The 48,397-nt window shown below is 70.8% G+C and carries 38 protein-coding genes and 10 pseudogenes; 22 read left to right on the forward strand and 26 right to left on the reverse strand.

Features of this window, described 5'->3' with window-relative positions; translation table 11 throughout:
• The 7 genes and pseudogenes from QSK45_RS37240 to sigJ form a co-directional block, all read right to left on the reverse strand.
• On the reverse strand, window positions 1–843 hold an 843-nt coding region (locus QSK45_RS37240; RefSeq protein WP_285563394.1), incomplete at its 3' end, for a hypothetical protein.
• 111 nt (window positions 844–954) lie between these two features.
• Window positions 955–1,533, reverse strand: coding sequence for a TetR/AcrR family transcriptional regulator (locus tag QSK45_RS37245; protein WP_285563395.1), 579 nt, complete (start codon window positions 1,531–1,533; stop codon window positions 955–957).
• Between the two features lie 89 nt (window positions 1,534–1,622).
• Window positions 1,623–1,883: pseudogene (locus QSK45_RS37250) on the reverse strand (Tn3 family transposase); the annotation flags it as partial.
• A gap of 132 nt (window positions 1,884–2,015) precedes the next feature.
• Complete coding sequence (locus QSK45_RS37255; RefSeq protein WP_285563396.1) at window positions 2,016–2,501, reverse strand: hypothetical protein; 486 nt, start codon at window positions 2,499–2,501, stop codon at window positions 2,016–2,018.
• Entirely contained in the window at window positions 2,498–3,307 is an 810-nt protein-coding gene (locus QSK45_RS37260; protein WP_285563397.1) for a hypothetical protein, read from the reverse strand. The genes QSK45_RS37255 and QSK45_RS37260 overlap by 4 nt, the downstream gene beginning before the upstream one ends.
• Before the next feature lie 319 nt (window positions 3,308–3,626).
• Window positions 3,627–5,708 (reverse strand): MMPL family transporter, encoded by a 2,082-nt coding sequence (locus QSK45_RS37265; protein WP_490993670.1) that lies wholly within the window; start codon window positions 5,706–5,708, stop codon window positions 3,627–3,629.
• A 442-nt stretch (window positions 5,709–6,150) separates the two neighbouring features.
• Window positions 6,151–7,086 carry an RNA polymerase sigma factor SigJ gene (gene sigJ, locus QSK45_RS37270; protein ID WP_285563399.1) on the reverse strand — a complete coding sequence of 312 codons (936 nt, stop codon included), beginning with the start codon at window positions 7,084–7,086 and terminating at the stop codon, window positions 6,151–6,153.
• A gap of 169 nt (window positions 7,087–7,255) precedes the next feature.
• On the opposite strand from sigJ, the gene QSK45_RS37275 reads away from it, so the two are divergent.
• The 3 genes from QSK45_RS37275 to QSK45_RS37285 all read left to right on the forward strand — a co-directional run bounded on the left by QSK45_RS37275 (window position 7,256) and on the right by QSK45_RS37285 (window position 9,495).
• Complete coding sequence (locus QSK45_RS37275) at window positions 7,256–8,245, forward strand: NAD(P)H-dependent oxidoreductase (RefSeq protein WP_285563400.1); 990 nt, start codon at window positions 7,256–7,258, stop codon at window positions 8,243–8,245.
• Between the two features lie 247 nt (window positions 8,246–8,492).
• The gene (locus tag QSK45_RS38700) at window positions 8,493–8,804 is read left to right on the forward strand and encodes a hypothetical protein (RefSeq protein WP_490993671.1); all 312 of its coding nucleotides are present in this window, start codon (window positions 8,493–8,495) and stop codon (window positions 8,802–8,804) included.
• A 214-nt stretch (window positions 8,805–9,018) separates the two neighbouring features.
• On the forward strand, window positions 9,019–9,495 hold the full coding sequence (locus tag QSK45_RS37285) for a macro domain-containing protein (protein ID WP_490993672.1): 477 nt from the start codon (window positions 9,019–9,021) through the stop codon (window positions 9,493–9,495).
• Between the two features lie 648 nt (window positions 9,496–10,143).
• Here the strand turns inward: QSK45_RS37285 and QSK45_RS37290 are convergent.
• Window positions 10,144–11,406 (reverse strand): beta-ketoacyl-[acyl-carrier-protein] synthase family protein, encoded by a 1,263-nt coding sequence (locus QSK45_RS37290; protein WP_285563401.1) that lies wholly within the window; start codon window positions 11,404–11,406, stop codon window positions 10,144–10,146.
• Window positions 11,407–11,470: 64 nt separating this feature from the next.
• Between QSK45_RS37290 and QSK45_RS37295 the strand changes: the two genes are divergently transcribed.
• Window positions 11,471–12,088 carry a TetR/AcrR family transcriptional regulator C-terminal domain-containing protein gene (locus QSK45_RS37295; protein WP_285563402.1) on the forward strand — a complete coding sequence of 206 codons (618 nt, stop codon included), beginning with the start codon at window positions 11,471–11,473 and terminating at the stop codon, window positions 12,086–12,088.
• Between the two features lie 451 nt (window positions 12,089–12,539).
• Window positions 12,540–12,944, forward strand: a pseudogene (locus QSK45_RS37300) (TnsA-like heteromeric transposase endonuclease subunit); the annotation flags it as partial.
• Window positions 12,945–13,203: 259 nt separating this feature from the next.
• Here the strand turns inward: QSK45_RS37300 and QSK45_RS37305 are convergent.
• The 3 genes and pseudogenes from QSK45_RS37305 to QSK45_RS37315 form a co-directional block, all read right to left on the reverse strand.
• Window positions 13,204–13,890: an HAD family hydrolase gene (locus tag QSK45_RS37305; protein ID WP_285563404.1), complete on the reverse strand. Its 687-nt coding sequence runs from the start codon at window positions 13,888–13,890 to the stop codon at window positions 13,204–13,206.
• A 257-nt stretch (window positions 13,891–14,147) separates the two neighbouring features.
• Window positions 14,148–15,137, reverse strand: a pseudogene (locus tag QSK45_RS37310) (IS3 family transposase); the annotation flags it as partial.
• Window positions 15,083–17,539: an ATP-binding protein gene (locus tag QSK45_RS37315; protein ID WP_490993673.1), complete on the reverse strand. Its 2,457-nt coding sequence runs from the start codon at window positions 17,537–17,539 to the stop codon at window positions 15,083–15,085. The gene QSK45_RS37315 and the pseudogene QSK45_RS37310, both read right to left, overlap by 55 nt.
• Before the next feature lie 563 nt (window positions 17,540–18,102).
• On the opposite strand from QSK45_RS37315, the pseudogene QSK45_RS37320 reads away from it, so the two are divergent.
• Window positions 18,103–18,639, forward strand: a pseudogene (locus QSK45_RS37320) (transposase); the annotation flags it as partial.
• A 15-nt stretch (window positions 18,640–18,654) separates the two neighbouring features.
• On the opposite strand, the gene QSK45_RS37325 reads toward QSK45_RS37320, so the two are convergent.
• The 6 genes from QSK45_RS37325 to QSK45_RS37350 form a co-directional block, all read right to left on the reverse strand.
• Entirely contained in the window at window positions 18,655–19,110 is a 456-nt protein-coding gene (locus QSK45_RS37325; RefSeq protein WP_285563406.1) for a DUF5709 domain-containing protein, read from the reverse strand.
• A 55-nt stretch (window positions 19,111–19,165) separates the two neighbouring features.
• Window positions 19,166–20,032, reverse strand: a complete 867-nt coding sequence (locus tag QSK45_RS37330; protein WP_285563407.1) for a DUF4232 domain-containing protein — start codon at window positions 20,030–20,032, stop codon at window positions 19,166–19,168.
• 68 nt (window positions 20,033–20,100) lie between these two features.
• The gene (locus QSK45_RS37335) at window positions 20,101–20,952 is read right to left on the reverse strand and encodes an alpha/beta fold hydrolase (protein ID WP_285563408.1); all 852 of its coding nucleotides are present in this window, start codon (window positions 20,950–20,952) and stop codon (window positions 20,101–20,103) included.
• A 71-nt stretch (window positions 20,953–21,023) separates the two neighbouring features.
• Complete coding sequence (locus QSK45_RS37340; protein WP_285563409.1) at window positions 21,024–21,749, reverse strand: alpha/beta fold hydrolase; 726 nt, start codon at window positions 21,747–21,749, stop codon at window positions 21,024–21,026.
• 196 nt (window positions 21,750–21,945) lie between these two features.
• On the reverse strand, window positions 21,946–23,688 hold the full coding sequence (locus tag QSK45_RS37345) for a pyruvate dehydrogenase (protein ID WP_285563410.1): 1,743 nt from the start codon (window positions 23,686–23,688) through the stop codon (window positions 21,946–21,948).
• 222 nt (window positions 23,689–23,910) lie between these two features.
• Window positions 23,911–24,348, reverse strand: coding sequence for a universal stress protein (locus tag QSK45_RS37350; protein ID WP_285563411.1), 438 nt, complete (start codon window positions 24,346–24,348; stop codon window positions 23,911–23,913).
• Between the two features lie 349 nt (window positions 24,349–24,697).
• On the opposite strand from QSK45_RS37350, the gene QSK45_RS37355 reads away from it, so the two are divergent.
• The 3 genes from QSK45_RS37355 to QSK45_RS37365 are packed head-to-tail and all read left to right on the forward strand — an operon-like array spanning window position 24,698 to window position 26,788.
• Window positions 24,698–25,837 carry an LLM class flavin-dependent oxidoreductase gene (locus QSK45_RS37355; protein ID WP_285563412.1) on the forward strand — a complete coding sequence of 380 codons (1,140 nt, stop codon included), beginning with the start codon at window positions 24,698–24,700 and terminating at the stop codon, window positions 25,835–25,837.
• Window positions 25,834–26,487: an FMN reductase gene (locus QSK45_RS37360; RefSeq protein WP_285563413.1), complete on the forward strand. Its 654-nt coding sequence runs from the start codon at window positions 25,834–25,836 to the stop codon at window positions 26,485–26,487. The genes QSK45_RS37355 and QSK45_RS37360 overlap by 4 nt, the downstream gene beginning before the upstream one ends.
• 28 nt (window positions 26,488–26,515) lie before the next feature.
• Complete coding sequence (locus QSK45_RS37365; RefSeq protein ID WP_285563414.1) at window positions 26,516–26,788, forward strand: WhiB family transcriptional regulator; 273 nt, start codon at window positions 26,516–26,518, stop codon at window positions 26,786–26,788.
• Between the two features lie 103 nt (window positions 26,789–26,891).
• Here the strand turns inward: QSK45_RS37365 and QSK45_RS37370 are convergent, their stop codons facing one another.
• The 5 genes from QSK45_RS37370 to QSK45_RS37390 form a co-directional block, all read right to left on the reverse strand.
• Entirely contained in the window at window positions 26,892–28,550 is a 1,659-nt protein-coding gene (locus tag QSK45_RS37370; RefSeq protein ID WP_285563415.1) for an MFS transporter, read from the reverse strand.
• Window positions 28,547–29,284, reverse strand: coding sequence for a YoaK family protein (locus QSK45_RS37375; RefSeq protein WP_285563416.1), 738 nt, complete (start codon window positions 29,282–29,284; stop codon window positions 28,547–28,549). The genes QSK45_RS37370 and QSK45_RS37375 overlap by 4 nt, the downstream gene beginning before the upstream one ends.
• A gap of 4 nt (window positions 29,285–29,288) precedes the next feature.
• Window positions 29,289–29,801 (reverse strand): DoxX family protein, encoded by a 513-nt coding sequence (locus QSK45_RS37380; RefSeq protein ID WP_285563417.1) that lies wholly within the window; start codon window positions 29,799–29,801, stop codon window positions 29,289–29,291.
• Between the two features lie 50 nt (window positions 29,802–29,851).
• Window positions 29,852–30,514, reverse strand: coding sequence for a hydrolase (locus tag QSK45_RS37385; protein ID WP_285563429.1), 663 nt, complete (start codon window positions 30,512–30,514; stop codon window positions 29,852–29,854).
• A 100-nt stretch (window positions 30,515–30,614) separates the two neighbouring features.
• Window positions 30,615–32,507 (reverse strand): amidohydrolase, encoded by a 1,893-nt coding sequence (locus tag QSK45_RS37390; RefSeq protein WP_395485448.1) that lies wholly within the window; start codon window positions 32,505–32,507, stop codon window positions 30,615–30,617.
• Window positions 32,508–32,858: 351 nt separating this feature from the next.
• Between QSK45_RS37390 and QSK45_RS37395 the strand changes: the two are divergent.
• Window positions 32,859–33,188: pseudogene (locus QSK45_RS37395) on the forward strand (esterase); the annotation flags it as partial.
• 140 nt (window positions 33,189–33,328) lie between these two features.
• On the opposite strand, the gene QSK45_RS37400 reads toward QSK45_RS37395, so the two are convergent.
• On the reverse strand, window positions 33,329–33,451 hold the full coding sequence (locus QSK45_RS37400; protein WP_285563431.1) for a hypothetical protein: 123 nt from the start codon (window positions 33,449–33,451) through the stop codon (window positions 33,329–33,331).
• On the opposite strand from QSK45_RS37400, the pseudogene QSK45_RS37405 reads away from it, so the two are divergent.
• A pseudogene (locus QSK45_RS37405) lies at window positions 33,417–33,769 on the forward strand (SAM-dependent methyltransferase); the annotation flags it as partial. The gene QSK45_RS37400 and the pseudogene QSK45_RS37405 sit on opposite strands and share 35 nt — an antisense overlap.
• A 295-nt stretch (window positions 33,770–34,064) precedes the next feature.
• Here the strand turns inward: QSK45_RS37405 and QSK45_RS37415 are convergent.
• Window positions 34,065–36,533 (reverse strand): helix-turn-helix transcriptional regulator, encoded by a 2,469-nt coding sequence (locus QSK45_RS37415; protein WP_285563418.1) that lies wholly within the window; start codon window positions 36,531–36,533, stop codon window positions 34,065–34,067.
• 186 nt (window positions 36,534–36,719) lie between these two features.
• Between QSK45_RS37415 and QSK45_RS37420 the strand changes: the two genes are divergently transcribed.
• The 11 genes and pseudogenes from QSK45_RS37420 (at window position 36,720) to QSK45_RS37455 (ending at window position 44,503) form a co-directional block, all read left to right on the forward strand.
• Window positions 36,720–37,403, forward strand: a complete 684-nt coding sequence (locus QSK45_RS37420) for a vWA domain-containing protein (protein ID WP_285563419.1) — start codon at window positions 36,720–36,722, stop codon at window positions 37,401–37,403.
• A gap of 155 nt (window positions 37,404–37,558) precedes the next feature.
• Window positions 37,559–37,837: pseudogene (locus QSK45_RS38705) on the forward strand (protein phosphatase 2C domain-containing protein); the annotation flags it as partial.
• 38 nt (window positions 37,838–37,875) lie between these two features.
• Window positions 37,876–38,415 carry a hypothetical protein gene (locus tag QSK45_RS37425; RefSeq protein ID WP_285563420.1) on the forward strand — a complete coding sequence of 180 codons (540 nt, stop codon included), beginning with the start codon at window positions 37,876–37,878 and terminating at the stop codon, window positions 38,413–38,415.
• A complete protein-coding gene (locus QSK45_RS37430; RefSeq protein ID WP_285563421.1) occupies window positions 38,412–38,813 on the forward strand; it encodes a hypothetical protein in 402 nt (133 codons plus the stop codon). Before QSK45_RS37425 ends, QSK45_RS37430 begins: the two co-directional genes overlap by 4 nt.
• 77 nt (window positions 38,814–38,890) lie before the next feature.
• On the forward strand, window positions 38,891–39,118 hold the full coding sequence (locus QSK45_RS37435; RefSeq protein WP_285563422.1) for a hypothetical protein: 228 nt from the start codon (window positions 38,891–38,893) through the stop codon (window positions 39,116–39,118).
• A gap of 513 nt (window positions 39,119–39,631) precedes the next feature.
• A complete protein-coding gene (locus tag QSK45_RS37440; RefSeq protein ID WP_285563423.1) occupies window positions 39,632–42,049 on the forward strand; it encodes a DNA/RNA non-specific endonuclease in 2,418 nt (805 codons plus the stop codon).
• Complete coding sequence (locus QSK45_RS37445) at window positions 42,046–42,573, forward strand: hypothetical protein (RefSeq protein WP_285563424.1); 528 nt, start codon at window positions 42,046–42,048, stop codon at window positions 42,571–42,573. Before QSK45_RS37440 ends, QSK45_RS37445 begins: the two co-directional genes overlap by 4 nt.
• A gap of 342 nt (window positions 42,574–42,915) precedes the next feature.
• Window positions 42,916–43,068, forward strand: a pseudogene (locus QSK45_RS38710) (RCC1 domain-containing protein); the annotation flags it as partial.
• Window positions 43,011–43,226 (forward strand): annotated as a pseudogene (locus tag QSK45_RS38715) (hypothetical protein); the annotation flags it as partial. The pseudogenes QSK45_RS38710 and QSK45_RS38715, both read left to right, overlap by 58 nt.
• Window positions 43,183–43,467: a hypothetical protein gene (locus QSK45_RS38720; protein ID WP_395485504.1), complete on the forward strand. Its 285-nt coding sequence runs from the start codon at window positions 43,183–43,185 to the stop codon at window positions 43,465–43,467. The pseudogene QSK45_RS38715 and the gene QSK45_RS38720, both read left to right, overlap by 44 nt.
• 496 nt (window positions 43,468–43,963) lie before the next feature.
• Window positions 43,964–44,503: a universal stress protein gene (locus QSK45_RS37455; protein ID WP_285563426.1), complete on the forward strand. Its 540-nt coding sequence runs from the start codon at window positions 43,964–43,966 to the stop codon at window positions 44,501–44,503.
• A gap of 346 nt (window positions 44,504–44,849) precedes the next feature.
• Here QSK45_RS37455 and QSK45_RS37460 read toward each other — a convergent pair.
• A pseudogene (locus QSK45_RS37460) lies at window positions 44,850–45,281 on the reverse strand (transposase); the annotation flags it as partial.
• Window positions 45,282–45,357: 76 nt separating this feature from the next.
• Window positions 45,358–46,815 (reverse strand): MocR-like transcription factor YczR, encoded by a 1,458-nt coding sequence (gene yczR, locus QSK45_RS37465; RefSeq protein WP_285563427.1) that lies wholly within the window; start codon window positions 46,813–46,815, stop codon window positions 45,358–45,360.
• Window positions 46,816–48,397: the final 1,582 nt, after the last annotated feature.

Genomic DNA, 48,397 nt, shown 5'->3' on the forward strand with positions numbered 1-48,397 from the left:
GGTGCGGGGTGCGGCGTAGTAGTCCTGTACTTCGGGGACATACGTGGCGGCTTCACCGACGGCCGGGTCGGGGCGCCAGGTCAGCAGGTGCCGGGGTGCGGTCAGGGGTGGCTGGCCGAGGACTGCGGGCAGGGCGGTGCCGCCGCCGGCCTCGAAGCCGTAGCCGGCCGGGCCGGAGGCGCCGGTGACGACGTTGCGGGCGAAGGCCACGATGCTGGTGTGCCGGATCTGGCGGACCAGGAGTTCGGTGAGGAACGCGTCGCGGGCCGGTTCGGTGTGCCGCAGTCCGGTCGGGGTGATCAGGAGCGGGACGTCCTGCCAGTTGGTGAAGGGCAGCAGGGCGTCGCGCAGCAGGACCATCTGGTGGAGCCACTCGTTGTAGAGCTGCATCGTGACCGGTCCCCCGCGACGTCCGCGGAGCAGATCGGCTGCGGGAGGGGTGAGCAGGTGGCCGTAGCAGTGGCTGCGGACGACCAGCGGGCCGGCGGGGAGCGGTACCGGATCGGTGAGCAGCCTCTCCAGCGCCTCGGTCGACCAGGAGGCAAGCTCCTGGCCGATCGTCTCGGCCTGCGCGCCCAGTTCGCGCGCTGCCGGGGCACTGTCCGGGCCGAGGGACAGCGGGAGGGAGGTCTCCCGGGTGCCGAGGGCGAGTGCCGCGCGGATCTGGCCCTCCAGCACCTCGCTGTCGGCGCTGGTGAGGGCGTTGTCGTCGATGATGCCCTGTAGCAGCGGCTCGGTGGCGGTGAAGAACTCGCGGGCGGTCAGGGTGGTGCCGGCCGCGGGGAAGGTGTTCCAGCGGCTTCCGCCGAGAGCGGGCGTGCTCGGGGTGGGTGCGGGGGGCATGGGTCCTCCGAGGTCTTCGGTTGAAGCGGGGCGGGGTCGCCGGATCCCGTGTCCGAGCGGGCACCGGCGCCTTTTCTGGATCGCCCGATACAGATTCCGGGCATGAAAAAATCAGTCGAGGGCGGCCAGCGCGACCTCCACAAGGGGTTCGAGGGCGCGGACGTCCGGTGTGATCTTCGCGGAGACCAGCAGTCCGTTGAGGAAGGCGACGAGGAAAGCGGCGAGGGTGTACGGGTCGTGCCGCTTCGCGATCTCGCCCCGCTCCGCCGCGACCCGCAGCACTTCGGCGAGCGCGTCCCGGCTGGCGTCCTGCATGTCGCGCACGGTGCGCCGGGTCGCTGCATCCTCCGGCAGGCGCTCGCAGGCGGCATTGACCACCAGGCAGCCCCGGCCGTTGTCCTCCACGGCGATCCGGACCCGCTCGACCAGCATCGTGCGGATCGCCGACCGGGCGTCCGCCCCCTCCTCCAGACTGCGCAGGGCGGCCGCCGCGAGGGTGGTGCGGTAGTGCTCCAGCGCCGCCCGGTACAGGCCGTCCTTGTCGCCGAACGCGGCATACAAGGACCCCTGCCCGATCCCCAGGTGCCCGGTCAGGTCGCGCACCGAGGTGGCCTCGTAGCCGCGCGTCCAGAACAGCTCCATCGCGCGGCTCGCCGCCGCCTCCGTGTCGAACTCCCGGGTCCTTGCCATGACCCCACCGTAACCTATCTGGATCGTACGCTCAAGAAAAGAGCCTGTGGCCGCCTGGCCATTCGCTGACCCGCAGGCCGGCCTCACGGCTACTCGTCGTCGGCGTCCTCGGCGGTGTCCGGGTCGCACAGCGGGCGCAGGCCTTGCCCGGGGCCGCTGGATTTGATGTCGAACAGGTAGCGGCCCAGGAAGTTGATATGCCGGTCCTTGAGCGGGGAGAGCCGGGCGACGTCCTCGTCCTTGATGTCGTGGCCCTCGACGCGGAGCTGGGTGACAGTCGCGTCCAGGTAGCGCGTGTTCCACAGCACCACGGCATCGAGCACCACGCCGAGGGCGGCGAGCTGGTCTTGTCCGAACTAGTCCAGCTCGGCGGCAGGTCCGCCTGCGGGCCGTCGTTCACCACGGAAAGTAGTCGTGAAGAAGTTGGGTGGACGGGTTCCGTCGGGAGTGTCGTGCACGTCGTCCGCGCGCGCTTCGCGGTCTTACAGGGAGAACGCGTAGGTCCGGACGGGGTCGAGGTGCAGTTCGAAGGGCCCGAAACAGTCGGCGGCGAGGGTCGCGACCGGAGCGCCGCAGGGGCAGGCCCGGTTGAGTCCCTCGTCGCCTGTCGGCCCGCAGCACCCGTTGCTGTTCTCCCAGTTGGGCAGTGGCTGAAGGCCGACGGCGTCATCAGGGTGCACCAGCACTGTGTATCGGCTGCCGGCCGAGATGACGAAGCCTTCTTCACGGCAGATCACGGGTCCACGCGACTGAGCCGGCTTCGGGTCCTCCTGATCATCCTGCACGACGTAGGGAGGTCCCCAGGGCTCGGGATCGATCGCGTAGCGGCCCCGCGGAACGGTGGCAGGCGCCCGGCGCGTCTCCTTGTCCCGGTCGTGCTCGTCGTCTGAGACGTCAGGGATGGCGGCAAGCTCGGCCAGCTCTGGCGTGATCGCGGTGCCGCATTTGGAGCACAGGAAGACGGTCATCCCCTCGTTGTAGTGCTCAGGACTGCCCCTTCGCATCCTCGTTTCGCTGCTCGGAGTCGATGCGCGCGGCGACGCTGCGGAAATCGGGCATGCCCCTCGACGACGTCGTTGGCAGCGAGGAGGACGATGCGGGTGACGGGTTGCGCGTAGAGGAGAACGAGTGTGGCGGCGATCCGGGCCCATAGGGGCAGGGAGTCGTCGTGGAGGACTCGCCGGCGAACGACGAGTCGGTGGTGCTGATGCAGGGGTGCTTCGTCCTGGCTGACGACTTGGGGTGGCAGGACGAGGCGGGGCATCCGGCCTGTCCTCATGCACCAGCGCAGGAACGTCTGGGCCGGGCGGCGGGTGGCCAGCTTCTCGGTGTGCCAGGCGTCGAGGGCCTGCTGGCAGTGTTCGATGGTGCGGCCTCGGTCGGCGAGCCGAGCGAGGAAGGCGCCGGCCTGGGTGATCTCCTGTTTCGTCTGGTTAGTCTGGGAGCGTCCCAGCGGTCCCTTCTCCGCCTTGCTCCGCAGGCGCCGCATCTGGTGCCAGGTGGCGAAGTGCTGAAGAAGTCGCCGGGGTTCGGGGTCCTCGACGGTGGCGAGCCGCTCGGCCAGCCAGCGCTGATAGAGCAGAAGCTGCCGGTCGACGCGTGGCAGGACACCGCTGTCCATCAGCAGGTCACGCAGGTGGACGACGGTTCGCCAGGGTGTTTCCTGGTGCAGCCCGTCGTGGGTGAGCGGGATGCTGCCGGCGGCCAGGCCGCGGAGGAGACGGACGACATTGGGGTTGCGGAGCCAGATCAGGCGGCTCTTGGGCCGGTCCATCTCCTTCAGGGAGGTGACCAGCGGTTGCAGCGAAGCGGCAACGTCGCCTGTGCCGTCGTCGAGGAGTCGGCCGAGGGTGCGTCCGCCATGAACTGCGGCGGATAGTTCTTCATGACCACGAGATGTCCGTCCTCGGATCCCCAGGATCCGGTGTCTCGTGTGTCCGGAACCAAGAGTCAAGGCCCCCCGTCGGCTCCCCCATCGTCCTGCACACCGGATGGCACGCGAGGGAGCGCGGTAGACCAGGACTCAGCTCCTGGTCTACCGCACGCCTCGACCTGACGTTGGTCGGCCGGTCGGCAGTCGGGCCGCGCCGGGGTCAGCGTGCGAGTACCTCGTCCCGATCCCGGCCCGAGCCCTCCGCGGGCCGAACGCCCGCATCGGGCTGTTGGGCCAGCCGGCTCGGCCACCAGATCTTCTGCCCGATGTCGTGTGTCAGCGCGGTCACCAGGACCGAGCGAACGATGAACGTGTCGAGCAGGACGCCCAGCGCGACCGCGAAACCCATCTCCACGAAGCTGACGAGCGGCATCGTGGTGAACACCGCGAACGTCGCCGCCAGGACGAGCCCGGCCGACGTGATGACGCCGCCGGTGGCCGCGAGACCGACGACCGCGCCTTGGCGCGTCCCGCGGTGCTGCGCCTCTTCGCGGACCCGGTGCATCAGGAAGATGTTGTAGTCGATCCCCAGGGCGACCAGGAACACGAAGATCAGGAGCGGCATGCCGGTGTCCATGCCCGCGAAGTCGAATACGCGGTTGAACACCAGCGAGCTGATACCCAACGCAGTCGCGAACGACAACACCACGGTCAGGATCAGGATCACCGGTGCCATGATCGCGCGGAGCAAGAGGCACAGAACAAACAGCACGGCGAGCAGGATCAGCGGGATGACGACCTTGTCGTCGTGCCGCGACGCTTTCGCGGCGTCCAGCGCCATCGCGGGACCGCCACCGACCTTGGCTTCGGCGTCAGGGATCGGGTGCACCGCGTCGCGGACCCGATCGACGGTGTCGCGCGCGGCGGACGTGTCGGGGCCGTCGCTGAGCGTCGCCCAGATCTCGGTGCGGCCGTTCTCGGTGCCGAGCTTCACCACCCCCCTCGGGGCGATGCCCTGTGTGCCTTGCACCTTGGCCGCCACGGTGTCGGCCGAGTCCGCTTTGGTGATCACGACCAGTGGATCGCCCTCGCCTCGCGGGAACGACCTGGCTGCGATCTCCATGCCCTTGACGGAGTCGGGTTTCTTGGTGAAGGAGTCCGCGAGCTCGACGCCGTCGGCCTTGAGGCCGGTGATGCCGAGCGCGAGCGCGCCGAGGACGACCGCGGTGACGATCCACACCGGGCGCGAGCGCTTGTCGATGACGCGGCCGACCCGCGTCCAGACGCCGTTTGCGTGCGCCTGCTCGGAGCCGACATGCGGTACCTTCGGCCAGAACACCCAGCGGCCGCAGATGACCAGCAGCGCGGGCAGCAGCGTGATCATGACGAGCAGGCCGACGGCGATGCCCAGGGCGCACACCGGGCCCATGCCTTGTGTCGAGTTCATCTCGGCGACGAGCAGCACGAGCATGCTCAGGGCGACGGTGGCGGCGCTGGCCACGATGGCCGGGCCGGCGCGGTGCAGTGCGTGCGCCATGGCCTCGTGCCGGTCCTCGTAGTGGCGCAGTTCCTCGCGGTAGCGCGCGATCAGCAGCAGCGCGTAGTCGGTGCCCGCACCGAAGATCATGATGTTCAGTACGGCGAAGCTCTGGCCGTTGACCGTGACACCCGCCTTCGTGGACAGGTACACGACCGCCCACGCGGCGAACAACGCGAAGATCGCCGAGAGCAGCGGCACAAACCACAGCGTCGGTGAACGGTACGTCAGAAGCAGGATGACGATGACGACGCCGATGGTGATGAACAGCAGTGAGCCATCAATGCTCTGGAACGCCTCGGATTGGTCCGCCGCTATACCGGCGGGTCCCGCGCTGTACGTGTGCAGGCCGCTGGGACGGTCCTTCTCGGCGATCTTCTTGATCTGCTTGACGGCGTCGGCGAGGTCCTTCCAGCCGCCGTCCTTGATGGCGATCGGGATCTCGACCTGCATCGTCGTCCCGTCGGCGCCCCACTGCGGCGCGCCGATATCGCCTGTCACGCCTTTGATGGCACCGGGTACGGCGAATGCCCGCAGGTCGTCCGCGATCGCTTGGCGGTCCTCCTCCGTCAGGCCGCTCGCGCGATAGTAGACCTCGTTGGCGTTCGAGATGGCGTCAGGGCGGAAGTGCTTTTGCAGTTCGACCACTTTTGTCGACTCGGCGCTTCCCGGCAGCCACGAGGACATCTCGTTGCTCTGCGCGCCGCTCAGCTTCTGCCCGAGCGGCATCAGGCCGGCGATGACAATGATCCAGCCGATCAGCACGACCCATTTGCTTCGCCGCCCGCATGGCAACGCGGACAACGTCTTCCATCTGTTCATTAAAACCCCAGAAGGTGATGGCGCGAGCCTTCTCGCGGAGGCAGTCGGCGCCATGTGGCCGACGATTCGGATAGGTCCAGGTCATGAGGAGAAACCGGCGAGACCTGACCAACAGGTCAAGCCGGTTGCCCTGACATCGACGTGCCGCGTACTCGCAAGTGGCTACACGCAGATGACGAACAAGAGGGGGGTCTGTCAGGTCGTCCGGCTTGTCCTGCCACGCGTCCACCGCCCGAGAGCCGGCTGCGGCCGCGTCAGCGGTACCGAAGTGGTGGCGGTCGGCCTCAACCGGGGCCGTGATGCGGCGGGACGGCTCTGTGCACATCGTCGACGCACTGTGAGCAGCGACTTCCGCACCAGCCGGAACTTTGCACAGGCCCTGCGGTCAACCCGCCGTCCAAGGGCGGAGTTTGTCCGGGTTGCGTACCGCCCAGATACGCGTGATTCGGTCGTCCGCGACGTCGAACGCGTACACCGCCACGGTGACGCCCTCGTGCTCGATCACCAGCCCGGGTCGGCCGTTGACCGTGCGCTCGAGGACCATCAGACCGCCGGACGCCCGAGCAGCGAGGTCGGTGAGGTACCGCGCGATTCCCTCGCCCTCGATGGGGTGAAGCGCCGCGGGAACCATGCCGCCGCCGTCGGCTGTGAAGGTGGCTCCGGGGGCGAGGAGGCCGACGAGGGCATCGATGTTCTGTGCCTCCCACGCCTTCTTGAACTCCCTGACGAGTCGCGCCTGGTGGGCCGCCGGGGCCTCAGGGGGCCGGGAGGTCCGTACGCGGCGCCGGGCGGAGGAGGCCAGTTCGCGGCAGGCCGCCGGGGTGCGGCCGGTGATCTCGGCGATCTCGGCGAACGAGTATGCGAAGACGTCGTGCAGGATGAGCGCGACGCGCTGGGCGGGGCTCATGGACTCGAGGATGACGAGAAAGGCCATGCTCACCGACTCGTCGAGCGTTATCCGGTCCACGGGGTCGGCCGCCGCGGTCCCTGGGCGCCCGCTGATCCAGCCGGTCCGCTCGGGCAGCGGCTCCGGGATCCATTCGCCCACGTAGCGCTCGCGCCGCACTCGCGCCGAGCCGAGGAGGTCCAGGCACACACGTGTGGCGACCGTCGTCAGCCACGCACCGGGGGAGTCGATGGCGTCCTGCTCATGTCGGGACATGGCATACCAGCGGGTGTAGGTCTCCTGGACCGCGTCCTCTGCCTCGGCCAGGGAACCGAGGAGCCGATAGGCGAGACCGATCAGCCGCCGCCGCTCACTGATGAGCGCGCCCAAGCCTGCGTCGGATTCGTCGCGCTCTGACTCTGCTTGACTGGTCATCGTTCCGGTGGCTCCTCGATCTCTGGTCGTCCCTCGTTGGTCCGACGAGACAGCACGTCCGATTGTCAGGTTCGCGAGTTTCCCTGACGTTTCGCGGGGCCGTGTCGTCGTACCGCGCACAGACACCATCGCCCCGCAGTACCCGGGCAGGACACCTCAGGAGACAGCGATGACCAGGATCGGCATACTCGTCGGCAGCACCCGCCCCGGCCGCAAGGCCGACCAGGTCGCCCGGTGGGTCCACGAACGGGCGACCCGGCGCAGCGACGCCGAATTCGAGGTGGTCGACCTGCTGGACCACCCGCTGCCGCACCTGGACGAGCCGCTGCCCGCGCTCGCCGGGAGGTACCAGCACGAGCACACCCGGGCATGGGCGGATACCATCGCCCGTTTCGGCGGATTCGTCATGATCACCCCGGAGTACAACGCCTCCATCCCCGGCGTCCTCAAGAACGCCATCGACTACCTGCACGCAGAATGGACCCACAAGGCCGTCGGATTCGTCTCCTACGGCACTCGGGGCGGCACCGGCGCGGCCCGGCAGCTGCGGACACTGTGTGAGCTCCTCCAGATGGCTGTCGTGACCCCGCAGGTCCAACTGTCCCTGCACAACGACTTCGAGGAGCACGCGACACTCAGGCCGGGCGCCCACCACATCGGTGCCCTGGACACACTGCTGGACCACGTCGTCGCCCAGAGCACGGGACGACGGACAGCCCTGCCCACACAGCGCGAGACGGACGAAGCCGCGATCCGCCGCCACGTCGAGGGCATCATCGACGCGATCCAGGCAAAGGACCTTGAGGGCCTGAGGCGGTTCTACGCCACGGATGTCGTCTCCTTCGACATCGATCCGCCACTCCAGCACATGGGGATCGACGCGAAACTCAAGAACTGGGCGAACGTGTTCACGTTCTTCCAAGAGGTGAGCTATGAAATGCGCGATCTGACGCCCACCGTGGGCGAAGACACGGCGTTCACGCACGCCTTCGGCCGCCTCAGCGGCACGCGGGCCGACGGAACGGCAGCGGGCGGCATGTGGGTCCGGGCTACCTTCTGCTTCCGGAAGATCGACGGCGATTGGCTGATCACGCATGACCAGGTCTCCGTGCCACTGGACATCCTGAGCGGCAAAGGGGTCGTCGATCTCGAACCGTGACATCAGCGGAGCCCGGGGACGGATGTGAAAGCGACGGCGGCCACCGACGATTCCGTTCACGCCACGCACACGGGCGTCTCGCCCTTGACCAGATCGGCCCACGCGGTGCGAGAGGTCAAGCTGACTCGGCTGGCCCGCGCGCAGGCTCTGACTCGACCTGGCCGACACCAAGTGGGACCTGGGCCGCTTTGGCAAGCTTCGTGTGCGTCACGGCAAGGGCGCCCGTGGCTCGGGCCCGCGTGAGCGGATGGTGCCGCTGATCAACGGTGCCGACCGGTCGCTGCGGTGGTTCATCGAGGACGTCTGGGGCCAGTTTGACGACGACCATGAGGCCATCGCCGCCGCCACTACGCCAGACGTCCGGCTCATAGCCGCCCTGGCCGCTGTCCACGCGGCACGGCCGAAGATGATCCGGACGACGCAGTTGGAAGATGTCGACCTGGGCAACCGGCGCATCACCGTCGGCGGCCGGCCGTGTCCGCCCGCCCGACGACCTCACCCACCGAGCGGTCCTGGACTGGCTCGACCACCGCCGCAGCCCTCGAACGGCTCCTGTTAACCGCCAGCTTGAAGAGGCCCTTACTCCACGGCGCCGACCCGCTCCACCTGGCGCTCGTCTTCGATAACGACGAGAAGACAACCATCCGTCACGCGCACTCGACCCAGTCGATCCTGGAGCGGCCCATCGGACACCAGGAACGCGGCGCACGACGAGGGCGGCACGAGAGGAAAAGCGTTGGCCTCCAGTCGTGGACCAGGCGACCATGACTTCCGTGAAACCGTTGAAGATCGTCGCGGGCGACGCGACCAACCCCCAGGCGAAGGGCCCGAAGATCATCGCCCATATCTGCAATGACCTCGGCGGATGGGGCAAGGGATTCGTTCTGGCGATCTCACGTCACTGGCCCGAACCGGAGCGCGAGTACCGTCGCTGGCACCGCGAGCGCGCAGGTAACGACTTCGCCCTCGGAGCAGTACAGATGGTCCGCGTCCGATCCGACATCTGGGTCGCAAACATGGTCGCGCAGCGCGGGATGAAGGTGGGAAGCAGCGGTCCACCCATCCGATACGACGCCGTTGAACGCTGCCTACAGGCCGTCGCTGAGCACGCCCTTGTCAACAAGGCCTCTGTTCACATGCCCCGCATCGGCTGCGGCCTCGCCGGCGGCAAGTGGGAACGCATCGAGCCGATCATCAGCAAAACCTTGGGTGCCCGCGACATCGCCGCCACCGTCTACGACTACGCATGAGACCGACTCTTTGCCTGGCCACAGGGCCGCAGGTTCGTGATCAACTCCCTGGTGCATTCTCGTGAATGGCTTCAGCAGACCCGTGAGTCCCCGCTGGACCGCCTTCAGTTTCCGCGAACCCGCGAAGATCTCGGCCCTGCCCTCCCGAAGCTACGGCGAAGTGGCAAGTAGCTCACTGTAATCAGAGTGACGATTGGTCAGAGAGGGCGAAGCGGGGTCGAGGCACATCGCCGACCTGAGTGCGGCGAAGTCGGCACGGGCCTGTTCGACGGCTTCGGGGTACGCCTTGCGCTTGGCGTGCTGGGCCAGCGCCCGGTAGATGCTGGGCCACCGAGGGTTCTGTCCCCTGCGCTTGCCCCGTGGGGGTGATCGGGTCGGGCTGGATCTGCTCGACGGACTGGCCGCCCACGCGGCGCCGCAGCACGGTGCGGAGCATGTCGTCGGTGATGACGGGGGGGGCCGACCGCCGTGCGGCGCGAGCTTCGATCGATCAGCCCAAGTTCCCCATGGCCGGTTCCGGTTCACCCACTTCGACGCCGCTGCTCGGGACATCCTCCATCTCTGCGGCGACACGCATAATCGGACGAGTCTTGCAACGCTCGGTCAATCAGCGGCGACTCTCCACGGACAACGGTTCGTTCGCGTGCGTCATGGTGTCGTCGAGGCCGTAGGGGACGCGTGGTGCCGTGCACGGGTGACGATGAGTGAGACATTCTGCCCACCGAAGCCGAAGGAGTTGCTGAGCACGGCCTCCTGGGGGACGTCTCGTCGCTCTGCGACCACATCGAGATCGATGTCGGGCCCGACGCCGGCCGCGGTGAGGTTGCGAGTCGGCGGGATGACGCCGTGCTCCACGCTGAGGACGGCGATGAGTGCTTCGATCGCGCCGGCGGCGCCGAAGAGATGACCGAGCGCCGCCTTGGGGGCTGTCACGGTGGCGCGGCCGAAGACCTCCCTGATCGCGTGCGCCTCGGCGATGTCGCCGACCGGAGTTCCGGTGGCGTGGGCGTTGATGTGGCTGATCTGCTCGGGAGCCAAGCCGGCTTGCGCGAGGGCCTTCCGCATGGCCGAGATCTGACCGGAGCCGTCGGCAGCGGGCGCCGTGATGTGGTGAGCGTCGGCGGCGATGCCGGCGCCAGCGAGTACCGCGTGGATGCGCGCGCCTCGGGCGCTGGCGTGCTCGGCGCTTTCGAGCACCACGACAGCGGCGCCTTCACTGAGGACGAATCCGCTGCGGTCCGCGGCGAATGGCCTGGACGCCGAGGCGGGTTCAGCGGTGTGCCGCGACAGCGCTTGTGCCTGGGCGAAGCCGGCGACAGTGATCGGGGTGATCGCGGCCTCGGTCCCGCCCGCGATGACCACGTCAGCCTCACCCGCACGGATGAGCCTGGCTCCCAGGGCGATCGCCTCGGCACCGGAGGAGCATGCCGAGACGGGCGTGTAGACCCCGGCCCGCGCCCCGTATTCGATGCTGATCAGCGCCGCCGCCGCATTGGGCATGAGCATCGGGACCGTGCGTGGCGAGACGCGCCGCCTCCCAGCCGTCTCCAGCACGTCGTCTTCCTTCAGCAGCGTCCGTACGCCCCCGATGCCCGTGCCGATCGCCGATGCGAGCCGGTCCGGGTCCACCTCTGGGGCACCGGCATCGGCCCAGGCTTCGGCCGCCGCGGCCAAGGCCGCCTGCTGCGAGCGGTCGAGCCGCCTGGCCTGCACCGGCGGCAGCGACTCGGCGGGGTCGATCGCCATCGTCCCCGCGACAGTGGCGGGAAGGCCAGTGTCCTCTTGGCCTCCCAGGACGCCGTCGCGGATGCCGGACTCGCCGGCAAGCAGGGCGCCCCAGGTGGACGCCACGTCTGCCCCGAGTGGTGTGATCGCGCCGAGTCCGGTCACGACGACTTCAGTCCGGTGCATGCCTCTCAACTTTCTTGTATGCGATACAAGTGAATGCCATTGTTGTATCACATACAATTCTGGTGTGGAGAAGAAGCGAACCGAAGCTCGATCAACGTCGGCCCGGTCGCGTGACCGCGGTCGCGCGACGAGGCGCCGGCTGATCGAGGCAACCGCACGGCTCTGCAAGGAACGGCCCGGCGCTGAGATGAGCGTCGCGGACATCGCGAACGCGGCAGGCGCCTTCCCCAATCAGGTCACCTACTACTTCGGCTCCAAGGACTCGCTCCTCGTGCACGCGGCCTTTCTCGGCTTGCTGCACGACGCCCGACGGATTGAGCGCATCGGTCGCCAAGCCCCTGATGCCGCGACATTCCGACGCAACATCGCCCGCGCCGTACTGGCCATGCCCTCGCTCCCGTCAGTCACGCGAGCGCTCGCCGCCGGGATCTCCAAGCCCGACCTCGCCCCCGTGGTCGACCGGCACCTCCAGTTGCTGTTCCGGCAATCCGAGCGCTTCGCGAGCCAGCTCATCGACAGTCGCGGCTGGAGGACCCGTCGACCGCTCAACGTGGAGGCCAGGACGTTCTGGAGCACCGCGCTCGGCGCAGTGCTGCTTGCCCGCGCCGGGGCACACGGCACCAACGCCGACCTCGACCTCGCCGGAGCATTGACCATCCACGACGAACCTGATCACGGTTAGCTCAGTCGAAGAGACCGGCGACGATGTGCGCTGTTCCCGCGATGGTGGCCTTGTCGCGGTCAGCATGTTTGCCCAGATCCGCTACGCAGAGCTACATGTCGCTTCGCTCCATGGTTTCGGGGGAACATGCCCTCTCAAGGTGTCCTGTCGCACTGAGCCTGTCGGATTCTCACCGCTTCTCGTTCGTGCTGTCGGATTCTCATTGCGTCGCACGCTGAGCGACGGCTTTTGCCTTGTATGTGTGGGTTTGATCTCATTTTCCTGGTCCGGTTCTCGCGGTACCTGTCACGGTCGTTTTCGGCAGGTGCGCGAAGCCGGGGGTGGCGATGGATCTGGGTCTGGTCGATGTCGAGCGGGCTGACGGTGAGGGCGGCGAGCTGCGGAAGTCCGTGCTGGAGGCGGTGTCCCGGGTTCGCTTCGAGTCGGCGCTCCCGGTGCGGACTACTTCGCGCGGCTGGAGGACGGCTCGGGCCTGGTCGTCGATGTCCGGCCGGCGGACCGGGTCGGCCCGGGGGACGCGGGTGAAGTTCTCGGCGACCGAGGCGATGTGCCAGGAGATGGGCTGCTGGTCCTTCGCGCTGGTGCACGAGCCCGGCCCGATCCGGTGGAGATGGCAAACGTCCGCTGGCTGTCTGGCTTTCGGCATCCACGCAACCGGGTCGGCGACGTCGCGAAACGGCTCATGGACGCGTTCGACGACCCGGGGTTGCTGAGGGACGGTGCCGAGGCGGTGGGGGCCCCGCTGTCCGTCCTGCCGACGCTCTTCCACCGGCTGTGGTGCGGTGACCTGCGTCTTGACCTGTCGGTGCCGCTGGGAGACGGCTCCGTGATCGGCTGCGCGGTGAGTCATGGTTGAAGTGGCACCACGCGGGTTCTGCGGGTCGGGGACCGGATCCGGTTCGGCCGGAACCAGCAGGTCATCGGGCTGGAGGGAACGACCTTGCGACTGCTCGGCGACGAGGGCGACACCCGTGTCATGGCTGCCGGCTACGTGATGGCAGCCGTCGATTTCGAGGTCTGGACCGAGGAACGGAGGCGGCCCCGGAACGAGTCCTGCCGCCGTTCGCGTTGGTGGACCCGTTGCCGCCGCCGGCCGTCCGGGCTGAGGGCCAAGATCATTCCACTGTGATTGATCCCTCCCTTCGATGAGGGACGAGGCCGACGGTGAAGGCGAGGATGTCGCGGACCGCTTCGCGCAGGCTGCTGAAGTGGCGATGCACCCCATCCACCGGCGCCGCGGTGTTGACGCCCCACGCCGTCATCCCGGCGCGCAGCCCGGACTGCACCCCGGAAGGGGCGTCCTCGATGACCAAGCAGTCCTCCGGCTGGGCACCAAGTCGCGCCGCGGCCTGCAGATACGGCACCGGCGACGGCTTGCCTTCCTCCACAGCAGCCGCATCCACGACAACCTCCGGCAGCGGCAAGCCCGTCCGTGTGAAGCGTCCACGCACCCGGTGCTCGTAGTTCGAGGTCACCAGTGCCCAGGCCCTGGGATGCAGAGCATTCAACAGCTCCGAGGCTCCGTCGAAGGCTCTATAGGTACCCGAACGGACGTCGTCGTCCTCCAGTTCGTGCAGCGCGGCCAGGCATTCCCGGGGGTCCTGGTCCGGGGCAACCTGCGCGAAGGTCTCCGTCGGCCTGGTCCGCAGGGCCACTCGGTAGACCTCATCTGCATCCAGTCCGTATCGCTCTGCCCACGTTCGCCAGACCAGGCGCTGATTGTCTACGGCATCGATCAATGTGCCATCGACGTCAAATAGGACATACCTAAACGAACCATGACGGTCGGATTCACTGAACACGCCCCGCATCATGCCACCACCCCACGAGCAGGCAGTTTGCACGACGAAGAGCAAGATGGTTGAGCCTGCTGTCCCGTCCGTCAGCAGGATTCCGTGCAAGCCATGTCAGTTGAGAACACGGAGGCGCAGCGTTCTCAATCGACATGGCACCTCACCAGGTCGCGGCTTGCCATCCGACAGATGCACTTCGACGCGGGCGGCTGGGGCCGTCCGGGTTGGGGGCCTTGTCCCCGAGAAGTGGACACCTGTTCGTGTCATTATGCGGCAAGTGTCAAGGTAGCTGACTGCTGTTCGTAGGCCATCGGTGCCTGCTGTCGGTTCGCCGAGTGCCTGCGGCGGGTGTTGTAGCGGGTGGTCCAGCGGAAGACTGCCAGGCGGCAGACGTGGGCCCCGTCGAGGCGGCGGGCGCCACGGAGTGTCTCGCGCTTGAGAGCGGCGTTGAACGACTCGGCGAGTGCGTTGTCCGCGCTCGTGCCGACCGTTCCCATGGACTGTCGCACGCCCAACTCGGCGCAGACATCGGCGAACTGCCGCGGGTCGCGGCGGCTGCCCGGAGCGCGTCGGCGACCAGCGAGGTGCGCATGCGGTCGGCGACCGACCAGCCCACCAGACGGCGCGAGAAGCAGTCGATCACCGTCGCCAGATACAGGACTCGCCGTCACCCACCGGCAGGTAGGTGACGGCGCCTGCGTACTTCGTGTTCGGCGCGCTCGCGGTGAAGTCGCGCCGGAACAGGTCCGGCACGGGCGTGGCGGACGGTTCGGGCACCGGTGGTGACCTGGCGCTTAAGCAGCCGCAGCCCGGCGATGCCGAACTTGCGCATGACCCGTCCGACCCTCTTGTGGTTCACCAGCTCGCCCTCGTCGCGCAGCTCGGCGGTGATGCGAGGACGACCGTAGGTGCCGTCCCACTCGGCGTGCACGCCCCTGATCCGCTCGGCAAGCGCCGCATCGGCCCGCTCGCGCGCGGCGCGGGCCGCGCGGCCGGCCCGCCACTTGTAGAAGCTGGAGCGGGCCACCTCCAGCACCTGGCACAACCGCTTCACGCCCCAGGCGCGGTGATGGTCCTCAGTGAACCGGCAGCGGTCACCAGTTCATCTCGGCGGCGAAAGACTTCGTCGCCTTGCGCAGGATGTCCCGTTCGGTGGCCAGTTTCTGGTTCTCCTTGCGCACCGCCTTCAGCTCCACCTGGATCAGACAAAGTGGGTGGGAGGTGACGGCGTACCGGCGGCGAGGGCGTCGAGTGCCGCGCGGGCATCGTCCAGCATGGCCGAGGGGACAAGGTCCGCCATGGTGAGCACGGCGCGGTACTCCGTCTCCGCCTCGGCGAGCTGACCAAGGTGGACGAGTGCGTGAGCCATGTGCAGGTGGGCCGTGCCTGCCCGCTCGTGCCAGCCCTGGGTCTCGAGCTGCCCCCGGGCGAGACGCAAGGCGTCGACGGCCTCCTGCCAGCGCCCCTGATTGAGATGCGCGAACGACACGTAGAACGTGGCGAACGTGATCGTGATGTCCCGCACGTTGGGCGGAATGCGGTCGCGGTATTCGGAAGCGGCGAGGAGGTCCATCACCTCGTCATAGGCGGCGACGGCTTGCCGCGGGCGACCGGCCTTCTCCGCCACCCTGATGGTCATGTTCGACGCCGCCAGGTACCCGTTGACCTCGTCGGCCTGCGCGAACAGCTCCTTGGCATGCTGATAGTGGTCGGCGGCGGGCGGCAGGTCGTCGACCAGAGCGTGCAGTCCGCCGAGATGGTGGTGGGCCCAAGCCTGCTGAGTCACGTCCCCGCACTTCTCGGCGATGGCGAGCGCGTGCCTGGCTTCGTCGACCGCCTTGTCGTGGCGGCGTTCGCCGACCCAGTAGGCCCCTGCCAGGTTGTTGCGGTGGGTGGCCTCACGTACGGGGTCGCCCAGGGCTGCCGCGGCCTCGGCGGAGCGTTCGTACACCTCGATCCAGTGCCCCCAGGACGCCCAGTGGTCGGAGAACCAGATCGTCGCGTCCGCGACCTCGATGACCTTGGCGTGTTCACCGGCCTCCACGGCCTCACGGAAGGCGGCGAGCCAGTTGTCGCTCTCCGTCTTCATCCACCGCATCGCCTGCTCGCGGTCGTCGAGGGCGACCAGCCTGCCGGGGGCCGGCGGCGGTGCACCGTGGTCCGGCTCGTACCAGCGGCCCGCGAGGACGGCCGTGTCCAGCAGCCAGGCCCGCAGGCGGGCTTTTGCGGCAACCGACGCCTCGTCACCGTCCTCGGTACGGTGGCGAGCGCCCGCGTACAGCCGCAGAAGATCGTGAAAGCGATAGCGGTCCCCGCGGGAGGCCGTCAGCAGGCCCGCGTCGAGGAGCTCCTCCAACAGGTCTTCGGCCGCCGGCAGGGACGTGTCCGCGAGCACGGCCGCCGACGGAACGCCGAAATCCGCCCCGGGCAGCAACGACAGCAACCGGAACATGCGGGCGGTGCCGGAGGCCAGACGCGAATAGGAGAGGGCGAAGGCGGTGTTGACACGAAGGTCTCCGGCGCTGAGGGCGTCGAGCCTGCGCTCCTCGTCAGTGAGCCGGTCGGCGAGCCGTTGCAGGCTCCAGTTGGTGCGGGTGGCTGCCCAGTTCGCGGCCACCCGCAAGGCCAGGGGAAGGTGCCCGCACAACTCGGTCACGGCGAGGACGGCCGCGGGCTCCGCGTCCGTGCGGTCGGCGCCGACCACGGCCCGGAGCAGCGAGGCGGAGTCCTCCCGGGTCAGTGCGCCGAGCTCCACCCGGTGCACTCCTTCCAGGCCGGCGAGCGTGCGTCGGCTGGTCACCACGAGAAGGAGCCCGCCCTCGCGCGGCAGCAACGGTCTGACCTGTGCCTCGCTACCGACGTTGTCGAGGACGACGACCGCGCGGAGAGTGGCTGCGGTCGCATGGTACCGGGCGAGACGCTCCTCGGCACTCAGCCGGCCCAGCTCGGCGTCGGCCACGCCCCAGGCGCCCAGCAGGCGTAGCACGACCTGATCCGCCGAGAGCGGCTGTACGTCGAGGCCCCGCATATCGATCAGGAACGCTCCATCCGGAAAGGACGGAGCGGACTCCTCGGCCAGTCTGACCGCCAAGGTGGTCTTGCCGCTGCCGGGCGGCCCGAACAGCACCGCCACCGGCGCCGGTGAGCGCACCGCCTTGTTCTCCGTCCGAGACTCCGTGACGGACTGCTGCACGAGGGCACGCAACGCGGCCAGCTCCGCATGCCGGCCCACGAAGTCCCGAACGCCTCTGGGCAGCGTGTAGGGCGACGCCGGCGAGACGGAGGGCTTCGCCGCGGGACGGCCGCGGAGGGCCTCCAGCAGTTCGGAGTGCGCCGCCTCGTCCAGTTCCAGACCCTGGGCCAGCGCGGTGACCGTTCCCCGTTGTGGGCGAAGGCTCCGGCCCCGTTCCATGTCACCGATCGCGCGCACGGAAACGCCGGACGCCTCGGCAAGCTCCTCGATCGTCCAGCGACGGGCCAGCCGCAACGCTCGCAACAGCCGGCCGAACGGCGTCCCTCCGACGCTTCCCCCACCCGCACTCACGACGCCAATTCTATGCATGGCACACGAGCCGGACCCGACGGAGGCCGAGAGCCCCACCCCTCCCTTGCTGCTGCGGTGGCCGCCCGGCAGCTCCATCGGTTCGCCGGACCGCATCCCGGTCAACGCGGAGGTGGCGACCGTACAGGCGTGGCCGGCGACCCGGATCAGGGCATCAGCGGCCCTGTTCCACAGGGGCAAGGACCAGGGGACCAACCCGCCGATGTCCGCGCGAGGGGCGCTGGCAGGGTTGCGACACCAGAGGTACTCGGGGCCGACCTCTGCGACCGCCTCTTCCAGCAGCGGCCGGACCGGACGAAGAGAGCCTTGTCGATGTCACGGTGTCCCGTCGGCCGCGGCGGATGCTGGACGTCGGCTGTCAGCAACGGACCCTTCGGGTCCCACCCCAGCCGGAGGCGCTTGCTCACCGGAAGTCCTCAATCCGCGCCAGCGGCTGCCCCGTCCGCAGATGTTCCTCGCCAAGCTCGGCAAGCCGGTAGCCGTCCCGCATGTTCCTCGACCACTCGACATCGCGCCAGACTCGCGCTCGGCCCGCGGCTCGGCCCCGCAAGTCCACGATGTGCGGTCGGAGCACGTCGACCAGGTTCAGGCACGCCGTCAGCGGCTACAGGTGTCGGACGGCCGCGATCGCCTCGGTCGAGCACGCGAAGGCCGGCCCGAGAGGATCCGGCGACCACGCCATCGGTCGCTCCCGCGGCGGACCGACCACAAAGATCCACCTCGCCGCCGATGCCCGCTGCCGGCCCCTCGCGCTCGTCCTCGCCGCCGATGCCCGCTGCCGGCCCCTCGCGTTCGTCCTCAACGCCGGCAAAGCCGGTGATGCACCCGCCTTCACCGACGTCATGGCCCGCCTACGCGTTCCCCGTCGACGAGGGCGACCCGGCACCAGGCCGGACATGGTCCTGGCCGACAAGGCTTACTCCTCCCGCGCGATCCGTGAACACCCGCGCGAGCGCGGCATCCGGGCAGTGACCCCCGTCCCCGCAGACCAGCGCGGCCACCGGCTCCGTCGGGGCAGCCGAGGCGGCAGGCCACCGGCCTTCGACCGCGAGACCTGCAAGCAGCGCAACACCGTCGAGTGGTGCATGAACCGCCTGAAGCAGTGGTGAGGCATCGCCACCCGCTACGAGAAGACCGCCACCATCTACCTGGCCGGACTCCACATCGCGGGCATCTTCCTCTGGTCCGCCCGATGATCCGAACGAAACTGCCTAGGCGTCGGGGATCACGTGCATCGCGGCCTCCTCCGCCGACGCACCGGCCCCGTCCAGTCCCACGTCGGACGCGAACAGGTCGGACTGGGTGTTCTCGTGACTGCCTTCGTCCGGCGCGAGGAGCCGGCCCGCGCGCCGGCCGCCGACCTCGTCGTCGAGCGGTTCGCCGTCGGTGTCCCAGACATCGCCGATGCCGTCGCCCTCCGGGACCCCGATGTCGGGCACCTCCTCCGCGAGGCGCTCGTCCAGGCTCTCTCCGCGCCACCGCTCCGACGCGGTGACACCGGTGTGCTCCACGCCCCACGGCCTGTCCGGGGGTGAGTAGCCCTCGTCCAGGACCTCGTCGCCGCCCCGGTACTCCAGGGTGTCCGACGCATCCAGCAGACCGGCGTCGTCGCGCACCTCGGACCCGTCCGGCTGGTACACCTCGTCACCCATCGTCTCGTCAGTCATCCGTGCCTCCGTCTTCCTTCCGTATCTGCTTCCGTGTGCCGCCCTGATCGCGGGATCAGGAGCCGTCGCCCGCTCTGAGGGGGCTCAGCCGGGGCACCGACGCCTTGCCCGTGTCGGAGACCTCGCCACCGGTCCAGCTGACCGGGATCCAGGCCGTCTCGTCGGGCGGCGTGATGCGCAGGACCGCCGGTGTCACGGTGGTGACGCCGGTGACCGCCGGGTTGGTGTACGTCATCGCCGACCAGGCGGCGGCTCCGGGGGCCAGCGTCACGGTCTGCTGCGCCTCGCCGGTGGCCCGCTCCGGATCCGGGGTGACCGCCTCGCCCACGCGGTTGACGAACGCCACTCCGGGGAAGCCGCGGACCGTGCAGGTGCGGTGGGAAGCGTTGGTCAGGACGAGGGCGAAGTTCGACTGACCGGCTCCGGGGTGGTCGGCCCCGACGGACGCCCTCAGTTCGGAGGTGTGGCAGCGGCGCCCCGTCGCCGGCACGGCGGGCTCCGACGACGCCGTACCGGCGCCGCCGGACGAGGTGGTCGGGGACGGGCCGGAGGTACCGTCGCCGGCAGTCCCCGTTGCGGTGGGGCCGCCGGTCGAGGCGGCCCCGGACGGGCTGACGCCCGCTGCGCCGTCGGTGCTCTGGCTCGTGCAGCCGGTCAGTACGGCGCACCCGATGAGGAGGCCGGGCAGGAGGAGTCGGGGTGTCATGCCGCTTGCCGGTATCGCTGACGCGGCCCCGACGGCACGAGTTCGCCGCGTCGGTTGCGGAGGGTGGGCGTGGGCGTCCGTGAGGGTGCGGCCGGGTGCCCGGAAGACCTCGTCGACGCGCAGGTCTTCGAACGTCCCGGGCGCCACGACCTGGAGCGCGTCGGGGTCGGACGCGGCCGGTGCGGCCGGCGCAGGGCCCGTGTCGGGCTGTGTCATCGAACTGTCCTCTCGTGGCGGGTGTGGTGTCGCGCGCGGCCCCGCCGGTCCGCGGGACCGCGCGCGGATCAGCGGCCGGGGCGAACGGAACGGACGGCCCTCAGGATCAGGTCGGAGACCGGGCCGGGGTCGGTCACCGACACGGCGTGCGGCGCGCGGACGGTGACGGTGTGGGCGCGGGCGCGCTCGGCCATCCACCGCTCGGCGGCCGGCGGGATGTTGCGGTCCTCGCTCGCGACGAGGTACCAGCTGGGGATGTTCTGCCACGCGGCGGCGGTGGCCGGCTCCTGGAGCGCGGCGAGGGTGATGGGGCGCTGTCCCGCGGCCATGACCTGCGCGGTCCTGACCGGCACACCCGCCGCGAACTGCTCGCGGAACAGCTCCCTCTTGATGACCAGTTCGGCCCCCTGTCCCCCGCCCGGCAGCGGGTAGTACTGGGTGGCGGTGGCCTGGCCCAGGGTGCTGCCGGGGAACTTGTCGGTGAGCTGGAGCGCGCTCTCCCCGATCTCGGGCACGAAGGCGGCGATGTAGACCAGGGCCTCGACCTGCCGGGCGCCGGCCGCGGCCTGGCTGATGACCGCACCGCCGTAAGAGTGCCCGACCAGCACGATCGGACCGGTGACGCTGTCCAGGACGCTGCGGATGTAGGCGGCGTCGCTCGCCAGTCCGCGCAGCGGCAGGGCCGGTGCCAGGACGCGGTGGCCCTGCCGTTGCAGGCGCTCGACGACGCCGGTCCAGCTGGAGGCGTCGGCGAACGCGCCGTGGATCAGGACGACGGTGGGTGTGTCAGGGTGCCGGTGCGGTCGGCGGGGCCGGTCGGCCGCCGCCGGCGCGGAGAACGCGGCGCCCGCGGTGCCCAGCACGGCGGCGCCGGCCAGGAGGGACGTGGTCACGGTACGGCGCGAGACGGGTGAGTTCATGGTTCGCTCTCTGCGGAGGGGGACGGCCGTTTCGGCACGGCCGGCGGTCGGGCGTGGGCGCGGCGGGCGCCTCAGGCGGAGGTGGCCCGGACGGCTTCCTCGATCAGCTCGACGACGCGCTCGGGGTGGGAGAGCATCACCAGGTGGGAGGAGTCGACCTCGACGGTGGTCATGCCGGCCCGCTGGTAGCCGTAGCGCTCGACGTCCGGGTTGATGGTGTGGTCCGAGGAGGCGACGAGGCCCCAGGAGGGCTTGGTCTTCCAGGCGGCGGCCGGGGCCGCGTCGGCGAACGCCTGCGCCGCGAGCGGGCGCTGGGAGACGGCGAGGACCTCGGCGAGGCGGTGGGCGACGTCGGCGGCGAAGATGGCCGGGAACTTGTCGGGCCGGACCGACACATCGGTGCCGGTCTCGGTCGAGCCCTCGATGGGGAACGGCGTGTAGACGAGCGCGGCGGCGAGGTCGGAGTCGGGGAAACGACCCTGCAGCTCGCCGAGGCTCTCGCCCTTCTCCAGGGCGTAACCGGCCAGGTACACCAGCGCGTTGACGTTGTCCTCGGTGCCCGCGACCGTGATCACGGCGCCGCCGTAGGAGTGGCCGACCAGAACGACGGGGCCGGGTATCTGGCGGACGATCGAGGCGATGTAGGCGGCGTCACCGATCAGGCTGCGGTTGGGGACGGCCGGGGCGACCACGTCCAGGCCGCGGGCGATCAGCCGCGGGATCACCTGCTCGTAGCTGGAGGCGTCGGCGAACGCGCCGTGGACGAGGACGACGGTCGGCTTGGGCGAAGGAGACATGGGAGGAATCGCTTTCGGGTGTCGTGGCCGGCGCCCGGAACGGCCTGCCGGCCGGGGCGCTGGAGGGTGCCGAGCGGGCTGCCGCCGGTACGTGGGGAAACCTACTGACGGGCGATGAGGAAAGGTTGTCCCTCAGTGCCCTGGCAGCGGCCTGTCCGTGTGCACCGCCGGAGTGCGCCGCCGGGCGGTCGGCCGCTCACGGCCGCGGGACGTTGCGGAGGTTCACCCGGGCCAGGTCGATCATGCGTCCGACGCCGCCCGTGAGAACGGTGCGGCCGGCGGACAGCGCGAAGCCGGTGACCTGCTCTGTGGTGATCTTGGGTGGCAGCGCGAGGGCGTTGGGATCGGTGACCACGTCGACCAGCGCCGGCCCGTCGTGGGCGAACGCTTCCCGCAGGGCCTCGCGCACCTGCGCGGGCTTCTCGACCCGGATGCCGCGCGCGCCGGCGGCTTCGGCGATGGCCGCGAAGTCGGTGTGCGGGTAGCCGGTGCCGTGCGGCGGCAGGCCGTCGACCATCATCTCCAGATCGACCATGCCCAGCGAGGAGTTGTTGAAGACGACCACCTTCACCGGCAGGCCGTACTGCACGAGCGTGAGGAAGTCGCCCATCAGCATGGAGAATCCGCCGTCGCCCGAGAGGGACACGACCTGCCGCGAGCGGTCGAGGAACTGTGCGCCGATGGCCTGGGGCAGGGCGTTGGCCATGGAACCGTGCACGAACGAGCCGAGAACGCGGCGCCGGCCGTTCGGGGTCAGGTAACGGGCCGCCCACACGCAGCACATGCCGGTGTCCACGGTGAACACCGCGTCGGCGGCGGCCTCCTCGTCGAGCACGGAGGCCACGTACTCGGGATGGATCGGGGTGTGCCCGCCGACGTCGTGGGTATACGCCCCGACGGCGCCTTCGAGCTCGCGGACGTGGTGGCGCAGCATCCGGTCGAGGAACCGGCGGGACGGCTTCTCCCGCACGGCGGGGGTCAGGCACCGCAGTGTCTCCCGCACGTCCCCCCACACCGCGAAGTCCAACTGGGTACGCCGTCCGAGTCGTTCGGGCTGGATGTCGACCTGGACGGTCCGCACGTGGCGCGGCAGGAAGTCCGTGTACGGGAAGTCCGTGCCGAGGAGCAGCAGCAGGTCGCACTCGTGCATCGCCTCGTAGGCGGCGCCGTAGCCCAGCAGGCCGGACATGCCGACGTCGTACGGGTTGTCGTACTGGATGTGCTCCTTGCCGCGCAGGGCGTGGCCCACGGGGGCCTTCACCTTCTCGGCGAACGCCATCACCTCCGCGTGGGCGCCTTCGACGCCCCGGCCGCAGAACACCGTCACCTTCTCGGCGGCGTCCACCAGTTCGGCGAGCCGGGTCAGTTCCTCGTCCGCCGGCCGTACCGTCGGCCGGTCCAGCGGCAGGTGGAGTTCCGCCCCGCCGACCGGGGCGCGCTCGGCGGCCACGTCTCCGGGCATCGACACCACCGAGACACCGCGCCGGCCGACCGCGTGCTGGATCGCCGTCTGCACCACCCGTGGCATCTGCCGGGGCGAGGAGACCAGTTCCGAGTAGTGGCTGCACTCCTGGAACAGCCGGTCGGGATGGGTCTCCTGGAAGTAGCCGGTGCCGATCTCCCCGCTCGGGATCTGCGCCGCCAGCGCGAGGACGGGGGCCATCGAGCGGTGGGCGTCGAACAGACCGTTGATCAGATGCAGATTGCCCGGACCGCACGACCCCGCGCACGCGGCGAGCTTCCCGGTCAACTGGGCTTCGGCGCCGGCGGCGAAGGCCGCGACCTCCTCGTGCCGGACCTGGATCCACTCCAGGGAGTCGTGCCGTCTGACGGCGTCGACGACGGGGTTCAGGCTGTCCCCGACCACCCCGTACATGCGGCGCACGCCGGCGCGGGCAAGGAGGTCGACGTACTGCTCGGCTACGGACTGTCCGGCCATGGTGCTCCTCGGGTGGTCGCTCACGGGGTCGCGCCAGGCTAAGGAGACGCCGGGCGGGCCGGTTGTTCCTCCGTGCACCGTTCGGAGCCCGACAGCGCACCGCTCGCGACTCGGCCGTGGCCCGGGAGCGACCGTGGACGAACCGGGTGCGGCACGCGGTCGCGTGCCGCACCCGGTTCGCGACGGGTCGCGGGCCCTGTGCCTCAGGCGGCCACCCTCGGCTCAGGCCTGGTCGGCGGAGTCGTCCGCGGGCGCCAGGAGCACGGCGACGCGGCTGCGGTGGGCGACCCTGTCGCTGACCCGGGGGTTGACGAGCGCTTCGAGCGAGCCGCGGTGGTGGGGGCTGAGGATCAGGAGGTCGGCCTGCCACTCCTCGGCGGCGGAGGAGATGGTGGTGGCGATCTGGGTCGTCAGCGCAAAGGCGACGGTGCCCTCCGCCTCGACGCCCGCGTCACGCAGCGAGGCGAGCGCCTCGTCGAGGATGGCCTGGGCCTCGGTGTCGTCCTCCAGGGGCACCACGGCGGCAAGCGTGGCGGACGAAGGGGCGACGTGCAGAACGCTGACCTTGGCCCCGGTCAGCCGGGCCATGTCGCCGGCGAGGCGTATGACGGAGTGGCGGGCGGGGCTGGGGTCGACAGCGACAAGAATGCGCTGGAACATTTCTTATGTCCTTTTTCTGAGCAAATATCAAGTGTGGTGAGCATCGGGCATCCTGCTGAACAAACCAGGGGTGCCGATGTGTTCCGCGGGCCCCCGGTGTCCGGCGTTCCTCATGGAACAGTGAATCCCGGCCGGCACCGCTTCCGTGCCGCGCGCCGGGTGGAAGTGCTTCCCCGGGCAAAACTCCGTGCGTTGTGCGACAAGCTCCCCGGTCATCGCGTCTTAGGGTCGCGGGAGGAATCGCGTCAGCGCCCTGGAAGGGCCGCGATCCGCATGGCCGGCGGCGTCGCATCTCGGATCGCCGAATTCTGTGCCGCCCGGCTTTCTCCCACGGTGAAAGGAATTCCCCATGCCCCCGGAAAACATAGCGCCGAGCACACAATTCGGTGTCTTCACGGTCGGTGACGTCACGCCGGACCCGACCACGGGGCGTACGCCGTCCGAGCGTGAGCGGATCAAGGCCATGGTCGCGATCGCGCTGAAGGCGGAGGAGGTCGGTCTGGACGTCTTCGCGACGGGGGAGCACCACAACCCGCCGTTCGTGCCGTCGTCGCCGACCACGATGCTCGGCTACATAGCGGCGCGCACGGAGAAGCTGGTCCTTTCCACATCGACGACGCTGATCACCACGAACGACCCGGTGAAGATCGCGGAGGACTTCGCGATGCTCCAGCACCTGGCGGACGGGCGGGTGGATCTGATGATGGGCCGTGGCAACACGGGCCCGGTGTATCCGTGGTTCGGCAAGGACATCCGCGAGGGCATCAACCTGGCGGTGGAGAACTACGCGCTGCTGCGCCGGCTGTGGCGTGAGGACGTCGTCGACTGGGAGGGCAAGTTCCGTACGCCGTTGCAGGGGTTCACCTCGACTCCGCGGCCGCTGGACGGTGTGGCGCCGTTCGTGTGGCACGGTTCGATCCGGTCGCCGGAGATCGCGGAGCAGGCGGCGTACTACGGCGACGGCTTCTTCCACAACAACATCTTCTGGCCGACGGGTCACACCCGGCGGATGATCGAGCTGTACCGCAACCGGTACGCCCACTACGGGCACGGCACGCCGGAGCAGGCGATCGTCGGGCTGGGTGGTCAGGTGTTCATGCGGAGGAACTCGCAGGACGCGGTGCGCGAGTTCCGGCCGTACTTCGACAACGCGCCGGTGTACGGGCACGGTCCGTCACTGGAGGAGTTCACGGAGCAGACGCCGCTGACGGTGGGTTCGCCGCAGCAGGTGATCGAGCGGACCCTGTCGTTCCGGGAGTACGCGGGTGACTACCAGCGCCAGTTGTTCCTGATGGACCACGCGGGGCTGCCGCTGAAGACCGTCCTGGAGCAGCTGGACATGCTCGGCGAGGAGGTCGTGCCGGTGCTGCGCGAGGAGTTCGCGAAGAACCGTCCGGCGAACGTGCCGGACGCGCCGACCCACCGGTCGCTGCTGGCCGCGAAGGACACGAAGGACGCGAAGGACGCGAAGGAGGAGAGCACGGTATGAAGCTCGTCGTCGTATCGGCGGGGCTGAGCGTCCCGTCCTCCACCCGGCTGCTCGCCGACCGGCTGGCCGCGGTCGCCGCCCCGGCGGCCACCGCCCCCGAACCCCAGCCGGCCGGTGTCCGGGTGATCGAGCTGCGCGACCTCGCGGTGGAGATCGCGCACAACCTCACCAACGGGTTCCCCGAGAAGCAACTCGCCGGTGCCTTCGACACGGTGGCCGAGGCCGACGGGCTGATCGTCGTCACACCGGTGTTCTCCGCCTCGTACAGCGGGCTTTTCAAGTCGTTCTTCGACGCGCTGAGCGTGCACGACGAGGGCGCCCTGGCCGGGAAGCCGGTGCTGGTCGCCGCGACCGGCGGCACCGCGCGGCACTCCCTGGTCCTGGACCACGCCCTGCGCCCGCTCTTCGCCTACCTGAAGGCCGTCGTCGTCCCCACCGGGGTCTACGCCGCCTCCGAGGACTGGGGAGCCGAGGGCCTCGACCGCCGGATCGCACGGGCCGCAGGCGAGCTGGCGGGCCTGATGGGCGGATTCGCCGCCGCCCCGAAACCCGCCGGACAGAGCCTGCAACCGGTGCCGTTCGAGCAACAGCTCGCCGCGCTGGACCGGCTCCCCGGCCGTACCCGGTCACATCCCGCCACGGAGCTGTGACGCCCTCGGACCGCGGAAGGAGAGGTCGATGAGGACTCGGACGAAGCCGCTGCTGCGGGTATGGGAATGGCAGGCCGAGGCCGCGTGCCGCGGCATGGACAGCTCGGTCTTCTTCTCACCCGCAGGCGAACGCGGCCGCGCTCGCCTGCGCCGCGAGGAGGCGGCGCGAGCGGTCTGCGGCAGCTGCCCGGTGAGCGGCCCCTGCGGTCGCTTCGCCCTGACGTCCCAGCAGTCCTACGGCGTGTGGGGCGGGTTCACCGAGGCCGAGCGCCGTTCCACGGTCCGCGTGAACCGGAAGTAGCCGAACGGGGCGTGGCGCCCGGACAAGCCGTGCGCCACGCCCCTTCGAAGCCGGGCGGACCCCGCACCCGGGCTTCCGCGGATTCCCGGGCCCGCCCCGGGGCTCAGGCCGGGGGCCGGCTTCCGTGCCCCGCCCCCCGGACCGCGCCCGCGCCCCGCTCCCCTGCGACGACCACCGGCCCGGCCGTGGCGTCGAAGGCATGGGTCACCTCGGGCGCGGTGCCCGCCACGAGCAGTGCGCGGGCCCGCTCCTCGAAGCGGCGGTCGTTGGCCGTGAGCCGGCTGTGGTGCTGGGCCAGGTGCTCGGACCAGGAGGCCACCAGATAGTTCTCGACGAACCGCTCCGGATCACCGCCGTCCTGGTAGAGGCCCCAGGACAGGGCGCCGGTGCGGCGCCGGGAGCGGGCCACGTGCCGCATGCGGTCGCTGAAGGCGGCCCGGTTCTCGCGGGCGACCCGGTACGTGACGGAGACGAGTACCGGGCCGTCGGCCGGTCCGGGTTCGAACACCAGGGGCGGCACGGGCCAGTGGTCGGAGAGGCTCGGGTCGATCCCGTCCACGCTGTGCAGCGGCCAGCGGCGCACACTCAGGGCACCGGCCACCAGCAGCCCGGCCCCGGCCAGCAGGGAGACGGTCAGTCCCAGCCCGTCGGCCAGCGCCCCCCAGGCGGGCGCGGTCAACGCCTGTCCGCCCTGGAACACCACGAGATAGATGGCGAGCCCCCGGCCCCGCACCCAGCCGGGCAACCGCTGCTGGACAGCGGCGTTGAGGGTGGACAGGACGCCGATCCAGGCCAGCCCCGCGGGCAGCAGGGCGACCGCCGCGAGCCAGGGAAGACGGGTCGTGGCCAGCACCACCAGCGTCGCGGCGAAGACCGCCGCCCCGGCGGCCAGGGTGCCGTTGGCACCCAGCCGGCGCCGGAACACGGGCAGCGCGAAGGCGCCGCCGACCGCGCCCACCCCGACGATCCCGAGCAGCAGTCCGTACCCGCCCGAGCCGAGTCCCAGGGACCGGCTCGCGACGAGGGGCAGCAGCGACCACAGGGCGGCTCCGCCCGGAATGAACAGGGCCGTGCGCAGCAGGACCCGGCGCACACCGGGAGCGTGCCGGACATAGCGGCGGCCGGCCTGCACGGCCGCGAAGAGCCCTTCGCCCTGCGCGGTGGGCTCTTGCGCCGTCGGCCGCCGCCACAGCAGCAGCACGCCCGCGATGCCCAGGTACGACAGGGCGTTGAAGGCGAAGACCCAGCCCGCGCCCGCGGCGGCGACCACCGCGCCGCCGAGGGCCGGGCCCACGGCACGGGCGAGGTTCATGTTCACGGCGCCCAGCGCGGCCGCCTGCCCCAGCTGCTCGCGTGCCACGAGTTCCGGCTGGATCGCCTGCCAGGCCGGACCCATCAGTGCCGTGCCGCAGCCCAGCAGGAAGGTGAGGCCGAGCAGGGGGCCTGGGGCGAGCGCCCCACGGAAGGCGAGCACCGTGAGCACGGCGGAGACGGCGAGCATGGCGAACTGGGCGGCCAGGAGCACCTTTCGGCGGTCGTGGCGGTCGGCGAGCACACCGGACGGCAGCGCGAGCAGGACGACCGGCAGGCTGGACGCGGTCTGCACGAGCGTCACCAGGGCGGCACCGTGCCCGACGAGCAGCCACTGGGCGCCGACCGTCTGCATCCAGCTGCCGGTGTTGGACACCAGTTGCGCGATCCACAGCGCGCGGAAGACGCGCGCCGCGAGCGGCGCCCAGGCCGAGTCCCGCGCCTGCTTCACGACTGTGGCCTCGTCCAGTCGGCGTCGGAGGACCAGTGGCGGCGGACGGCGACCAGAGCCGCCGCGAGCAGCACCAGGGCCAGGGCCACGACGAGGAGGAGCGAGGCGTGCCGCAGGAGCAGGGCGCCCATCAGGGCCCCCACGAACATGGCCAGGACGGAGAGGATCCGCCGGCCGGGCCGGGGGGCCGCCCCGCCGGCCGGGACGGAGTCGGCGGCCAGCCCGGTCAGGGTCAGCGTCAGGACGGTCGTGGTCAGGTCCGGGACGCCCAGGCGCCGGGCGACCGCGTTCTGGAGTCCCATGGCGATGCCCAGCAGGACGACGAGGGCGTACTTCACCGGATCGGTCACCTCGTCGTGCCCGAGCGCGACGGCGAGCACCGCGCCGGCGACCAGGACCGTCTGGACCGCGGTGGCCGCGGTCAGCATCCGCCCGCGGTGTGCGGCGTAGCGGGTGGCGAAGCGTCCGCCCGCCAGCGCTCCGGCGAGGAACGACGCCATCGACACCAGGGACGCGGGCGCGGACAGGCCCGGCGCGCCCGCCAGGGCGAAGCCCAGGAAGACGACGTTGCCGGTCATGTTGGCGACGAAGACGTGCCCGAGTGCCAGATAGGTGACGGCGTCGATCAGACCGGTCACCACGGTGAGTCCCAGCATCAGCGGCGGCAGCGGCCCGTGCCGGTCGCCCTTCGGCGGGACGAGGGTGTGAGCGGCGTCGGTCAGCAGCCCGCGCATGCCGTCACCTCCCGTCCGTGGCGGGGGCGGAGGCGGGCGCGTGACCCAGCACGGCGCGGGTGATCAGCCCGCTGGCCGGGCCGACGACGATCGCCGCCAGAGAGGTCCACAGCGGCCAGGAAGCCGCTCCGAGCAGGTGGTCGAGCGACCAGCGGCCCGCCCCGGTGAGCGCGAGGACCGCGGCGACGGTGACGAGGACCAGCGGGTACTCGTAACCGTCGTTCTGGACCCACAGCCCCTTGTGCCACTTGACGGTGCCGGCCACCGTCATCACACCCATGGCGGCCATCGCCGCCATGGGTGTGAGGAGTCCGGCCGCCAGGAACAGGCCGGCACCGATCTGGCTGCCGCCCGCCGCGAGGGCGGTGAGCCGCCCGCCGCGGAAGCCGTCGCGGCGGAACTCCTCGGTTCCCCCGGCCAGTCCGTTGCCGCCCAGCCGGAAACTGACTTTCTGAACTCCGTGGCCCGCGATGAGGATTCCCACCACCAGCCGGAGCACCAACAGTCCGCTGTCCATCTGTTCTCTGCCTGTTCCTGACGTCCGTCGTCAACCGTGAGGTACGTGTGTCAGCCGGCGGCGTGCTCGCCGATGAAAGCCTGCGCGTAGACGACGCCCAGGCCGTAGGTGCCGCCGTGCTCCTTCACGACGTCCATGACCGGCAGGTACGTCTCCGTACGCGCCCAGTCACGCTGGAGTTCGAGCAGCACCTGCACCCAGGTCACCGGCACCACGCCGGCCTGGACCATGCGCTGGACGGCGTGTTCGTGCGCCTGCGGGCTGACGCCGCCCGAGGCGTCGGTGACGACGTAGACCTCGTAGTCCTGGGCGAGCGCCGAAAGGGCGGGCAGCACGACGCAGACCTCGGTCCACAGACCGGCGATGACCAGCTTCTTGCGGCCGGTCGCCTTGACGGCCTCGACGAAGGCGGCGTCCTCCCAGGCGTTCATCGTGGTGCGGTCGATGATCTTGTGGTCGGGGTACACGTCCGCGAGCTGCGGCATGAGCGGGCCGGAGAAGGACTCGGCGGCCACGGTGCTCAGCACGACCGGGACGTCGAAGACCTTGGCCGCCTTGGCCAGGCCCACGGTCGCGTTGATGATGGCGGTGCGGTCGCTGCTGCCCGTGCCGAAGAACATCTGCGGCTGGTGGTCCACGAACAGCACCGCGCAGTTGTCGGGGGTCAGCAGGTCCGGGCTGGGAGCAGCGGTGACGTCGGCGATGTTGACCATGAGTATGCCTTTCATCAATGGGTTGCAGCGGTCACGGACGGTCGTCCGGGACCGGGGGAGGGAAAGTCCTGGGGCCGGGTCGCGGTGCGGTACGACCGGCTCAGAGGGAGAAGCAGGGATCGAAGACCGGGCTGTTGTCCTGCTCGGGCACGAGGCCGCGCCGGGCGCGCCACTGGCGGTGCAGTTCCGACTCCTCGGCGGCCTCGCCGAGCAGTTCGGCCTGGCGCACTCCCGACCGGCCCGCCCGCGGGGTGGCCTGGTAGCCGCCGAAGCGCGCCACCGGGCTCCACTCGGGCGTCACGGGGGGCATCTGCTCGTCGATGCCCTCGTACTCGCCCGCGGCGTAGACGACACGGCCGCCGACGACCGTCAGCAGGGCCTCGATGTGCGCGATCTCCGGGTCGGGAACCGTGAAGTAGTCCTCCGACAGCACGGTGAGGTCACCGAGGAAGCCGGGCCGCAGCACGCCCTTGCGGTCCTGCTCGCCGGTGAGCGCGGCACCGGCCGTGGTGAACATCTCCAGTGCCGTCTCCCGGTCGACCCGGTTGTGCGGCGGGTGGATGGTCAGGTCGCCGACCGTGCGGCCGGTGACCAGCCAGTGCAGCGCCACCCACGGGTTGTACGAGGAGACCCGGGTGGCGTCGGTGCCGGCGCCCACCGTCAGGCCCCGGCCCAGCATCGCCCGGATCGGCGGGGCGTCCGCGGCGGCTCCGATCCCGTAGCGGCGGACGAACGCCTCGCCCTGGAAGGACAGCCGGTTCTGCACCGACATGGCGCCGCCGAGGGCGACGATGCGGTCGAGGCTGTCGGCCGAGACGGTCTCCGCGTGGTCGAACAGCCAGCGGTTCCCGCCGGGGAAGAGCCCCTCGGCGGCGAGCTTCTCGAACACCGCCAGGTCGCGGCGGATGGTCTCGTCGTAGGTGGCGTGCAGCCGGAAGCCCCAGCCGTTCTCCATGAGGAGACGCACGGCCTTCTCGAACTCCACCTCGTAGTCCGGGGCGTGTTCGGGGCGCGGCTCGGCGAAGTTCTCGAAGTCCGCCGCCGCCCAGGTGAGGTTCTCGCCGGCGCCGTTGAGACGGAGCCAGTCGTCGCCGTCCTCGGGACGGACCATGCCGATCCAGCGGGTGAGGTCGTCGATCTCCTGGCCCGCGGTCTGCGGGAACAGGTGGTAGGCGATGCGCAGCGACAGCTCGCCTTCCCGGGCCAGTTCCGTGACCGTCTCGTAGTTGTCGGGGAAGTTCTGGAACCCGCCCGCCGCGTCGATCGCCGAGGTGAGCCCGAACCGGTTCAGCTCGCGCAGGAAGTGACGGGTCGACGCCTTGCGGTGCTCCTCGTCCAGCACCGGCGCCTTGGCCAACGTCGAGTAGAGGATGAGGGCGCTGGGCGCCGCCAGCAGCATGCCCGTGGGCTCGCCGGTGCGGCCGCGCACGATCTGCCCGCCGCGCGGGTCGGGGGTGTTCTTGTCGTAGCCCACCGCCTGGAGGGCCGCGCGGTTGAGGATCGCCGCCTGGTAGAGGTGCAGGACGAAGACCGGGGTGTCGGGTGCGGCGGCGTTCAGCTCGGCGACGGTGGGCAGCCGCCGTTCGGCGAACTGCTCGGCCGACCAGCCGCCGACCACGCGCACCCACTGGCCCTTGGGCGTGCGGGCCGCCTGCTCACGCAGCATGGCCAGGCCCTGGCGCAGGGAGCGGACGCCGTCCCAGCGCAGCTCCAGCACGTAGTTGAGGCCGCCGCGGATCACGTGCAGGTGGGCGTCGTTGAGACCGGGGATCATCCGGCGGCCGAGCGCGTCGACCACCCTGGTGGCGGGACCGACCTGGCCGGCCACGTCCTTGTCGCCGCCGACGGTGGTGATCACGCCGTCGCGGATGGCGATCGCCTCGGCCTGCGGGAGTCGGGGATCACCGGTATGGATCTTGGCATTGCGGACGATCAGGTCCGCCGCGTCGTCGGTGGCTCGGGGTATCAGCCCGCCGACCGGCATCGTGGACACCTTTCGACAACCTCCTGCGGGGCGCACAGCGTGGGATGGGGACCGGGCCGCGTCCGAGTCCGCCTGGGATCCGGCAAGGTGCACGGAGGACCGTGCCGCGGCTGCTTCGCCGATCACACTAAGACCGCCCGCACCGGCCCAGTTTCTGGTCAGCGCACCGGCGTTTGCCCATGAGCGCACGGCGGACCGCACCGTGCGCGGTGGGTCCGGGACCGGTGCGCGCAGGGGTGACGGCCGCTCGTATCGCGGTCCTCAGCGTGGTGGAGCACGGCCGGCGGATCTGCGGATCGGGGCGGCCCGCGTCGCCGGAAGCACCGGCGCGTACCTGAACCAGGAGTTCCCACGTCCCACATCTACGAGCCGGTCCAGCCCGTCCGGGAGCCGGCCGTGGCCGCGTTCGCCGAGGCGGCCGCCAACCCGCCCCACCTGTTCGACCTGGCCCCGGCCGAGGGCCGCGAGGCCGTCGGCGAGGTGCAGCGCGGCGACATCGCCAAGCCCGCGGTGGACGAGGAGTGGAGCAGCGTTTCGGGCGGTCCGACCGGCAGCGTCCGCGCCCGTATCGTCAAGCCGGCCGGCGCCGAGGGCGCCCTGCCGGTGGTGCTGTACGTCCACGGCGCCGGACAGGTCTTCGGCAACGCCCACACCCACGGCCGCCTGGTGTGGGACGTTGCGGCGAACGCCGCCTTCCGCACGACGACCTGGCCGTGCGCACCTGGGCCGCCAAGATCGCCCCCGCCTACCCCTGGCCCGGCGGCAAGGACAAGGCGTTCGGTCCGCTGTGGACCGGCTGGGCCGGGGTGACCGCACCGCTCTGCACACCCTCACCGCGCCCCGCCGTAGTACCAGGGCTTGCGTCGGCGCAGCAGCTCCTCGTCGTGTTCGCTCCAGGTGAGTCCGGGTTTCCGCATCGCGCTGCCGCCGGCCGGGGGTTCCTGTGACCTCATCAGGTATGCGCAGTCCTGGCGGTGAACCGACCCTGGCCGGTCTGACCCGGAGGCGTTGCGTGTCCTGCGAGCAGGCGGTGCACCGGCGATCTGGTGGAATACCACGGCTTTCGACGTACGGTGGAACCGTGACCAGCACGAACTCATCGCGGGTCACCGCGGACTGAAGCCCAGGTTGCGGTGCGTCCTTCGGACAGCGATGCCATCCGGCTGGCGGGCCTTCTCGTTGCCGAGCGAGAGCGGCTGGGCAGGGCTTTCCCCGGCGACGGGGTGGAAGAGACCTACGTGGTCGATCTCCTGGTGGCACCCCGCTCCTGACGTCGTGCGCGCCGGCGGGGTGGGAAGGCGCGGTCAGGCTGCCGAGCCGAGTGGTCGGCCGCCCCGGCGGATGCCTCTCTCACTTCGGATACGGGCGCGTTCCTTGCATCCGGCCGCCAGGACGAAGAGGGTTGTCGGCGGCGATCCCGTCGGCCCACGCGCTCATCCCGGCTCCTTGCTCATCGGTAGCGGAGAACGGAGCCTGCGGCCGGCCACGGAGATCCCGGGTCGGCTCCTGCGGGCCCGCCCCCGACTCGTGTGACACTGGCTTACCTCACCATCGCCCGGGTCGACTTCAGCTGAAGTGCGCCGGGCGGTAGCCCCCGTGCTCCTCGCGGTAGGTGCGGGCGAGGTGGTGCTGAAGGCGGAGGTGGCGGAACTGGTGGACCGCGCCGCGCCGGCGTAGGACGCCGCGCCGGTAGGCGTCGTCGAGGAACGCCATCGTGTCCCATGGCAGTCTGCCGGTCAGGGGCAGCCAGATCCGCGACAACAGGACCCACTGCCCCCACGCGGTGAAGGCCAGCACGTAGGCGGCCGCACCGCCCAGACCGCTCGCGGCGGCGACGGGCAGTGCGTCGGACAGGGACCAGTTCAGCGGCCCGAGCGCGCCGTGCAGCAGGAAGACGAGCACATACCCGCCGACGACGACGGCCAGGGTCAGCATCGGCGCGAGGATGAGGGCCCGGCGTACGGCCGTCACGCGGTTGGAGGAGAGCAGCCCCTCCGGGGTGGCTGCGGTGGTGACATCGAGGGGGGCTTCGAGCGCGACCACGAACCCGAAGACCAGACAGGAGGAGGGGCCGAAGATCAGCCCGTACAGCAGCATGTTGGTGAGCGTGAGCCGGAGCATGGCCGACGTGGCAAGCGGCGCGTGGAAGAACAGGTGGTACTGGAGGCTGGTGACGAGCGCCATGCCGGCGCCCACCACCAGGCCGCCCAGGAAGACAGCCCCCAAGAGGGCGGTGGTCTCGCGGCGCGGTCGGCGGCCCATGCCGCGGTAGGTGCCCGGCAGCCGCAGCCGGACGGCGGTGGGCTCGAAGGCCTTGCTCCTCTTCCAGGTGCCGACGACCGCGTAGGTGACGCCGAAGGCGAGACCGCCGGTCACGCCGACGAGGAGGCCCTCGACCAGGACCTGCGCGGGGCTGAGGACGGTCGGCGAGGATCCCAGGAACGGCAGGGAGGCCAGGCCGACACACCAGGTGGCGACGGCGACACACAGCGCCGAGGCCAGCACGACCGCCAGGACGCGCGTGGAGCGGCGCAGTGATTCGCCGAGCTGCCACCAGGCGAGGTCTTGGCGCTCGTGGTCGAACCGGACCAGGTGGTGGGCGAGGTAGCCCAGCCACCGCTGGGCCTTGTCGGGGGCCGGCGGTGTGCTGCGGGGACCGCTGTCGTCAAGCGCTTCGGGGGCGCGGTGCCGGTAGACCGCGGGGACGAATCCGGCGAGCAGGTGCTCCTCGATGGCGTGTGCGTCCGGGAACGTCGCCGTGTCCAGGAGTTCGTCCGGCCAGTGGTCGGGGGAGTCGCTGTAGAGCGTCCGCGCCAGGGAGATCATCAGCGGGGTGCTCAGGGCCTCGGCGAGGTGCGTGCCGCCCGGCCCCTTCGTGGTCTGTGCTGTGGTGAGTACGGCGTCCCAGGTGGCAACGGGCTCTTCCTCACCAAAAATGCCGGAGGCCCCCGGCCGGCTGGGTGTGCCCGGCAGCGGCGGGTCGGTGCGGGGCAGGTACTCCTTGAGGTCGTCCAGGGTCAGGTCGCACAGTTCGATGCCGACGGCCGAGGCGAGTGGCGTGTGTGCCGCCTTCACGGCCTGGGCGAACTCGCCGCGGCGGCTGGTGAGGACGAGTGGTGTGGGCACGCGGTTGAGCACGTCGAGCGCGTCGCGCCGCAGCCCTTCGGCGATCTCGTCGAATCCGTCGAGGACGGGCAGGACGAGGTCGGCGTCGAGGAGGTCCGCGGCCAGCGTCTTGCCGCTGGGCACCCGGCGCGCGAGGTGCGGGTGGTCGCGCAGCAGCCTTTCGGCCAGCCAGTCGCGGAGTTGGACGGCGGTCGGGTCCCAGGAGCCGACCCCGAAGATCACCGGTACCCGCTGGGGTCCCCGGCCGGTGCCCCGCGCCTCCAGCAGGTCCAGGACGAATCGGATCGCCAGGACCGATTTGCCGGATCCGGCCCGGCCGAGGACGACCAGCCGGCCCGTGCCCACTCGCCGGTAGAGATCCGCTACTTCGCCCAGGGAGCCGCTCGTGTCTGTCTCGTGCGGCGCGTCCCGGGAAGCATGGCGCCGGCTGTTCTCGGCGTGGTCGGCCAGGCCGGTCGGCACCTGCCGCCACCGCACCGGCAGCGGGTAGGGATGGTGGACCCGGCGCTGCGCCTCCTCGTGCCGCCAGCGCCGCTTGATCTCTCTGGCCAGATCGTCCGCCGCGTCGGCGAGCGGGCCATGGACGGCGCCTGGAGCGAGGGCGGTATCGGTCTCGGGTGAACGCGCGGCCGGAACGTCCGCCGCCGGCGCGTCCTGCGGCGGCACGCCCTCGCCCGGTGTCCCGGCGACGCCGCCGAGCGCCGCGGCGAGGCGCTGGCGGTCTTGGGGGCCGGCCCCGAGCGCGTCCGCCAGTAACGTCACCGTGCCGAGCCGGTGGTCGAACGGTTTGTCGTTCTCCATTCTGCGGATGGTGCTCACGCTCACCCCGGCGCGCTCCTCCAGCTCCTGCTGGGTCAGCCCCGCCTGCTTGCGCAGCCGGCGCAGCAGTTCGCCGAGCGTATCCGCCACACCGTCACCTTCCGCTCCCTGCCCGGACGGTCACGAGCTTACCGCGACGACCGGTCACCTATGACCGGTTGCATGACCTGGGCTTTTCGTCCGGGGGAAGCCAGCATCGCCGTTGCGGGCCGGCCACCGGTGGGAAGGGCACCGGCCCTTGACGACATCAGCGAGCGAGTGCGAGGAGGCGGATCGATGGCGGACACGAGGGGCGTGCTGCTGCCGACCTACGTCGTGGCCGACGAGTCGGCGTCGATGGCACCGTATGTGAGCGACCTTCAGGGCGGGGTGACCTCGCTGTGCGAGGGGCTGCGCGCGGAGCCGATGATCGCGGCGAAGCTGAGGCTCGCCGTTCTCGGCTTCTCCGACGATGTGCAGGTCAGGCTCGCGGTGGCCGATATGCGTACCGAGACCTCCGTACCGCGGGTGGTCATCCGCGGGATGACCAGCTACCGGGCCGTGTTCGACGACTTGCTGCAGCGCGTTCCCGCCGACGTGCGGTGGTTGCGCGGCGAGGGCTACAAGGTGCACCGCCCGGTGGTGTTCTTCCTCAGCGACGGTCAGCCGTCGGACGAGCACGACTGGCGTTCCCCGCACGCCGCCCTGGTCGACCGGGATCGGACGCCCACCGCGCCGAACATCATCGCCTGCGGCATCGGCGACGCCCAGGCGCAGACCATGGTCGATGTCGCGACCCGCCCCGAGTTCGCCTTCGTCGCCAAGCCGGGTACCGACATCGGCAAGGCGGTCGCGGAGTTCTTCCAGTCCCTCACCGCGAGCCTGGTCGCGACCGGACAGGCACTGAACTCGGCGAGTCCGCAACTGGTGGTCAGCAAGCCGGACCAGTTCACCCTGGCGATCGACGAGGTCGGCCTGTGACGACCGGACACGGGGGGAGCCTCGCGCCGCAGCCCTCCCCTCCCCCGCCGGCGGGCTCACCGGGATCCACACACCCGCCCGCCCTGCCCGGTCCCGCCTTCCCGCCACCTCCCGGCCCGCAGCCGTGGCAGCGGGTCGCGGTGGACATCCCTGGGATGGAGTTCGAGGCCCGGCCTCCTGACCGGTACGCCTTCGACTTCCCCGACAGCGAGTGCGACGGCTGGTCCACCGACCACCTCGCGCTTCGTTTCGCCTCGGTCCGCGGCGCGAAGCACCGTTACTACCGGCAGCCCCGTCAGGACACCGCTCGGGCGGCGGCACACGAGACCACCGGCAGCGTGGTGTTCGCCGTCGCCGACGGGGTCTCCAGCGCCACGGAATCGCATCAGGGCGCCGTCGAGGCGTGCCGCGCGTCCGTCGAGCGCATCCTGCACCTGCTCGATCAGGGGCCCCGGACCGCTGGATCTGGCCGATGCCGCGGCCTACGCCGCCTCGCGCCTCGGCGAGTTGGCTGCTCGGGACCGCCGCCCCCGGGACCGAGGAGGTGGCACGGCTGTGCGCGACCACGCTGGTCGCCGGCGCGGTCCGCCCCACCGCCGGCGGCCCGCGCGTCGAGCTCTTCCGGATCGGGGACTCCGGCGCCTGGCTGCTGGACCGGGCGAGCGGCCGCTACCACCAGGTGTTCGCCTCGAAGACCGGGACGGACGCCGTGCTGGTCACCGACGAGGTGGCGCCGCTGCCGCGGGTCCCCGACAGCTTGGAGCAGGCCGCCTTCCACTTGTCCGGCCGCATGGTGCTGTTGACGGGCACCGACGGGTTCGGCGATCCGCTCGGCGACGGTGACGGCGCGGTCGGCGCGCTCTTCGCCCGCCACCTGGCCGAACCCCCGCCGCCGTTGTGGCTCGGACACGTCCTGGACTTCTCTCGTGAGACGTTCGACGACGACCGCACCTTGCTCGCCGTCTGGCCGCGGGCGGCCGCGGGGCCGGCGCCGAAAGCCGGGCCGCGATGAGCGCCCCGCGCCCCGCACCCATCGACATCACGACGCTGAAACTCGGGGACCGTCTCGGACAGGGCGGCCAGGGCACCGTCCACCAGGTACGGAAAGGCTGGCCGCACTACGACTACTGGCGGTCCATGAAGGTCGCCGGCAACTCGGCCCTCGACGTGCTGCTGTGCCTGTCCATGAACTACCCGGACGACGCCGGCTACGCGGTCCGGAACGAGTGCCTGGTCAAGTCGGGCCACACCTTCACCAACGTGGGTGACTGCGGGAAATCCAACGTCTACGTCACCGGACGCACCAACACCTACGGCGACGCCTCGTTCTGCGGCAGCGACGGCTGCACCACGTGGCCCTCCACCGACTACCCCGCCTTCGCCTACACCGTGTGCTGGCGCTGGCGCTGACCCCCGGGCCCAGGCAGGCACCAGGCCCCGCAACACCTCATCCCGCCCCATTTGTCACACATCGTTCAGGAGTCGCCATGGCGTACCGCTACTGGTGCGGCGAATGCAGCTTCAAGTCGTCCTGGGGAACCGAGTCCCAGGGCGAGAAGGAGCAGCTCGAGCACTACCGGGTCCACCACCCCGGGGTCGTTCCCGGCGGGCAGGTCGAGACCAACCGCAAAAACCCCGAGGGCGGCGGAAGTTGCCTCGCGATCACCGCCATCGCGGTCCTTCTCGTGTTCCTCGCCGCTTCGTGCCACCACTGAAACCCGTCCCAGGAGTTCGAGTTGTCCTCTTCGCAACCGCCCCACGGGCCGGCCGACCGACCTCGCCCCACCTGGCAGGACCCGCAGCCGCCCCACGGGTCCGCTGGCCGACCCCGCCCCACGTGGCAGCACACCCCCCGGGCCACCCCGCCTCCACTGGGCCGCCCCACCCCCTCCGGTGCCCCGCCCCTTCCGCCGCCGCCCGGTGCTTCCCAGCCGCCGACGGCACCTCCCCCGCCCCCGGCTTCCCCGCCGCCCACGACGCCTCCCCCGCCCCCGGCTTCCCCGCCGCCCACGACGCCTCCCCCGCCCCCGGCTTCCCCGCCGCCCACGACGCCTCCCCCGCCCCGGCCGCCGCAGCCACCCGCGGGACCTCCGCTGCCGGCCCGGCCCCCCGCGGCGGGAACGCCGACCGGTTCCCCGCGAGCGGTCGCCCGGTGGCTCCGGCAGACGCGTGCCCGGTCCCTCACGGCCGCGGGCGTCGCCCTGGCCGTACTGGCGAGCCTGCTGTACGTGCTGTGGCCGAGCGCGTCGAACGGGTCGGGCGGTCCCGGGGACGCCAAGCACGAGGCATCGGCGCCCCGCGTGTCACCGGCCCGGCAGGGCGCGTCGGCGGCGCAGGCGCTGAGCACCCTGCCGGCGGTGAACCTGTCGATGGTCTACGCCCCGGCCGAGCACGCGCCCATGACCCGGGCGAACCTGACGGTCAACAGCGCGGGGCAGGCGTCGGGAACCCTCAGCGAACCGGTGACCGGGAAGTCCACCCTCGCGTGGTCCGGCGACCAGCTCTACCTGAAGGGCGACTCGGCCTTCTGGGCGCAGCAGAATCCCCAGTTCGGCCACGACCTGACCAGCACCGGTCACTGGGTGGCGCCGGAGAAGCGCTCCGGTTACTACATGCTCGACAGCTTCGGGGTGAACGCCGGCTCGCTGACGCCGGCCTCACTCGCCGCGCTGGTCCGGAAGGTCACCTCCGACCCCGAGGCGGTGCGACAGGACGGCGCGACGTTCCAGGGCCGTAAGGCGGTTTCGTACACCTCTCAGGGCTGGACGGTCCTCCTCTCCGACGAGTCGCCCTACTCCGTCCTCGCCATCGGCGGCGACCCGGGCGGCGACAGTCCCGTCAAGTCCGCCACCTGGCACCCCGCCCGGCGCACCGGCCAGGCGGCAAAACCGGCGGACTACCGCACGAACGCCGTGGCGGCGGACGACAGCGACTTCAGCAGCTACCTCCTGCTGGCGCCGAAGCCGGCGACCCCGGAGCAGACCGCCGCGGTCCGGACGACCACCGCCTCCGCCGTGGCGACCGCCGTCCCGCTCGCCACGTCGGCCGAGGCGGTCTCCAAGACCATGGGACCCGCCTTCACCATCACCAGCGACGACGCCTACCTGTGCACGACCAACCCGTGCTCGTACTCCATCACGGTCACCAACAGCGGCGACCAGGCGGGCGACGCCACCCTTTACCTGAGCATGCCGCAAGTGCCCACCGGCCCCCACCCGCTGGGCACCCTGCAACCCAAGCAGTCCAAGACAGTCAGCGGCACCCGCCCCAACATCGCCCCTCCCGGCAAGACGGTGACCTTCACCGACTACGCCTGGGTGTACTCGACCGCCGCGTACGGCCCCGACCCCGAGGTCGGCAGCCGGCTGCATGCCCGCAACCTGCGGCCGGACGATCTCTCGTTCAGCACCCCTTTGCAACCCACCGTGGCAGGGCTGCTCGACGTCATGACGAAGGACCGGCCGACGAGCGACACCGAGGCGGGCAGCAGAGCGACCGACGCGATCGAAACAGCCAACGACCAGGGCGAGCTGCCCGACTTGGGGAAGATCGTCGAATCCGGCCGGCTGGACAACCCGCAGGACCTGCGCGACATCCTCCCCACCACCGAGAAGACCGACAACCAGCGCGTGCTGCAGCAGATCGCACTGCTGCTCCAGAGCGACCCGCGTGCGCGCGTCACCTGGACCGCGCCCGCCACAGCCGGAAAAGCGACACCCCCGGCGGACTACCTCTACACCACCACCGAACACGGCCGGCAGGTCAAGCGCGCCGTGAAGGCAGAAACGGTGCGGAGCCCGGCGGAACTCGGGTCGCGGGCACGCCTCGGCGCCGCACGACTGAACGGCGGGCAGCCGGACTCCGGGACCGCCGGCGGCCAGAGAGTGCGGCCCGGATACGAACGGGTACTGCGGCTCGACCTCGAAGCGTTCGCGGGGCCGCTGCTGGACCTGGCCACCACGCAGGACCTGGAGCACTCCCTGTCGACGGGAGCGCAGTTCCAGCAACTGCGGGACAGCCTGTGCGAACCGAACGGCGGCGGCCCCCGCGTCGACCGCCTCGTCATCGTCAACGCCTCCGGCACCCACCAGTGGACCTCCCCGCGCCAGGTCGGCGCGCCCTGCGGTTCCGGCGGGGCCTCGGCGTCGCCGGACCCGTCGAGTACCAGCCAGGACCCGTGTGACGCCCAGTCCCGTGAACAGCGCTACCACTACCAACCCCTGCAGGACGGCGCGCCCACCGGCGTGACCGCGTTGATATGCCCGTCTGACCTGAAGCCGCCGAACTCACGCGGCAGCAGGTCCGGTACGTGGGAGCCGCCGGGCTATGTCTCCAAGCGGGACCGCTACCGGCAGTGGATCTTCAACCGGTCCCATATTCTCGGTGACCGCTTCAATGGAGCCTGGGTGAGAGAGAACATCTTCACCGGCTTCCGCGAGATGAACGATCCCGCCATGAAAAGGTGTGAGAACAAGATGGCGGACGCTCTCCGGTCGAAGCAGCCGGTCACCTACTCCGGGCAACTGGAGTACGGTAACGGAAGGCATAACATACCGACAGGCATCAGAATGACCGCCTCGACGCCTGACGGGGCGCTCTTCGACGTGTCCGTCTCCAACACCCCGGGAAGTCAGGTGACCTGTTGAGTCTGCGAGAACTGGAGGAGACCGTACCGGCCTTGCTGGACATTCGGTCGGCCGACCGACGGAGCATCGACTGGGAGTTCATCCGGCGCGAGACGGGTGTCTCACTGCCCCCGGACTTCGTCGCTCTGGCGGAGGCATACCCTCCTTTCACGGTGAACGACTTCCTGGGGCTGCACATCCCGTCCCCCGGCGAGGAGAAGTACTTCGTCGCCGGCATGCAGGGTCTCCTCGATAATCTGGCGGAGCTTCGTGAGGCCGGGATGTCGCATGGATATGTTCCGTTCCCCGAGCCGGGCGGACTTTTTCCGTGGGGTGATTCCGCGGAGGGTGATGTCTTCTACTGGAAGACTTCGGAAGCGGACAGCGCGTCATGGTCCGTTCTGGTCAGTGGTCATAACGACGACTGGTGCGTCTACGCGGGAGACGTGACCTCCTATCTCGCAGGGTTGGTCCGCGGGACGGTTCCACCGGACGGTCTACCGCCGGACTTTCCGGGCTCGACGCCGGTCATCGAGGCGGACTGAGGTCTTCTCGGCAATGTGACAGGCCAACGTGCGTGACTGCACGCGGGTGTCGGGGCAGTGCGGCGGGTCCGGTCCTGCGGTGGAGCGACGTCCTGGGCCTCGACCTGCCCGCCGACCGCCAGGGGCTCCTACGGACCCGGAACAGCGGTCAGTCGACTCACACCGCTGATCTCACTGCCCCGCCCTCGGTGCAGGGAGGCCGCATCGCCTGTTCCCCGGTCCAGGATCCCGGGCGTCTCCGGGCCGGTCAGCCGGTCGGGACGATGCCGTTCGGTTGTCGACTGGGGCGACAACGACCTCGGTCAGCTGGGCGACGGCACCACCGTCAGCCGCAACGAGCCGGTGCCGGTCCATGTGCCCGTCGGCACCACGGTCACCTCGATCGCCGGGGCCGACGGCCACAGCCTCGCCCTGACCTCCGCCGGCGAGGTGCTCGCCTGGGGGTACGACGGGTCCGGCCATCTGGGCGACGGCACCACCACGAGCAGCAGCGTGCCGGTCGTGGTCCACCTGCCCGCGGGGGTCGTCGTCACGTCGGTCGCCGGGGCCCACGGGTTCCAGAGTTTCGCGCTTCCACCGCCCAGGTCCTGGCCTGGGAAGACAACACCTATGGCCATCTGGGCGAGGGTACGACCACCCGCCGCGCCGAGCCGGTCCTGGTCCATCTGCCGGCGGGCACCACCGTCACGGCCATCACCGGCGGCGACGACCACGGTCGCGCTCACCTCGGACGGACAGGTACGGGCCCGGGGGGACAACCGCTACGGCCAGGCCGGCGACGGCACCACCACCAACCGCCCGGACCTCCCCCTACGGCAGCCGACAGCCCGACCCCTGCGATGCGCCGCCCCGCACCCCGCGAAGGGGAGCGGGGCGGCTCGTCGTACAGCCTGACCAGCACGCTGGACCTCCAGGCAGCGGCCCTGCCACGGCATGGGCTTGGCGAGCAGGAGCCCGCATCCGTAGGCCCGAGCCGCACCGCTTGCCATGGCACCCGCGCACAGGGCATGGCACGACGATTCCCGGGCCGAAGATCACAGCACCGGGCTGCTGGCCGGCCAGGGTGCGGTCCGTAGTGTGGACTGGTCGCCCACCTGCCATACCAATCCTTCCCTATTGGCCCTGCTCTACCAGCCAATGAACTTACAGACTCTGCATCAAGAGGCATTGGCCTGGGCTATACCCCGGAAGGACGGAAGATTGGCATGGCTCAAGGTGTGACCGATCGCGAGGAGCGCGAGATACAGCGACGCCACGAGCAACGCATCGCGGATCCCATACCCGTAGGCGCGTGGACCCGGAGCCTGCTCGCAGCCGCGTGGCGGCGCCTTCGCCGTCGGCATCCGGAAACGGCGCGACACCATGCGTCGCAGCGGGGCGGGAGGCTCGCATGACGACGGAGTCAGGACGTGTCGTCGTCGGAGTCAGCGGCTCGCTGGCCAGCCTCGCCGCGCTGCGGCGCGGAGTCCTGGAGGCTCGCCGCGATGGCAGGACGCTCGTAGCGGTGGCGGCCTGGGAGCCGCCGGAGGGCGAGACCCTCTACGCCAAATGGCCCGACCCCGCATGGGTCCGGATGTGGGAGGACGAGGCCCGGCTGCGGCTGAACCGCGCCTTCGAGGAGGCCCTCGGCGGACTCCCGGCGGATCTTCATGTCACACGTCTGGTCATCAGAAACGCTCCCGGACCGGCCCTGTGCGCCGTCGCGCGCCGTCCCGACGACCTACTGATCGTCGGGGCGGCGCGCCCCAGCGGTCTCCGGGCGCGGACCCACCGCAACCCGGTGCGCCGGTACGTCCTGACCACAGCGGGCTGCGCCGTGCTGACCGTCCCCGGACCACGCCTGCTGCCGGGTGAGGCCCGGACACTGCGCCTGGTCCCGTCCCCGAGCTTCGCGCCGGACGCGGCCGGCCGACACGAAACGGCACGATAAACAGGCCGGATCCCTCTCTGTAACCCCTGGATGAAGCGCCCCGCCCCGACGGAACAGCCTGACCGATCGTGCAGTACCCGTGGCGTCGGCTACCTGCCGCCCTGCGGTCGTCACGAGAACGGGGTCATCGGCCGGTCGGGAAGCCGCGGTGGCGGGCAGCGACCGTGACGGTCAGGGCCAGGGCGAGCAGCACCGGGGCCGACCAGGGCCGCGCGTACGGGCCGGTGTGGTCGAGAAGGAGACCGCCGCCAGATGCGGCGGCGGCGATGCCGAGGTTCCAGCAGGTGACCGGGAGGGCCTGGGCAAGATCGGCGGCCGCGCCCGCAGCGTCGGCGACGGCGGTCGAACGCCGCAGGTACGCCCGCCGGAGGCGGTCGGTGTCGGTGGCGCGGGCGTCGGTGCCGGACCACCACAGCCAGGCCGGCTTCGGGGCTGCTCTGGGCAGGGGGTCGATGGCCAGGCGGATCACCGTTTCCTCCACGATGGGCAGGGTCCCGTCGGACGCGTCCCAGGACGAGCGATGGGTGAGCCTGGGGTGGAACCGGTTCCAGGAGCGGGCGGCGGCGGTGCCGTAGAGGCGGGTGTCGGTGACGGTCTCGGTGTCCGGGGTGCCCCGGGTGTCGGGCTGGCCGAAGACGAACTCGCCGCCGTGCCGGCGCGGTCGTCCCCGCGTTCCGGGCCGGCGGAGCGGGACCGCCCTGCGCAGGACACGGTCCGAACGCAACCTTGCCAGCACCTGCACGGACAGGCCCTGCGGGAGGAAGACCAGGCGGGATGCGCCGACCAGCGAGTCCTAGCAAGCAGCCTCACCCTCGCAGTCCTGCTGAGGGGGGAATGACATCCGACGACAGAACCTAGGCCACCCAGTACGGCCGCCCCGGCTCCTCGTCCGCGCCGTCGACGCCCGCGTCGAGGGCCGCGGCGATCCGGCGTACCGCCTCCTCGGCGACCTCGGCTGGCTGCGTGTAGGGCCAGCGCAGCCGGTGCTCGAACGTGCCGGGGTCCGCGCCGAACCGGGAGCCGCCCTCGATCCGCACCCCGTGCCGCAGCGCGGCACGCGTCAGCGGACCGGCGATCGGGCGGCCCAGGTCGATCCACAGGCACATGCCGCCCTGCGGCGTCTGCCAGCGCCAGTCGGGGAACTCACGGCGCAGCTGCCCGGCCAGGTGGTCGCGCTGCGCACGCAGGAGCGACAGCCGCCGCCGCAGGATCTGTGGCTCCCGGGCGATCAGCCGCAGCGCGACCAGCTGGTCGAGGACCGACCCCGACATGTCCGCCGTGACCCGCTGCGCCGTCAGCTCCGTGATCAGCCGCGTGCCCGCCCGCACCCAGCCCACCCGCAGACCCGACCAGTGCCCCTTGCTGAGCGAGCCGACGGTGACGATCTGCTCGGCGCCGCGCCCCGCCACCAGCGACGCGAACGGCGGGGGCGTGGCCACGTCGAGCGCTATGTCCGCGATCGCCTCGTCGACGACCAGCCACGTGCCGGTCGCCCGCGCGTCCGCGATGATCCGCTGCCGCTGCTCGCGCGGCATGAGCCGGCCCGTCGGGTTCTGGAAGTCCGGGATCAGATACGCGAGCCGGGGCGCCGACTGCCGCAGCGTCGCCCCGAACAGCTCCGCGTCCCAGCCGTCCTCCGTCACCGGCACCGGCGCGGGGCGAAGCCCCAACTGCCTTATGACGGTAAGGGCGTTGGCGTACGACGGGTTCTCCACCGCGATCCGGTCGCCGGGCCGCCCGAGCAGGGTGAGCGTGAGCGCCAACGCCTGCTGCGCGCCCGACGTGACGAGGATCTGCTCGGGCAGCGTCGGCAGCCCGCGCCGCGTGTACCGCTCGGCGATCGCCGCGCGCAGCTCCGGCAGACCGTAAGGGTGGTAGCCCGGCGTCGTCGCATGCCGGGCCAGGTCGTCGGCGGCCGCCGCGTACGCGGCGGACAGCTCGTCGGCCAGGGCGCCGGGCGCCGCGATGGCCAGGTCGATCACGTCCTCCCCGGCGAGCGGGGTGCGCACACTGGTCGGCCGCGCGCCCTCCGGCAGCTCCGTCCACGTACCCGCGCCGCGCCGGCTGACCGCGTAACCGCTCTCCCTGAGCAGGTCGTACGCGGCGGTCACGGTGGCCCGGCTGATGCCGAGCGCCACCGCGAGCTCGCGTTCCGCGGGCAGCCGGGTGTGCAGCGCGATCCGGCCGTCGAGCAGCAGGGTCCGTACGCCCTGCGCGAGCGCCCGGTAGCCGGGCCGTTCCCCGGCGACCCCGGTCACCAGCGCGGCGAGCCGCCTGCCGCCCAGAGCGTGGGCTCCGCTCCCAGCTGCCATGCCACGTTCCCATCATTGGCCCTGCATTCCAGGCCAGTCAATCTACAGACTCACAGCAGGCCGCCTGACAGTGGCCTGCCTGGGTGGGAACGAGGAGACACGTCGTACACCGCGACAGGAGTGACTTCAGCGACCGGACCGAGCGCATGCCGCAGCGCCGCCCCGAGAACGGGCCGCGCTCCGGCGGGGGCGGCCTGCGCCGCCCCCGCCGGACGACCGTTCCGCGCCGCCCTGCCGGATCGTCGTCGGGGTCAGCGGATCATCCGCGAGCCTGGCCGCGCCGCGCCGCGCCGTGGCCGAGGCCCGCCACTGCGGCCGCCCACTCTCATAGCCCTCACCCCCTGGGAGCCGCCGGAAGGCGAGGCCCTGTACTGCCGCAGGCCCTACCCGCAGCGGGCCCGCCACTGGTACGCGGCGGCGCGCGCCCGGCTGAGCCACGCTCGCCCGCGGACTCGCCGCGCTCACCGACCACTGCCCTGGACCACCGCCACCAGCTCCGGCCCGCGGGAACCGGCCCCGAGCCTCCTCCTTGATGCAGCCTCGGGAGAAGAGGCGCAAAACGAAGCATGCGGGGAGGGTGGTGATCGGCCGCGTGACCGCCCTGAACGCGGGTCGAGGACAGGCACCTCTACGGAGTCACGGCCTGATGTTCTGGGTCGGCGGGTGGAGGGGCCGTAAAGCGGCGGTGGCAGGTCTGGCTGCCCTCACCGGCTGGCCAGGCATCCTCCCCGGCTGGTGCTGCGCGTGCCCCGGTGACAGGAGCTGAACGGCCGGGCACGCGGCAGTCGGGCATTGTCGTATCCGGTTGCAGTCGGCCGCCGCGTTCTGGTCACCGCTCGGCACCCGCGTCGTACACAGGTCGCCCACCTCTTCCAGCGACGGACCTCCTGGCAGCCGCAGGTCATGAGCGAGGCCGCGGTCACGCACAGGCTCGATCGGACGCTGGAGGCACCGGTCTGCGCGACCAGGCAGGCCAGCCGTTGACCTGCACGCCGCACGACTTCCGAAGGATGTTCGCCACCGAGGCCGTCACCGGCGGGCTGCCCGTCCACATCGCCGCCCGCGTCCTCGGGCACAAGACATCGAGATCATCCAGAACCTCCGCGAGCGCATCAGCGAGGCTCGCGCCAACGGCTGGCTCGGCGAGGGTCGAGGGGACTCCAGGTCAGCTTCGACGCTGCGATGGCCCAGGTCTTCGGCTACCTCGCCCCGGCTGAGACCCGGCAACGGCACCAGCACGCCCTCGCGGCATAACGAACGAGTGTCCGAGATCACGGGGAAACTTCAAGGCGCGGTCGGCGAGGATCGGGATGCCCTGATGGCTTTGTTCACGAGATTGGGTTCTGGTCCACTTCTTGTGGTGTGGTGACGGGTTGTCACGAGGTAGGGGCGTGATGGATCACCGCCGCGGCGACAGGCCACGGTGCCCGAAGCTTCGCAGTGGTCTCCCGAGGGGGATGGGGAGCAGGGCTGGGCGTACCGGACCCGCGTTTTTTTGGGGGGAGTGCGTGGTCGTTGTGGTCGCTGCGGCCCTGGGCAGAGTGCCGGGGCCGCAGCGCGGGCTTGTGGCGACGGGTGTTAC

The sequence above is a fragment of the Streptomyces hygroscopicus subsp. hygroscopicus genome (assembly GCF_030269125.1).
GTDB classification, from domain to species: domain Bacteria; phylum Actinomycetota; class Actinomycetes; order Streptomycetales; family Streptomycetaceae; genus Streptomyces; species Streptomyces hygroscopicus_C.

Excerpts from the sequence above, each read along its gene's own strand:
- QSK45_RS37245 (WP_285563395.1), bottom strand. The coding sequence starts at position 1,533 with ATGGCAAGGACCCGGGAGTTCGACACGGAGGCGGCGGCGAGCCGCGCG.
- QSK45_RS37255 (WP_285563396.1), bottom strand. The coding sequence starts at position 2,501 with ATGACCGTCTTCCTGTGCTCCAAATGCGGCACCGCGATCACGCCAGAG.
- QSK45_RS37260 (WP_285563397.1), bottom strand. The coding sequence starts at position 3,307 with ATGGACCGGCCCAAGAGCCGCCTGATCTGGCTCCGCAACCCCAATGTC.
- sigJ (WP_285563399.1), bottom strand. The coding sequence starts at position 7,086 with ATGACCAGTCAAGCAGAGTCAGAGCGCGACGAATCCGACGCAGGCTTG.
- QSK45_RS37275 (WP_285563400.1), top strand. The coding sequence starts at position 7,256 with ATGACCAGGATCGGCATACTCGTCGGCAGCACCCGCCCCGGCCGCAAG.
- QSK45_RS38700 (WP_490993671.1), top strand. The coding sequence starts at position 8,493 with ATGGTGCCGCTGATCAACGGTGCCGACCGGTCGCTGCGGTGGTTCATC.
- QSK45_RS37290 (WP_285563401.1), bottom strand. The coding sequence starts at position 11,406 with ATGCACCGGACTGAAGTCGTCGTGACCGGACTCGGCGCGATCACACCA.
- QSK45_RS37315 (WP_490993673.1), bottom strand. The coding sequence starts at position 17,539 with ATGCGGTCCGGCGAACCGATGGAGCTGCCGGGCGGCCACCGCAGCAGC.
- QSK45_RS37325 (WP_285563406.1), bottom strand. The coding sequence starts at position 19,110 with ATGACTGACGAGACGATGGGTGACGAGGTGTACCAGCCGGACGGGTCC.
- QSK45_RS37330 (WP_285563407.1), bottom strand. The coding sequence starts at position 20,032 with ATGACACAGCCCGACACGGGCCCTGCGCCGGCCGCACCGGCCGCGTCC.
- QSK45_RS37335 (WP_285563408.1), bottom strand. The coding sequence starts at position 20,952 with ATGAACTCACCCGTCTCGCGCCGTACCGTGACCACGTCCCTCCTGGCC.
- QSK45_RS37340 (WP_285563409.1), bottom strand. The coding sequence starts at position 21,749 with ATGTCTCCTTCGCCCAAGCCGACCGTCGTCCTCGTCCACGGCGCGTTC.
- QSK45_RS37345 (WP_285563410.1), bottom strand. The coding sequence starts at position 23,688 with ATGGCCGGACAGTCCGTAGCCGAGCAGTACGTCGACCTCCTTGCCCGC.
- QSK45_RS37350 (WP_285563411.1), bottom strand. The coding sequence starts at position 24,348 with ATGTTCCAGCGCATTCTTGTCGCTGTCGACCCCAGCCCCGCCCGCCAC.
- QSK45_RS37355 (WP_285563412.1), top strand. The coding sequence starts at position 24,698 with ATGCCCCCGGAAAACATAGCGCCGAGCACACAATTCGGTGTCTTCACG.
- QSK45_RS37360 (WP_285563413.1), top strand. The coding sequence starts at position 25,834 with ATGAAGCTCGTCGTCGTATCGGCGGGGCTGAGCGTCCCGTCCTCCACC.
- QSK45_RS37365 (WP_285563414.1), top strand. The coding sequence starts at position 26,516 with ATGAGGACTCGGACGAAGCCGCTGCTGCGGGTATGGGAATGGCAGGCC.
- QSK45_RS37375 (WP_285563416.1), bottom strand. The coding sequence starts at position 29,284 with ATGCGCGGGCTGCTGACCGACGCCGCTCACACCCTCGTCCCGCCGAAG.
- QSK45_RS37380 (WP_285563417.1), bottom strand. The coding sequence starts at position 29,801 with ATGGACAGCGGACTGTTGGTGCTCCGGCTGGTGGTGGGAATCCTCATC.
- QSK45_RS37385 (WP_285563429.1), bottom strand. The coding sequence starts at position 30,514 with ATGGTCAACATCGCCGACGTCACCGCTGCTCCCAGCCCGGACCTGCTG.
- QSK45_RS37400 (WP_285563431.1), bottom strand. The coding sequence starts at position 33,451 with ATGAGGTCACAGGAACCCCCGGCCGGCGGCAGCGCGATGCGGAAACCC.
- QSK45_RS37420 (WP_285563419.1), top strand. The coding sequence starts at position 36,720 with ATGGCGGACACGAGGGGCGTGCTGCTGCCGACCTACGTCGTGGCCGAC.
- QSK45_RS37425 (WP_285563420.1), top strand. The coding sequence starts at position 37,876 with ATGCCGCGGCCTACGCCGCCTCGCGCCTCGGCGAGTTGGCTGCTCGGG.
- QSK45_RS37430 (WP_285563421.1), top strand. The coding sequence starts at position 38,412 with ATGAGCGCCCCGCGCCCCGCACCCATCGACATCACGACGCTGAAACTC.
- QSK45_RS37435 (WP_285563422.1), top strand. The coding sequence starts at position 38,891 with ATGGCGTACCGCTACTGGTGCGGCGAATGCAGCTTCAAGTCGTCCTGG.
- QSK45_RS38720 (WP_395485504.1), top strand. The coding sequence starts at position 43,183 with ATGGCCATCTGGGCGAGGGTACGACCACCCGCCGCGCCGAGCCGGTCC.
- QSK45_RS37455 (WP_285563426.1), top strand. The coding sequence starts at position 43,964 with ATGACGACGGAGTCAGGACGTGTCGTCGTCGGAGTCAGCGGCTCGCTG.
- yczR (WP_285563427.1), bottom strand. The coding sequence starts at position 46,815 with ATGGCAGCTGGGAGCGGAGCCCACGCTCTGGGCGGCAGGCGGCTCGCC.